The organism is Achromobacter sp. UMC46, assembly GCF_014170335.1.
Lineage (GTDB): Bacteria > Pseudomonadota > Gammaproteobacteria > Burkholderiales > Burkholderiaceae_B > Achromobacter.
On sequence record NZ_LZZS01000036.1, the window covers coordinates 112643 to 168958 of the forward strand.

The 56316-nt window shown below is 59.4% G+C and carries 59 protein-coding genes (1 of these 59 running past the window's edge); 26 read left to right on the plus strand and 33 right to left on the minus strand.

Features of this window, described 5'->3' with window-relative positions; translation table 11 throughout:
• Positions 1 to 1171: 1171 nt before the first annotated feature.
• Complete coding sequence (locus A9973_RS25845) at positions 1172 to 1597, minus strand: hypothetical protein (protein ID WP_183016478.1); 426 nt, start codon at positions 1595 to 1597, stop codon at positions 1172 to 1174.
• A gap of 72 nt (positions 1598 to 1669) precedes the next feature.
• On the opposite strand from A9973_RS25845, the gene A9973_RS25850 reads away from it, so the two are divergent.
• The 10 genes from A9973_RS25850 to A9973_RS25895 all read left to right on the plus strand — a co-directional run bounded on the left by A9973_RS25850 (position 1670) and on the right by A9973_RS25895 (position 11761).
• Positions 1670 to 1930, plus strand: coding sequence for a hypothetical protein (locus A9973_RS25850; RefSeq protein WP_183016479.1), 261 nt, complete (start codon positions 1670 to 1672; stop codon positions 1928 to 1930).
• Positions 1931 to 2030: 100 nt separating this feature from the next.
• Positions 2031 to 2780 (plus strand): ParA family protein, encoded by a 750-nt coding sequence (locus A9973_RS25855; protein ID WP_183016480.1) that lies wholly within the window; start codon positions 2031 to 2033, stop codon positions 2778 to 2780.
• Positions 2777 to 3979, plus strand: a complete 1203-nt coding sequence (locus tag A9973_RS25860; protein WP_183016481.1) for a ParB/RepB/Spo0J family partition protein — start codon at positions 2777 to 2779, stop codon at positions 3977 to 3979. Before A9973_RS25855 ends, A9973_RS25860 begins: the two co-directional genes overlap by 4 nt.
• 35 nt (positions 3980 to 4014) lie before the next feature.
• A complete protein-coding gene (locus tag A9973_RS25865) occupies positions 4015 to 4407 on the plus strand; it encodes a hypothetical protein (RefSeq protein WP_183016482.1) in 393 nt (130 codons plus the stop codon).
• Positions 4408 to 4497: 90 nt separating this feature from the next.
• Positions 4498 to 4845: an H-NS family nucleoid-associated regulatory protein gene (locus A9973_RS25870; protein WP_183016483.1), complete on the plus strand. Its 348-nt coding sequence runs from the start codon at positions 4498 to 4500 to the stop codon at positions 4843 to 4845.
• A 386-nt stretch (positions 4846 to 5231) separates the two neighbouring features.
• Positions 5232 to 5441 carry an antitoxin VbhA family protein gene (locus A9973_RS25875; protein ID WP_183016484.1) on the plus strand — a complete coding sequence of 70 codons (210 nt, stop codon included), beginning with the start codon at positions 5232 to 5234 and terminating at the stop codon, positions 5439 to 5441.
• Between the two features lie 37 nt (positions 5442 to 5478).
• The gene (locus tag A9973_RS25880) at positions 5479 to 6393 is read left to right on the plus strand and encodes a Fic family protein (RefSeq protein WP_183016485.1); all 915 of its coding nucleotides are present in this window, start codon (positions 5479 to 5481) and stop codon (positions 6391 to 6393) included.
• 605 nt (positions 6394 to 6998) lie between these two features.
• Positions 6999 to 7907 carry a LysR family transcriptional regulator gene (locus A9973_RS25885; protein WP_183016486.1) on the plus strand — a complete coding sequence of 303 codons (909 nt, stop codon included), beginning with the start codon at positions 6999 to 7001 and terminating at the stop codon, positions 7905 to 7907.
• 96 nt (positions 7908 to 8003) lie between these two features.
• Positions 8004 to 9200, plus strand: coding sequence for an MFS transporter (locus A9973_RS25890; RefSeq protein ID WP_183016691.1), 1197 nt, complete (start codon positions 8004 to 8006; stop codon positions 9198 to 9200).
• Positions 9201 to 10072: 872 nt separating this feature from the next.
• The gene (locus A9973_RS25895) at positions 10073 to 11761 is read left to right on the plus strand and encodes an AIPR family protein (protein WP_183016487.1); all 1689 of its coding nucleotides are present in this window, start codon (positions 10073 to 10075) and stop codon (positions 11759 to 11761) included.
• Positions 11762 to 12010: 249 nt separating this feature from the next.
• Here the strand turns inward: A9973_RS25895 and A9973_RS25900 are convergent, their stop codons facing one another.
• From A9973_RS25900 to A9973_RS25915, 5 genes are all read right to left on the minus strand, one after another.
• On the minus strand, positions 12011 to 13075 hold the full coding sequence (locus A9973_RS25900) for an FAD-binding oxidoreductase (RefSeq protein ID WP_183016488.1): 1065 nt from the start codon (positions 13073 to 13075) through the stop codon (positions 12011 to 12013).
• Positions 13076 to 14295: 1220 nt separating this feature from the next.
• Positions 14296 to 14640: a response regulator transcription factor gene (locus A9973_RS25905; RefSeq protein ID WP_183016489.1), complete on the minus strand. Its 345-nt coding sequence runs from the start codon at positions 14638 to 14640 to the stop codon at positions 14296 to 14298.
• A 185-nt stretch (positions 14641 to 14825) separates the two neighbouring features.
• Positions 14826 to 15074, minus strand: a complete 249-nt coding sequence (locus A9973_RS31320) for a CrpP-related protein (RefSeq protein WP_370539534.1) — start codon at positions 15072 to 15074, stop codon at positions 14826 to 14828.
• 104 nt (positions 15075 to 15178) lie between these two features.
• Positions 15179 to 15400 (minus strand): hypothetical protein, encoded by a 222-nt coding sequence (locus A9973_RS25910; protein ID WP_183016490.1) that lies wholly within the window; start codon positions 15398 to 15400, stop codon positions 15179 to 15181.
• Positions 15401 to 15802: 402 nt separating this feature from the next.
• Positions 15803 to 16465, minus strand: coding sequence for an SOS response-associated peptidase (locus A9973_RS25915; RefSeq protein WP_183016491.1), 663 nt, complete (start codon positions 16463 to 16465; stop codon positions 15803 to 15805).
• 255 nt (positions 16466 to 16720) lie between these two features.
• Between A9973_RS25915 and A9973_RS25920 the strand changes: the two genes are divergently transcribed.
• The 16 genes from A9973_RS25920 (at position 16721) to A9973_RS25995 (ending at position 28978) form a co-directional block, all read left to right on the plus strand.
• A complete protein-coding gene (locus A9973_RS25920) occupies positions 16721 to 17248 on the plus strand; it encodes a JAB domain-containing protein (RefSeq protein ID WP_183016492.1) in 528 nt (175 codons plus the stop codon).
• Between the two features lie 205 nt (positions 17249 to 17453).
• On the plus strand, positions 17454 to 17864 hold the full coding sequence (locus A9973_RS25925) for an antirestriction protein (protein ID WP_183016493.1): 411 nt from the start codon (positions 17454 to 17456) through the stop codon (positions 17862 to 17864).
• A gap of 308 nt (positions 17865 to 18172) precedes the next feature.
• The gene (locus A9973_RS25930) at positions 18173 to 19072 is read left to right on the plus strand and encodes an N-6 DNA methylase (RefSeq protein WP_183016494.1); all 900 of its coding nucleotides are present in this window, start codon (positions 18173 to 18175) and stop codon (positions 19070 to 19072) included.
• Positions 19073 to 19371: 299 nt separating this feature from the next.
• On the plus strand, positions 19372 to 20019 hold the full coding sequence (locus tag A9973_RS25935) for a DNA methyltransferase (RefSeq protein WP_183016495.1): 648 nt from the start codon (positions 19372 to 19374) through the stop codon (positions 20017 to 20019).
• On the plus strand, positions 20016 to 20270 hold the full coding sequence (locus tag A9973_RS25940; RefSeq protein ID WP_183016496.1) for a hypothetical protein: 255 nt from the start codon (positions 20016 to 20018) through the stop codon (positions 20268 to 20270). The genes A9973_RS25935 and A9973_RS25940 overlap by 4 nt, the downstream gene beginning before the upstream one ends.
• A 3-nt stretch (positions 20271 to 20273) precedes the next feature.
• Positions 20274 to 20468, plus strand: coding sequence for a hypothetical protein (locus tag A9973_RS25945; protein WP_183016497.1), 195 nt, complete (start codon positions 20274 to 20276; stop codon positions 20466 to 20468).
• Between the two features lie 469 nt (positions 20469 to 20937).
• Positions 20938 to 21273, plus strand: a complete 336-nt coding sequence (locus A9973_RS25950; RefSeq protein WP_183016498.1) for a ClpX C4-type zinc finger protein — start codon at positions 20938 to 20940, stop codon at positions 21271 to 21273.
• Between the two features lie 420 nt (positions 21274 to 21693).
• On the plus strand, positions 21694 to 22185 hold the full coding sequence (locus tag A9973_RS25955; RefSeq protein ID WP_183016499.1) for a hypothetical protein: 492 nt from the start codon (positions 21694 to 21696) through the stop codon (positions 22183 to 22185).
• Between the two features lie 13 nt (positions 22186 to 22198).
• Entirely contained in the window at positions 22199 to 22429 is a 231-nt protein-coding gene (locus tag A9973_RS25960) for a hypothetical protein (protein WP_183016500.1), read from the plus strand.
• A 19-nt stretch (positions 22430 to 22448) separates the two neighbouring features.
• Positions 22449 to 22871, plus strand: a complete 423-nt coding sequence (locus A9973_RS25965) for a hypothetical protein (protein WP_183016501.1) — start codon at positions 22449 to 22451, stop codon at positions 22869 to 22871.
• Between the two features lie 71 nt (positions 22872 to 22942).
• Entirely contained in the window at positions 22943 to 23092 is a 150-nt protein-coding gene (locus A9973_RS25970) for a hypothetical protein (RefSeq protein WP_183016502.1), read from the plus strand.
• A gap of 26 nt (positions 23093 to 23118) precedes the next feature.
• A complete protein-coding gene (locus tag A9973_RS25975; RefSeq protein ID WP_183016503.1) occupies positions 23119 to 25104 on the plus strand; it encodes a ParB/RepB/Spo0J family partition protein in 1986 nt (661 codons plus the stop codon).
• 164 nt (positions 25105 to 25268) lie between these two features.
• Positions 25269 to 25634 (plus strand): type II toxin-antitoxin system RelE/ParE family toxin, encoded by a 366-nt coding sequence (locus tag A9973_RS25980; protein WP_183016504.1) that lies wholly within the window; start codon positions 25269 to 25271, stop codon positions 25632 to 25634.
• Positions 25627 to 25977, plus strand: coding sequence for an XRE family transcriptional regulator (locus A9973_RS25985; RefSeq protein ID WP_006217529.1), 351 nt, complete (start codon positions 25627 to 25629; stop codon positions 25975 to 25977). The genes A9973_RS25980 and A9973_RS25985 overlap by 8 nt, the downstream gene beginning before the upstream one ends.
• Positions 25974 to 26270 (plus strand): HigA family addiction module antitoxin, encoded by a 297-nt coding sequence (locus A9973_RS25990; RefSeq protein ID WP_183016505.1) that lies wholly within the window; start codon positions 25974 to 25976, stop codon positions 26268 to 26270. Before A9973_RS25985 ends, A9973_RS25990 begins: the two co-directional genes overlap by 4 nt.
• Before the next feature lie 764 nt (positions 26271 to 27034).
• Positions 27035 to 28978 carry an RNA-binding domain-containing protein gene (locus tag A9973_RS25995; protein WP_183016506.1) on the plus strand — a complete coding sequence of 648 codons (1944 nt, stop codon included), beginning with the start codon at positions 27035 to 27037 and terminating at the stop codon, positions 28976 to 28978.
• Between the two features lie 37 nt (positions 28979 to 29015).
• Here the strand turns inward: A9973_RS25995 and A9973_RS26000 are convergent, their stop codons facing one another.
• The 27 genes from A9973_RS26000 to A9973_RS26130 form a co-directional block, all read right to left on the minus strand.
• Positions 29016 to 29381: a hypothetical protein gene (locus A9973_RS26000; RefSeq protein WP_183016507.1), complete on the minus strand. Its 366-nt coding sequence runs from the start codon at positions 29379 to 29381 to the stop codon at positions 29016 to 29018.
• 148 nt (positions 29382 to 29529) lie between these two features.
• Positions 29530 to 32436, minus strand: a complete 2907-nt coding sequence (mobF, locus tag A9973_RS26005; RefSeq protein WP_183016508.1) for a MobF family relaxase — start codon at positions 32434 to 32436, stop codon at positions 29530 to 29532.
• 56 nt (positions 32437 to 32492) lie between these two features.
• Positions 32493 to 34121 carry a type IV secretion system DNA-binding domain-containing protein gene (locus tag A9973_RS26010; protein ID WP_183016509.1) on the minus strand — a complete coding sequence of 543 codons (1629 nt, stop codon included), beginning with the start codon at positions 34119 to 34121 and terminating at the stop codon, positions 32493 to 32495.
• Positions 34122 to 34199: 78 nt separating this feature from the next.
• Positions 34200 to 34607, minus strand: a complete 408-nt coding sequence (locus A9973_RS26015; RefSeq protein WP_183016510.1) for a hypothetical protein — start codon at positions 34605 to 34607, stop codon at positions 34200 to 34202.
• Positions 34608 to 34615: 8 nt separating this feature from the next.
• Positions 34616 to 35323: a StbB family protein gene (gene stbB, locus A9973_RS26020; RefSeq protein WP_183016511.1), complete on the minus strand. Its 708-nt coding sequence runs from the start codon at positions 35321 to 35323 to the stop codon at positions 34616 to 34618.
• Positions 35324 to 36433: 1110 nt separating this feature from the next.
• Complete coding sequence (locus A9973_RS26025) at positions 36434 to 37531, minus strand: helix-turn-helix domain-containing protein (RefSeq protein ID WP_183016512.1); 1098 nt, start codon at positions 37529 to 37531, stop codon at positions 36434 to 36436.
• Positions 37532 to 37595: 64 nt separating this feature from the next.
• Positions 37596 to 37865: a hypothetical protein gene (locus A9973_RS26030; protein WP_183016513.1), complete on the minus strand. Its 270-nt coding sequence runs from the start codon at positions 37863 to 37865 to the stop codon at positions 37596 to 37598.
• Positions 37866 to 38172: 307 nt separating this feature from the next.
• Positions 38173 to 38412 carry a hypothetical protein gene (locus tag A9973_RS26035; RefSeq protein ID WP_183016514.1) on the minus strand — a complete coding sequence of 80 codons (240 nt, stop codon included), beginning with the start codon at positions 38410 to 38412 and terminating at the stop codon, positions 38173 to 38175.
• Complete coding sequence (virB11, locus tag A9973_RS26040) at positions 38409 to 39428, minus strand: P-type DNA transfer ATPase VirB11 (RefSeq protein WP_255469288.1); 1020 nt, start codon at positions 39426 to 39428, stop codon at positions 38409 to 38411. The genes A9973_RS26035 and virB11 overlap by 4 nt, the downstream gene beginning before the upstream one ends.
• A gap of 98 nt (positions 39429 to 39526) precedes the next feature.
• On the minus strand, positions 39527 to 40693 hold the full coding sequence (gene virB10, locus A9973_RS26045; RefSeq protein ID WP_183016516.1) for a type IV secretion system protein VirB10: 1167 nt from the start codon (positions 40691 to 40693) through the stop codon (positions 39527 to 39529).
• Positions 40690 to 41508 carry a TrbG/VirB9 family P-type conjugative transfer protein gene (locus A9973_RS26050; protein WP_255469289.1) on the minus strand — a complete coding sequence of 273 codons (819 nt, stop codon included), beginning with the start codon at positions 41506 to 41508 and terminating at the stop codon, positions 40690 to 40692. The genes virB10 and A9973_RS26050 overlap by 4 nt, the downstream gene beginning before the upstream one ends.
• A complete protein-coding gene (locus A9973_RS26055; RefSeq protein WP_183016517.1) occupies positions 41508 to 42086 on the minus strand; it encodes a hypothetical protein in 579 nt (192 codons plus the stop codon). The genes A9973_RS26050 and A9973_RS26055 overlap by 1 nt, the downstream gene beginning before the upstream one ends.
• A gap of 5 nt (positions 42087 to 42091) precedes the next feature.
• Positions 42092 to 42781, minus strand: coding sequence for a virB8 family protein (locus A9973_RS26060; RefSeq protein WP_255469290.1), 690 nt, complete (start codon positions 42779 to 42781; stop codon positions 42092 to 42094).
• Between the two features lie 631 nt (positions 42782 to 43412).
• On the minus strand, positions 43413 to 44303 hold the full coding sequence (locus A9973_RS26065) for a type IV secretion system protein (RefSeq protein WP_183016519.1): 891 nt from the start codon (positions 44301 to 44303) through the stop codon (positions 43413 to 43415).
• On the minus strand, positions 44303 to 45052 hold the full coding sequence (gene virB5 / locus A9973_RS26070) for a P-type DNA transfer protein VirB5 (protein WP_183016520.1): 750 nt from the start codon (positions 45050 to 45052) through the stop codon (positions 44303 to 44305). Before virB5 ends, A9973_RS26065 begins: the two co-directional genes overlap by 1 nt.
• Before the next feature lie 2 nt (positions 45053 to 45054).
• Positions 45055 to 47526 (minus strand): VirB4 family type IV secretion/conjugal transfer ATPase, encoded by a 2472-nt coding sequence (locus A9973_RS26075; RefSeq protein WP_183016521.1) that lies wholly within the window; start codon positions 47524 to 47526, stop codon positions 45055 to 45057.
• Positions 47523 to 47912 carry a type IV secretion system protein VirB3 gene (locus A9973_RS26080; protein WP_183016522.1) on the minus strand — a complete coding sequence of 130 codons (390 nt, stop codon included), beginning with the start codon at positions 47910 to 47912 and terminating at the stop codon, positions 47523 to 47525. Before A9973_RS26080 ends, A9973_RS26075 begins: the two co-directional genes overlap by 4 nt.
• A 2-nt stretch (positions 47913 to 47914) precedes the next feature.
• Positions 47915 to 48217 (minus strand): TrbC/VirB2 family protein, encoded by a 303-nt coding sequence (locus tag A9973_RS26085; RefSeq protein ID WP_183016523.1) that lies wholly within the window; start codon positions 48215 to 48217, stop codon positions 47915 to 47917.
• Positions 48218 to 48393: 176 nt separating this feature from the next.
• Complete coding sequence (locus tag A9973_RS26090) at positions 48394 to 49047, minus strand: lytic transglycosylase domain-containing protein (protein WP_183016524.1); 654 nt, start codon at positions 49045 to 49047, stop codon at positions 48394 to 48396.
• A 3-nt stretch (positions 49048 to 49050) separates the two neighbouring features.
• Positions 49051 to 49671 carry a TrbM/KikA/MpfK family conjugal transfer protein gene (locus A9973_RS26095; protein WP_183016525.1) on the minus strand — a complete coding sequence of 207 codons (621 nt, stop codon included), beginning with the start codon at positions 49669 to 49671 and terminating at the stop codon, positions 49051 to 49053.
• Positions 49672 to 49687: 16 nt separating this feature from the next.
• Complete coding sequence (locus A9973_RS26100; RefSeq protein WP_183016526.1) at positions 49688 to 50518, minus strand: hypothetical protein; 831 nt, start codon at positions 50516 to 50518, stop codon at positions 49688 to 49690.
• Positions 50519 to 50579: 61 nt separating this feature from the next.
• Positions 50580 to 51857: a prepilin-type N-terminal cleavage/methylation domain-containing protein gene (locus A9973_RS26105; RefSeq protein WP_255469291.1), complete on the minus strand. Its 1278-nt coding sequence runs from the start codon at positions 51855 to 51857 to the stop codon at positions 50580 to 50582.
• Between the two features lie 66 nt (positions 51858 to 51923).
• A complete protein-coding gene (locus A9973_RS26110) occupies positions 51924 to 52547 on the minus strand; it encodes a Tfp pilus assembly protein FimT/FimU (RefSeq protein WP_183016528.1) in 624 nt (207 codons plus the stop codon).
• A gap of 76 nt (positions 52548 to 52623) precedes the next feature.
• Positions 52624 to 53724 carry a hypothetical protein gene (locus A9973_RS26115; RefSeq protein ID WP_183016529.1) on the minus strand — a complete coding sequence of 367 codons (1101 nt, stop codon included), beginning with the start codon at positions 53722 to 53724 and terminating at the stop codon, positions 52624 to 52626.
• Complete coding sequence (locus A9973_RS26120) at positions 53721 to 55514, minus strand: ATPase, T2SS/T4P/T4SS family (RefSeq protein WP_183016530.1); 1794 nt, start codon at positions 55512 to 55514, stop codon at positions 53721 to 53723. Before A9973_RS26120 ends, A9973_RS26115 begins: the two co-directional genes overlap by 4 nt.
• The gene (locus A9973_RS26125) at positions 55511 to 56047 is read right to left on the minus strand and encodes a hypothetical protein (RefSeq protein WP_183016531.1); all 537 of its coding nucleotides are present in this window, start codon (positions 56045 to 56047) and stop codon (positions 55511 to 55513) included. The genes A9973_RS26120 and A9973_RS26125 overlap by 4 nt, the downstream gene beginning before the upstream one ends.
• Positions 56031 to 56316, minus strand: partial view of a hypothetical protein gene (locus A9973_RS26130; RefSeq protein WP_183016532.1) — the end only. 1076 nt of this gene lie beyond the right edge of the window; the window shows 286 of its 1362 coding nt (coding positions 1077–1362); its start codon lies off the right edge, out of view; the stop codon is at positions 56031 to 56033. Before A9973_RS26130 ends, A9973_RS26125 begins: the two co-directional genes overlap by 17 nt.

Below are 56316 nucleotides of genomic sequence, written 5' to 3' on the forward strand. Positions count from 1 at the left end.
TGTGCTGCTTACGTAGGGCTGCTTGTAGCAGTCATCTTTGGCGGAGGAGTAAGACTCGTACAGCGCATAGCCGACGGCAAAGATCGCCGTCGCGACCGACCAAATAATTAGGTGTTTTTTCATTGAATTTCCGTGTGAAATACGCTCCGCTGGGCGCGCTCATGTCGCGGGCGAGCGGTACCATTTGCGGCAGACCAAGATGCCTCTCGTCAGCATGGAGATGGCTCTTGTCAGGATGGAGATGCAGACGGATATCGAGATAGCGGTCGAAGAGAGCGCCAACATCCCGAGGATGCCGTTGTTAATGAACAGCGCGTCTGAGCAGCTACCAGTTGGGTCAACCTTCAGCCTGGCCAACTGCACAGGTGATACTTGATGTTGAAATCGTGCTTTCTTTGAAGAGCGTTCATGTGTGTGTAGACCTCCGTGAGATGGAGCCATGTGCCATCCGAATCGGAGCGCTCGCTTTTCCGTAGTGTTTAGCAGCTAAACACCGGGAAAAATTCTGATGAACGCCGATTCGGATGCCGCCGCCGAGATACCACAACGTTGGCGGCTTCCTGCCGACTTGCACGGCGCAGGCAAGTTGAGACCCTGCTCGGTGTTCGCCCAACACGTTACTCGCCACGTGGGGCATGTCTTACTTAGGCGCTCGCTTGAAACCCCGACCTCGCGTAAGCGGCTCGTCGGTTTGTTTCAGCAGTGATGGGGAACAACTCCATTAGCTGCACGAGATCAATGCGCCCGCCAGGCTCTGCACCTGGCCAGATTTGTACGTCAGCGCCTTTGCTAACGAGCTTCACGGGCCTCGTCTGGCGCATTGATTCTTGCCGCTTGTTTCTGTCCCTGGGGCCTCTCAATGTCGCGGCCGGCTCCCCTTTTGGCATCAGCGCGTGCGCAGATGCGGGACGAATAATCGTTCAGTTGTTAAAGAGCGCAACCCAAATTTGGGTGTGTGCGAACATGATAACCCGTAAATAAACGTTGTCAACCCAAATATGGGTTTATGAAGACGAACGCGCTTCATCCCAATTTTGTCGGGAACAAAATGACATTGTTTTTATGTTTTGATACGAGCGCCCTAAATTTTTTGCGCAAGTTGCCGTTTCTACCTATATCCAAATAGTAGACAGTGGCCCCAGTCGTGTGTTCGACCCGCCATTGCGGGGGTCTATGCGCGTCGCTTGGAGGACTCCCCCTTTTTAACCACTGTCTGGCGTTCCGCCTCCGCATAGCGGTCCATATCGTTCAAGATGAGCTGTTGGAATGCGGGATTCAGGCTGCGAAAGCTGAGGACGAGCATGCGCTCTTCTTCGGAAAGTGCCGACATCGCTATCGCGTCATCATGTCCGAGCGAAGGCAACTGGGCGGGGTCCAGCCCTTCTACAAACAATTGCCAAAGATCCAATCCGAAAGCCCGTGCGATTTCCGCAACGCTTTCAACACCCGCACTACCTTCCGCACGGCGGACGCGGTCGACCGTTGACCGCGTTAGGCGCCCATTTGTTTTTTTCTCCAGTGCGGCATTCGACAAACCAGCGCTGCGCATCAGCTGGTCCACGTTCGCCCCGACGATTTCTGTAGCTTTTTTTGCCATACCGCACTATGCCGCGCAGGCGCGCATATATGTGGGTTGAAATAACCCAAATATGGGTTAGAATCTTCATCTATGAGCGAACTTCAATTTTTCGACCGCGTGCTGGCCCGTCTCCGCGCCGTCCCATACACCGACCTCCAGATTGTTGCGGACGCTACGCATGTGTCTCTGAGCAATCTAAGGAAGATCCGCTACGGCGAGGTGAAGAACCCTGGAGTGCAGACGGTCCAGGCTCTGGACGACTACTTCGCCAGGATAGACGGCACCGGTGAGCACTTTTCTCAAATCTCTGAATCCATTCATTCGCCGGACCTACCCGCCAAGGGATCCTAGACGGGACGGCTATCTGCTGGTGTTTAGCAGCTAAACAGGGAAGTGTGTGCTGGCTGCTCTGCACCCGTACCTCACAACACAAGAGGGATCGCAAATGCACATGAAAACTCTCGCAGTCGCACAACAAAAGGGCGGCGTTGGCAAGACCACGACCGCCGTCAATACCGCATTTGAAGCTGCGGAAGCTGGGGCTAGGGTCTTAGTCATCGACCTGGATACCGGTGACCTTTCGAAGACCCTGGCTCGATTCAGGTTAGCAATACCAGCAAGCGCACTATTTCTCGACAGCGTGCCGGTTGTGCCCACGCCCGAATCGAGCATTTCCTTGATCGCCGCAGATCAGCTGCTGGCGAATTTGATCTACATGCCGCTTGAAACCGCGCTGAGAAATTTCCGGGTAAATCTGTCGGCCTTCGCCGAAAAGGGTTATGACCTCTGCGTGATTGATACAGCGCCGGGCGTAAGCATCGCCTTGGCAGCAGCGCTTCACGCTGCCGATGCGGTCATATCCCCTGTGGAGATGGAGGAGTACAGCATCGAAGGGATCAAGAAGATGATGCGCGTGATACTCAATGCTCGGCAGCGCAATCCTAAGCTGCAATTTCTTGGGCTACTTCCCAGCATGGTGGATCGGCGGAATCCGCGCCAGGTCCGACATTTGGCAGAAGTCCGTGCCGCCCACGAGAAGCTGCTTGCGCCCGTCACCATCGGTCTACGCACGAGTGTCGCTGAAGCACAGTCTATTGGCGAACCCGTCTGGAAATCCAAGAAGACCACCGCGCGTGCGGCGGGCGCCGAAATGCGCGCCCTGGGCCAGTACATCCGCGCCAAGATGGGAGTAAAGGCATGATGGATCTGAAAGGACTGGGTGACCTGGCATCGATGCTGGACGACCCGAAGCAGGAGGAGGGCTACAAGATGTACGACGTGGCCAGAATCCACCTCGATGCGCGGAACGTTCGTCGCGCCGGCAATCCGGGGCTGAGGCCGGAGAGTATTACGGAGATGGCCTCGACTATTCGGGAAAGAGTTGCGGCAGGGAAGAGGGGGGTGCTGTGCCCCATTTCATTGCGCCCTCACCCGACCATCCCCGGCGACTTCATAATTAATCATGGACACCGCCGCTACCTGGGTACGCGCGAGGTCGGCCTCGACGAGATTCCGGCATACGAGGATCCTGATTTCGACGACTTCGATCAGGTAATGGAGAACCTTCATCACGAGGGACTGACCGGGAGGGAAATGGCAGACTTCATCGGTGGGAAGCTTGCGGGAGGCATGACCCAGTCGGATGTTGCACTCAAGATGGGGAAATCCAAGGCATGGGTCAGCATGCACGTCGCAATGCTCAACCTGCCAGAGCCGGTTGCGGAGGCGGTCGCGAATGGGCATATCACCGACGTCACTGTTGCCAAAGAACTCGTGATCGCATATCGGGAAGATCCGCAGGCTGTCGCAGATCTGCTAAACGCCACCGAGACGAAGCCGACGCGGTCAGCGGTGAAGGCGATCCGCAAAGGAGGAGAAGCCAAGCGGGCTTCGCCAGCCGCTTCCGAGCAATCGCCCGAAGACGACCTTTCATCTGCCAATGAAGCCTCGGTACCCAGCAGTGAAGCTGCGCCTGAGCCTGCCAGTTCGGGCCTCGCATCGACCGCCCGCGAGATCTCCCCAGAAGCAAAGGCCGAATTCCAACGCCATCGGGATAGGCTGGCGCAGGATCGAAAGGACGCCGCGAACCCCGCGCTGCGAAAGCAGGGTGCTGATGCCCTCGCTCGCCTCATCCGCATCGCATTGAGAGACACTGGTCAAAGCTGCCGGGTGGCTAGCTTCTTGCTCGCTTGGTGGAATGCGACCAACTGCGGCGGTTTCGACCTGACAGACTTTTGGACCGTGGATCCCGAGGTCGCCGACGACATGCTTAGCGTCATCGCTGTGATCAGGCAAACACGCGGCTATCCCGACATTCTCGGCACCGCGATCCGCGGGCAATTCGAGACTCTGGTGGCGCTCTGGCGTCCCCAACTGTCCGAATCCAGACCCGTCGTTTAGCAGCTAAACACCATCGAAAGGCAGCCACGATCAGTATGAACACCCACCTAGAAGGCGGTCGCTCGCAGCCAATGGAGCTTCAGACCGAGCAAGATTGCAGTAGGGATGCAGAGAAGAAGATGTACTACTCATTCAAGATTCAAACAACGCGGCGGCGGCTCCAGGAAGCGATGCAGACCGTCGTCGTAATGCAGAAGCCAGCGGATCATTCTGAGAATGAGATTGCCATCGCAACGAAGCGGATGGTCTCCCACGCCAAAGAGATCGAAGCCGTGTGCATGACGTTGCGGGTGCAAGGATGCGACGAAGGACGATTTATAGAATGCCTTCAGACTATGACGGCGGAGCACGTGTTTGTGGAGCTGAGCCAGGCGAGACCAGGGGATCTGGTCCACGCGCGCCAATTCAGGGACTTCGAATCATTCTGAACACCCATCAACGTCGTGATCCGCTACGCGGCGACGAAGTCGCCCCTCATCTGCTCTCATAACCAGTCCAAATTGTTCAAGGAAGTCGCTATGCAATCCACGAAAGCCCTCGCTAAGCTCACTGCACAAATTCAAGCCCTGCAGCGACGCGCCGAAGCGCTTCGCATCAATGGCCGGGCGTCAGCCGTACAGAAGATCGTCGCGCAAATGCACGAGTTTCAGATTTCTCCCGCAGATATCCAGGCCGCATACGGCGCAACGAAGTCCGCTCGCCCCAAGCGCAAAAAGGTCGTTGAGCGAGCCGAATCTCGTCGCCCAGTCGCGCCGAAGTACCGTCATCCTGAATCTGGTGACACCTGGACTGGACGTGGACGTGCACCGCGCTGGCTAGCGGCGGCGGAACGCGCCGGCGCATCCCGAGATCAATTCCTCATCTGAGGCGGGCAGATTGACCTGCCGCTGCCCTCACGCCCCGTCCGGCCTTGCCTCAATACACACCGGGAGAAACAGAATGGAACACTGCCTGGCTCGTCGGCGCTCGTGGAGAGGTATCGCCGCTGCGAGTGGAGTACTCCTGGTATTCGCGATAGCGATTGCCGGTCTGGTTGCGCTTCGCCTCGCCAATCCGGATTGGAACGTAGGGGAGTACACAGACATAGCAACAGCAGTGTTCTTTCTGCTTCTCTCCGTGTGCACTATTTTCTTACTAGCCACGCGGGCAGGAAAGGAGGACGAATGAAGATCTCGAGTAACAGAAAGCTTGGCACAATCGGCCCTGTCGGAAGCGGTCCTGCGGTAAAATAGAAGACCTTGGAGATACTCGAATGCTGACTTCTAACGACCAGAGGGAATACCATCGCGCAGTCGTCAATGCGGTGGCTAGCCAGCGTCTTGAAGGGCTGGAACCAGATGCGCGGACTATCGCGGATCTTCAGCGTGCAGCGGACGGAACCTTGAGCGTTCTGGATGTGATCAATACGCTCCGAGCCCGCGTAGCCGCCGGGGAATTTCGTTCCCCCTCCGCCACCGAATAGCAGCGGCCGCCTCACGGGCGGCCATTTCGCTACGGCCATGGCAAAGTATCCAATTAACGCGAAAGACCCCTACGTAGATCCTGATACAGGCGTTCTACGCAACCATTTTGGCATCAGCGACCAATCCGAACTGGATAGGGTTGAAGCAACCTTTGCTGCCGTGCGGTCTTATGAGCTTGCGGTATCGCCCGTTCGAGGCGAGTTTGACCTGGCGCACCTTCAACAGATCCATCAGCGGCTGTTCAGCGACGTCTATGACTGGGCGGGCAAGATCCGCACGGTCGACATTTCTAAGGGCACTACTCGCTTCGCCAGCCATGAGCAGATCGCGAGCTATGCGCCGCAGATCACACGACCACTTTCGCGCGAAGGTCTGTTAAGGCGGCTTGCGCCAGATTCGTTCAGTGAACGTGCTGGCCATTACTTGGGCGAGTTGAACGTGCTTCATCCCTTTCGGGAGGGGAACGGTAGAACTATCCGCGAGTTCATCGGTCAACTTGCAAAGGATGCCGGCTACGGCATTGACTGGCAGGGCGTCGAGCGGGGCGAGATGACGCAGGCCTCGATTGAGGCTTATCAAGGGGACTCTCAACGTATGGTGTCCCTGATACGTGCCAATCTCCGAGACCTAGAGCAAGAATATGCTCTGGACTTGGCGAAGGCGGTCGCTGGTGACCGCGCGCACGTCGTACTGGCTGCTCCCGGGCAAAGCTATGAGGGAGTGATCATTGGATCGACGGAGCGGTATTTGGTTCAAGAGCAGAAAGGGCACGCTGGCGAGATGGTGCTGCACAGTCGCCGCGCGCTCCTCAACGTGGATCTTGCCGTCCCGGGGCAGGTGATCGGGATTCGCTATCCGCATGGTGGCGTTGGCTTGGTCGAGGCATCTCTGCCGCTGCCCCAGCGAGAGAACGCAAAGCAGCTACAACGTGATCGCGGGTTTGAGCGGTGAAGTTGAACTTGTTTTGCGGCTAAACCTGCACTGCCGCGTCACCCCACAAGCAACCCGAAAAGACGTTTATCCGAACCCGTGGATATGTGGATGATCGCTTCGCGACCACCCGGCTCGCTTTGCTCGGCCCATGGACAACCGCTGATGGACAAGCGGTGGACAGGCTCCGCCTGACCACGCGCTTGCCCACAGGGTATGCCCACCGGCTTTCCGGATTTCAACCACATGCCCACCGGCCCCCAACAAGCAGCCATAAGATATAAAACTTCAAGACAGGCTCTCGTAGGCACGACCGGAATTGTTTCGAGTGAGCAAAGCCAGCTGGGCCAGTCGCCGCGGCGGTGACGACTCGCGACGCTGTGGGCCCACCATCACGCAAGTCCAATGCTCTTTCTGGGAAGGAATGCCGTACTCATTGCACCATGACGGCGAAAGTGAATGACGCGTCGGATTTCCAAGGTTCAATGAACCTCGGCACTCGGAAGCCGCCTCAACCGATAGAAGGCTCAAATTGTCGATGATGAGTCACTGCCGAATTTGTTAGGAAATACTCAGGCGGGTGGGGATTATATTTGTGTCGTTTATGGAATAGATTTCCGCAAATCATGTACTCATCTGAACGCCTGAAAGGCATCGACGTTTTTGTATCCGTGGCGGATGCCGGCAGCTTCACTGCCGCGGCAGAACGCCTGAACCTGACGAACTCGGCCGTGGGCAAGGCTGTTGCGCGCCTGGAGTCCAGGTTAGGGGTGCGGCTCTTTGAGCGCACCACCCGCCGCCTCTCACTGACCGATGCCGGGCAGGCCTTCTATAGGACCTGCCAGCGCGTCCTCGGCGAACTCGAAGAAGCCGAGCATGTGCTGAAAGCCGAAGACATGGTGCCAGTGGGAAAGTTGCGCCTTGACGTGCCAGCTACCTACGGCCGTCTGCACGTCATGCCTGTGCTTTTCGAATTCATGAGGGCTTTTCCCGGCATTCAGCCTCAGATCTCGTTCACCGACCGGTTTGTCGATCTGGTGGAGGATGGCGTTGATGTGGCGGTGCGCATCGGTGGCGGCGAGACCTGGCCTAGTCCCGTTGGCTACCGCTTCTTGGGTCGGGAGCGACGCATCTTCTGCTGCGCGCCGAGCTACCTTGAAAGGGTAGGTGACATTGCGGACGATGTTGAATCCTTGGACCATCTGGATGCCGTGCTGTACCGGCGTCCCGACGGTACGCCCAGCCCTTGGTTCATCCGACGGGGTGAAGCTCCCGTCGAACACTGTCATCCGGTGGCAAAGCTAGAAGTGGGCAGCGCCGAATCCTGGGTCGACGCCGTGGTCCAGGGATTTGGTGTGGCCCAGCTTTCCACATGGCTCATTGACGATCGTCTGGCCAAGGGCGAGTTGGTGGAAGTTCTGCCATCCTTGGCGATAGATGGTCTGCCTCTATATCTTCAGTGGCAGCGCAGCCGGCAGCTACTGCCCAAGGTGGACGCATTACTGGGCCATCTTGGGGCCACACTGCGTATCTGATTAGGGAATAAATAGATGTAATTGTCGGAATATTTATCCAACATGGGAAATGAAGGAATCAATAAGCTATAGGTTTGAAGATTCTCATTGCTGACCATGCCCTCTTCTTCCACCACGATCTTGCTACGACCAGATGGCGTCGCCCAAGCTGGCACGGTATCTACTTACATCCTCGCGATCGCAGCCTTCGTGATCGTCACGACAGAGTTCTTGATGGTCGGCCTGTTGCCCTCTTTGGCCCGCGACCTGTCGATCTCCGTCGCCCGGGCTGGGCAGTTGGTCACGCTATTCGCAGTCATCGTGATGCTGTTCGGGCCGCCCCTGACGGCATGGCTTGCCCACATCGAGCGCAAACGCATGTTCATGGCGGTGCTCGTCATCTTCGCGGTATCGAACGCCGTCGCAGCACTGGCTCCGAACTTCTGGGTCTTGGCCATCGCACGCATCGTGCCCGCGCTTGCGCTGCCCGTGTTCTGGGGTACGGCTAGTGAAACCGCTGCGCAATTAGCCGGGCCGGAACGGGCGGGCAAAGCCGTCTCCACGGTGTACCTGGGCATATCGGCAGCCATGCTGCTGGGTATTCCCCTGGGCACTGTCGCGGGTGATGCAGTCGGCTGGCGAGGCGCTTTTTGGGCGCTGGCAATCATGTCCGCGCTGACTGCCGTACTCCTGCAGTTCTCTATGCCCGCATTGGCCGCGGGCAAGCGGATCGGTTTTGCCCAACAGGCGCGCATCCTTCGTGAGCCCACCTTCGTGGCCAACGTGTTGCTATCGGTCGCCGTTTTCACGGCAATGTTCACGGGCTACACCTACTTGGCCGCACTGCTCGAAAAGGTCGCGCTTGTGCCTTCTGCGGACCTGGGGTGGTGGCTGATGGGCTTCGGTGCCGTTGGGCTCTTAGGTAACTGGTTGGGCGGGCTGTGGGCGGACCGCAAGCCACTGGCGACCACCGCAATGTTCAGCGCCGTGTTGGCAATTGGCATGCTGGCCACTTTGCTGTTGGCGGCGCAGCATATCGGATTGGCAGTCGCCTTGGGCGTGTGGGGCATAGCGAATACCGCCCTCTATCCCATCTGCCAGATTCGTGTGATGAAGTCGGCTCCGCAGGCCCAGGCGTTAGCCGGAACAATCAATGTCTCCGCCGCCAACGGCGGCATCGCTCTAGGCGCCATGCTCGGCGGAGCAAGTATCGGATGGTGGGATGTCGCGAGCGTTGCGGTCGTAGGCGCCACTGTAGCGGCATTCGCTGCCGTGGCCGCCGCGGGCATCGGTCGATGGCTCAGCGTTCGTTGAGTTGGGATTCCCGGCGGGACACTGGAACCCATGGCGATGGTGCCTTCGTGGCCGTTGGCACCAACTGATGCGCCTGCGGCCGGCAGTCCTTTGGTTGAGGTGGGATAGCGCGGCAAGTCTGCCGGCCGAAAAGTACATTGTTCAATTCGCTAAGCAAGTCTGGGTAGCTTTCAAGGCACAGGCCAGAGTTCAAGCATAGAAGTCTCATGCGATTACGCGGACCAGTGCGTTTCTTGAAGAAAGCGGGGATCGCGTTTCGGGCTGATCCGCTTTGTGCCCGGCAGGTCCCGGTACAGGGTGGAGACGCCTCTAGCCGAATAGATCTGGCGAACGGCCGTTTGTGGCCGGAAGCGGTTGTCGAAGACTGGCAGTTTTCGACCCAAAGCGGAAGTTCATATATGCGCTCACCAAAGGCTGCTGTGCATAGATTGCAGTCCTGCGTCCAACAGAAATCGACACCTGAATGCGGTCGCTAGCTAACGGACAATTTTTGAACTGCGGGATACTGCGTCATAGTTGTCATGGTCTTCCCATGACAGAAGGCGTGGCAGCTACAGCGACGCGAACCGTGGTCTGTCCGGGAGGACAATGAGCATACGAGCTTGCGGCCTTGGCTCAGTTCGCCAAACTATATTTGCTTGACATTGATAAATCCACAGCTTGAATCAGAGGTCTCACGGGCTTAGCGATTAGTATGCTACGGGGAACTCGATTTAGCGCCGCTAGGTTATTGGGCTGAGAGTCCGCCCCGAAATTTCCTCATCATGACGTCGGCTCGACGGCTCGCCCATACCTTTTATCCGAGTCCAGTGCAGCAAGGGCCGCGCCGAGATCGTAGCTATACTTGAGCATCTTCACTACTGATACCCGCCATGTCTTCCCTGAAGGTCAAACAGATTCACAGCAAGCTGAGCGCGATGTTCGCCCAGCATCTCGACCAGACAGACCTCTCGTCGAAAGACCCTGAGCGCGAACAGAAAGTCCTGACGCGCTGCCTTACAGCGTTCGCGCTCTATCTGCAGACGGGATGCACAGAGAAGGAAGCCGCCGAAGCTGTATGGGATGGGGCGGACGACAATGGAATCGACGGCGTGCTCTTCGACACCACAGAATCGCGCGTCGTGATTGTCCAGTCGAAGTTCATCAACAAGGGGAGCGGCGAACCGGATGCCGCCGATGTTGGGACCTTTATCAAGGGAGTAAAGGACATTATCGAGCAGAATGTCGACAATTTTCACCCTCGATTGCATGCCCGGATCGGCGACATCTCTGCGCGGCTGAGCACCCCCGGCACGTCTGTGCATATCGTCCTTGTGACTACAGGCGCGTCGCAGCTGGCAAAACACGGCTTGAGCCATATCACGTCGCTTCTAGAGTCCCTCAATGGCGAGGATCCCGACCCGATCGCGGACTACGAGATAATGGGGCTAAATGAAGTATATAGCGGCCTCGCTCACGACCCCTATAAGGGCAATCTCAATTTGGACGCGACGGTGCTGGAGTGGTCATATGTCGCCGCCCCGCATGGCGCATACTTCGGCATGATCGACGGCCTGCAATTAAAGGAGTGGTGGAAAGCTCATGGCAAGGGATTGCTAGCCGCTAACATCCGGCATTCGCTCGGACAAACCGAGGTCAATAACCAGATTCGTGCGACGGCCATCGCTGCGCCCGAAAAGTTCTGGTACTACAACAACGGTATCACCCTGATCGCCGATGAGAAGTTGAAAGCCCCGCTCGGGGCCGCATCCAAGGCGTCGGGCAACTTCCGCTTCAAGAATGCGTCGCTAGTGAATGGTGCTCAGACTGTCAGTTCGCTGGCGAAGGTCGAGGACGACGAGAAGCTCGGCCGCGTCCGGGTGCCGTTTCGAGTTATTTTGCTCAGTGACACCCCCGCCGGATTCGGGCAGGAAGTGACCAGGACCAACAATCTGCAAAACCGCATTGAGCCGCGGGACTTCGTCGCGCAGGACCCAGAACAATCCCGACTTCGCATGGAAATGGCGATTGAGGACGTGGACTATCAGTTCGTTCGCTCGGAGGAAGCCCTTGCCGCTACTGCGCCCAACTCGTGTGAGCTGATCGAGGTCACGACAGCGTTGGCTTGCGCGTCGGGTGATGCCAATCTCGCCGTGCAGGTGAAGACCGGGTTCAGCCGCATTTTCGCCGACCTTTCCAAAGCGCCGTATAAGGCCCTCTTCAACCCTGCCGTGACCGGTGCAAAAGCTTTCAACGCCTGCGTTGTGCAGCGGCAAATCGACGCATGGATTGAAAAGAAAAAGAAGGGCTTAGCGAAGAAGAGCGGGCCCGCGCTTGGGGTGCTCGTGCACGGGAACCGCATTCTGGCTGCCGCCGTTTTCCGGGGCATTGATTCGGCCGCATTGGCCCAACCGATCAGTGCATTCGGCTCGGTATTGCCGACTTTGGCCGTCGAGGAAAAATGCGATAGCGCCTACGGCAAGATGCTACTGGCGATCGAGGCGCACTATGCCAACAAGTTTTTGGCTGTACTGTTTAAGAACCCGTCGGTTAGCAAGCACGTCTACGAAATGGCCGCGTAGCACACGTGGGCCTGGCAGGATCACCTGACAGGTGGCAGGCGCGTCTGCCAGAGTAGTCGATGGCCACCTAGTCACTGCTATGGGGCTGGTATAGCTTCTTCGCCATTAACTTGAAAGCGGACGTGCGTGAAATTCTGCTGACAGTCCCGCTGAGCCGGACTCGGAAGTAGCCTAGCTGATGACCGCTCCTGGCCGACTGTAGCCGGTCACGCTTGCCGTCGCGAAAGAGGGGAAGCATATCGGTCCAGATCAAGAACCTAGAACAGCTTCGGCGCAACGGCGGCCAAGGAGGGGGGCAAGGATCACGCCGGGGTGTGCGACCAATGCAAATAAGCCCTCAATTCTTCCCACATGGCCGCATAGCGGTTTGCCGTCGGCCGTCATAGGACGCTGCGCAGCGGTTATGGAAAGCAGGGATGGCGACGCCCCGATTCCAAACAGGCGAGCAATTGCTTCTCCAGTTAGCTCGGCAAGGGCGGGAAGGCCGGCTTCGCCGCTTTCTGGATAATCGGCAGCAGAAACAAGGCCGCCTCCTAAGGATGGGCGCAGCTCCATTTCTTGCGCGCAAACTAGGTGACGAAGGCCAGCCACTTCAGGACCGAATCGAAGCAATACTGCCGGCGTCTCATAGATCGGAATCTCCTCGCCGACCGTCAAGGCAATCGCGCGCGCGCCATAGCCATTGGCGAGCACGACAATGTCGGCGGGTAGTTTCTTCCCCTCAACCACGACCCCCGTGATCCGGTTTCCTGCGGCTTCGATGGCTTCAACCGTTCCTTGGCGGACACTTGCCCCAGCGGCCTGCGCTCCTGCCAGCAGTTTGCGTGCAAATGCGGTGGGTTCCAATGCGAAGTCGTCGGGCGCCCAGGCGGCGAGTGATGGCGGATCTGAAATCATCGGTTCCCTTTCGGCAATCTGAGACCGAGTAAGTCGCTCCATTCGTGTGCCGGCATCCCGATGCTCAGCAATCATTGCTGCCGTTTCGTCCTCCGTAGACCGCCAGAGAATTGCGCCGCGCGCTGCGAGCGGCAACGGGCAGAGTTCGCGTTCGATACATGCGAACTCCTCCAGAGCCTTCAATCTTTCAGCGAATGCTGTAGGGCTGTCAGAGGGCGTGCTCGCGCTGGCACCGACCCAGCCGAAAGAGGAAGCGGTCGCACTGGTGAGGGAATTCGGGGCGCGTTCGATCAATGTGACTGATGCGCCTGCTTTGGACAGATGCCAAGCGGCCGACGCGCCCATGATGCCGCCGCCGACCACGATGACCTTGCCTTTACTTATCACGACTGGATTGTGCTTGAGGAAAATGGGCATGTGTTTGGCTGGGAAACTTGTTGACGGCAAGGGTGGGATTGCATTCCCCTTCGATCCATCGGACGCATCATAGTGTCGATTCGTTCAGATGATCCGAACCGAGACGAAGGACCGCTCCTGGCCGCTGGCAGACGTTCGTCAACCGCGTCTAGCTCACAGCCGTTGTAGGGTAGGGCAGGCGTACTGGCATGGGGCCCTCGCGATGTGATGGTCCCAATCATCACCCAAGTCCAATGAACTTTCTGGGGAAGAATGCCATGTTCCATGAACCAGTGCGGCCAAAGTGAATGAACTAAATTTCACTAAGTCCATGATTTAAAAAATGTCGAGTTTCCACCTTCAATGAACTTCGACAGCGGCTTCATGCCGGCGAGGAAATACGGACTCTGATCTCTCTGGTCATCCTATTAAGCGGAGCATGGTAGGCGCGGCGATACTCCTTGAGCCCTCTATGGTGCCTAAACAGGACGTAGTTGAGGCCACTTAGCAGCACCCCGCTAGGTCGGACGGGGCCTATAGAGACATCAACGCTCAGACCGCGCTTGGCGAAAATCCGCTGCAATTTGCGTTGGAGGTTGACCGCGGTAGTGTCGGGCACCAATATCGGGGACTCGAAGCTCAAAAGCCGGACGCGAGCCGCGTGCGCCATACGGGCCAGTTGGTCGAGCTCCTCGAACACTCCACTCCACTGCTCCATCGCGGGCCCCGTCTCTGCAGCTAGTCTGTTCAGATGAACATTCAATCTTCCAAATCCGCGGTTGGAGACTGAGAGAATCCGCCGTTGATACGTGGATAGGATAAGTAGCGAAAGCAGGAAAAGGACGCCCAGCGCTATGCCCCAAGGCGGAGAAGCCAGGATCGCGAACCCCGTCGCGAGCGCGCCCAAGCCAAGTAGAAGGTGCAGGCTAACGCGGAATCGCGTGATGAGTACAAAGCTGTGCCAGCCCGTTGCGGTTCTTGAAAAACGTGTCGCCAGCCAATGGACGGGACACATAATGGGGTAATAAACCAGGTAGCCTACAGCCGCCGAAATGGTAAAGGCCGCGTGGCGAGGTAATGCGCGTAGGAGCGTAGACACTGCATAGTTCCGGGGACATTGGAGGAACCTATGCTATGTCCAATAAACGCCAAATCCAAGCCATCTTCGGATGGTTTTGAGCTCAATCGTTTACGCGCGAATGTTCCTCACAGCACGTGGGGTGGAAGGTGCAATGGCTTCGTCAGCGAAGGATGTGCTCGTGTAGGACTTCAAAATCGATAGGCTTGACGAGATAAGCGTCCACGTCGGGGGGGAGATTATTCATGCCATGGTTAGAGGCAAGCCCGCTGAGCACGACGATCCGCGCATCCGGACAGAGCGCCGCAATCTGACCCGCAAGCTCCAATCCAGAAATATCAGGCAATTCGACGTCAAGAAGAACGGTGTCAGGTTGGAACGTCAGGCAGGCGCGCAACGCGTCACTGCCGGTGCCGGCGATGTCGACGGTAACCCCGTCTTCAAGCCTTAGGCATTCGGCAATAAGTTCTGCCGTAGCACTTTCGTCATCGACTAGAAGGATGTGCATTGCGGTGTCCTCGATATGGCCGGGATCCTGGGATCTGGGAGAGGGGGGACATAATTGAAAAAACCAAAAGACATCTGTGCAGCATCAAGTGTTTAGCTGCTAAACCGGTGGCACGCCTAAGCCTTGCAGGGCAAACGAAGCGCCCCAGCCGATAGGGCTGAGGCGCCGGCGAAAGCCTTTTGGGGTCAGAGAATATGCAGCGTAGTGGGATCGCGCTGTGCGTGCGCGATGAAAGGCGACCAAGGCACGCTGGTGCGAGTAGCGGCACGCGCACGTTTCCACCCAGCCTCCCAGGCTTCCACGCGACGGTTCCATTGGGCTATCGGCTCTCCCGTGTGGGCGGGCATTGCGTCCGCTCGTAGATACGGGCAATCAAGGATGCTCAGACCTTTTTGGGCGGCCTCAGCTCCCAGCTTTTGGATGTCGTCATACACGGCGGTACCCCCAAAAGTAGATCAACGGAAGGTAAATTATCGCCGCGCCAAACGCGGGGTCGCAATAGTGTGGCAGCACCAGCCGGCCGGGAAATTGTGACTCATCATTGCTGTATCCACTGCATCCACCAGCCCTGGTAGTAGCGACGTCCGTCGATTTCCTCAAACCCACAGACCATCATTCCGCGGTCCGACGAGAACGTCAGCAGTTCGGGCTGCAGCAGATCTGGGATTGCTCCCTTCTCGGTGGCGCCGAATTTCTGCACGCCGTCCAAGGTCATGACGCGGATGTACCGCTTCATGTCTTCGCGCAGGATCGAGTACATGCGAACGATACCGGTGACAGACGGACCGGGGTCCCTGTCATGGCGCCTCTCGCCGAGATAGTGGGTTCGGGTGACCGTGCAGAGCATGATGTGCAGCTTCTAAATACTGGATGGACATACAGTATAGACGCGCCTAGAATTCGCGCCATATGCCCCCAATTCGGGCGGCTGACTGGGGAGGGCGCTATGGGCGAACCCGAGGAATGGAGGCGGGCAGACGACTATTACTGGGCGGGGCCGCTGGGGTGGACAATCTGCCGGGTGTGGGTCGACGGACGCTATCAGCACGAACTTTGGCATACCCGGGGAGAGGCCGGGCGGTTGCTCGGCATGAGGGCGTCCTTTGAAGCTGCCGTTGCGCTATTTCAGCATCAGATCATGCCATAGCCCCAACGCTGTCGTTCAGACGGGGTCGATAGCATCCGGCAGCTGGTACTTGGAATTCCCCACTTCTTGCCGCACGGGGTGCCAGGTGAAGGCGTCTTCCGGTAGGCCGTCGTTCAGCAGCGCCCGTACATCTGCCACTGGATGAGTAGGGTCAACCCAGCGTTGGGCAAGATCGGGCGGCAGCGCCACTGGTCGCCTGGCATGGATATCGACCATTCCGCCCTTCGTGTCGTTGGTGACGATCGCAAAGCCGTGGGCGGCATCGAGCGGCGCGCCAGGCTCCCACGCGGTGAGGGCGGCGAAATAGAGCGGGCCGTCGCCATGGATGTAGTACGGCTGCTTACTGCCATCTGGCTGCTCGGGCCATTCATACCAGCCATCTGCCGGTACCAGGATCCGTCCGGCACCGATCAGGAATCGCCAGGGCCATCCGTTCTTCAGGATGGTCTCTAACTTGGCGTTGACCATGAAATGCTTGGAGTCGGGACGCTTGTAACCCCACGGCAGCCGGCCCATGGCCTCGGTGCCTTCAGCCAGGCGATGCAAAGTGAGCGGGCGCGTGCCCGGGGGTATGTTGAATCGCGGCCCCGTCGGGTCCGCGAAGATCTGGCTCTGGTTGGTAAAGATCCGCTCAACGTAGTCCAGCGGACCCGATTTCTGAACGATTCGACCGCACATCGATCACCTCTGTGAATGCAGATGTCTGGCCAGTATAGGCCCGCGAGTGCCGTACTGAAGGTGACCAACACCCGGGGGGAGGGGGCAGTCTTGCATCTTTGGCGATCATGACACGCTGTTCTCGCCGTCAAGTGCTGCGCAACGCCGGCGGCGCCGGCGCCGCTTGCGGCCGGGGGCCGGCGGGCCACTTGACCGCTCCGCTGCAGCGTATCCCAGGAACTCCGGGCAATCCCGCCCGGCACTGGAGATCCAGCTATGCAGTATTCCATCGCGTTCAACACCAACAACCAAGCCGCGGGTGCGCTCTTCGTACAGGATTCCGCTGGCGCGGTGCGCCCGGCTGCGCCGAAAGAGATCCTCGCCGCGGCACGTGAGGTCGTCCTGCAGGAGATCCAGCGGGGCCAACTCATGGATTCGCCAAAGCGAGTGCGCGATTTCCTGCAGCTGCGGCTCAATCTCAGCCTGGAGCACGAAGTGTTCGGCATCATGTACCTGAACCCGCGTGCAGAATTGATCGCATACGAAGAACCGTTCCGTGGCACGTTGAGCAGCGCGCCTATCTACCCGCGCGAGATCGTCAAAGCTGCGCTGGCGCACAACGCGGCGAGCGTGATCCTCGCACACAACCATCCGAGCGGACATGCCGAGCCGAGTTCGGCCGACATCAACATGACGCGTCAGCTCAAAGATGCGCTCGCGCTGGTCGGCACCACCGTACTCGATCACCTGGTCGTGGCCGGCAGCAGGATCGTCTCGTTCGCAGAGAAGGGCATCATGCCCTGACCTGCAGCGCCGGGCCTGGCGCTGGTGTCAGGCCTTGGGCGCATCTTTGCCCTGCGCGCACCAGGCGCAAGGGGCTTTCGCGGCATATAGCCGCTCGTTGCGCTCGCTTTATATTCCACGTCCCCTTGCCCCCGGCGCTTGTTCCGCAGGGCGCCAGTGCTCCCGTCCCGCCACCCGGCCGGGCCCTACTTCTGAGGAGCACGACATGACCCAAACCACTCTTTCCGTCGCACGCCTGGTTCCCGATGGAGAACGCATGAACTTTCTCCCCAAGTCTTTCGGAAGCCGTCTGATGCTGCGCGGAGAAATCAGCGTCTACAACTGGCTAGATCGCCTGTCGCAGGAGTACAGCGGCGGCTACTGGCACTACTACGAAATCCCGAGCGGCTTCTACATGGCGCCGGCCGACTACGAGACGCTTCACATCGTATGGCCGATGAACTGGTGCGACCGTACCATGTCGGCGGACGCCGCCGGCATCGTGGCAACGCTGTACACCCTGTGCGAACTGTGCAGCCAGTACCGCAGCGACGACCTGGCCGAGAAGTATCACGCCCTGCGCGACTTCGCCCGCGAACACGCCGAGGCAAACGCCATCTTCGCGGCGATCGATTGACGCCATCCCGGCCCGCTTCGGCGGGCCCCTTTTCTTCTGCGCGCCATCAGGCCGTCGCGGCGCAGCCCCTGCTAAGTGACGCTGCAGGGGAACGGCCGCGCTTTGAAGTTGGACCGTTGAAAGCCATACGGGGTGGCGGGTCTGCTTTCCCGGTCAGGATGCCACGTCGTTCTCGCGTTCAAGTGCGGCGCTGCGCCGGCTGCGCCGGCGCCACTTGCGGCCGCTGGCCGTCTTCGACACTTGAGCGCTGCGCTGCGCCGTGCCTCTCAAGTTCCGGGCATTCCCGCCCTGGCAACCGGAGAGACCACATGGCCAAAACCTCAAATGCACAACAACGCCGTTTCCTGAACGGCGCCGACGCCCATCAGAAGGAAATCGTCAGCCTCATTCGGCAGGTCGCGCGTACGCGTGGGATCGACCGCGTTTGGAGCGATTGGGTGGAGATTTGCGCGATCGCTTTGGCCCGTGCAGATCTTGCGCAGCGCGAGGCGCGCGAACAGCGCTACCTGCAGGTGGTCGCTCAGTACGAGCGAGCCGAGCTCGACCGGCTCGTCCAAGCGTTCTCGCACCTGGTCATGGCCTATGAGGTCCGGGTTCAGGCAGCAGACTTTGGCGACGTGCTGGGGAGCACGTTCATGATGCTGGACATGGGCAACGCCGGCGCCGGCCAGTTCTTCACACCGTATGAGGTGTCGCGCCTGATGGGCAACATGATGATGGGCAATAACCAGGATCTGGTCGACAAGACGAGCGCACAGGGGTTCGTCCGCGTACTGGAGCCCGCCTGCGGCGCCGGCGGTATGTTGATCGCGGCGGCGCACGCGATGCACGATGCGCAGCTGAACTATCAGCAGTGCATGCACGCGACTGCAATCGACATCGATCAGCGGTGCGTGCATATGACATTCGTTCAGTTGGCGCTCTTGCACGTGCCGGCCGTGGTGATTCATGGCAACGGCCTCACGGGCGAGTGCCGGGAGCAGTGGTTTACGCCCGCACACATCCTAGGCGGCTGGGGCGCACGGCTTCGCCGTCGCGAAGCGGAGGAGGGCGCTCGAGCGGTGCTGCAGGTGCCGGCGGCCGTTGACCAGGGGCAGGTCGACGAGAGCATCGCCGGGGAGATTTCATCCGAGGTTGAGCAGCCGCTGCAGGCCATTCCGAAAGCCCTTCGCCAAGCTGCAGCCGCTGGTCAGATGTCGCTCTTCTAGCGACGTGCGATGGCCCCTTCCGGGGCCTGGCGCGCTGGCGACGCGCCAACTTCGGACCATGTAGAGCCACAAGCACTGCACGGAGCATACAGTCGCATCCCTCTCCCGCACGGACGCTAGGGCCGCTGCGCGCGGCTTTGTAGCCGCGGCCCCATCTTCAAGGGCTTTCGCGGCATAAACCGCTCACGGCGTTCGCTATTTATTCCACGTCCCTTGACCGCGCTTTCGTGGGCTGCGCCCGCCTGCCCCGTGCAGTGCAATGCAGATCGGCTGACATTGCTGCACGCAAGGAGCCAACCATGAGCCGTGTTGTCCTGGGCGATTGCCTGTCCGTTCTTCCCACCTTGCCGGATCGCTGCGTCGACCTCGTGTTGACCGATCCCCCGTACCTCGTCAACTACGTTGACCGCTCCGGCCGGAGCATCGCCAACGACCGCACCGATGAATGGCTGACGCCGGCGTTCGCGCAAATGTTCCGTGTGCTTCGCGACGACGCGTTTTGCATTTCGTTCTACGGCTGGAACCGCGTCGATCGCTTTTTCGCCTCCTGGCGCGCGGCCGGCTTTCGTGTCGTCGGCCACATGGTATTCGCCAAGCAATACCAATCCAAGGCACGATTCTTGGCGTACCAGCACGAGTCGGCCTACCTGCTGGCCAAGGGCCAGCCGGCCGTGCCGGCGACGCCCTTGCCCGACGTGATGCCCTGGAAGTACACCGGCAACCGCCACCACCCAACCCAGAAGCCGGTCGAATGCTTGGCGCCGTTGATCGAAACCTTTAGCCGCCCGCGCGACATTGTTCTTGACCCGTTCGCGGGCTCAGGCTCGACGTGCGTGGCCGCACGCCAAACCGGCCGGCGCTTCTACGGGATCGAGATGGATCCGAAGTATCACGATGCCGCCATGCAGCGGCTCGCGCTGGCGCGCCAAGAAAGGATCGCAGCATGAGCCGGACTACCAGCGAAATGCAGAGGGGGCTGACTGCCTACCTGCAAGGCTACGGCCGCAACAACTCGGCCGGATTGTCCGCGATCGCCGCCTACGGCGCCTGGCCGGTGCTCGCGGCCCGGGAAGCCGAACAACGTATGGCGCGATTCCTCGAATCGTTGCCGCTTGACGAGGTGCAAGCGATCGCCCAGTTGGAAATCAACCTCAACGAGCTGGCCAGCCAAGTGCTGGCCGAACAGAGCGCGGAATAGACCATGGCAAAACCGATACTGTCCGAAGCAGCGCAGCAAGAACTAATGCGGATTGCTCGCGAGCATCTGTTTTTGGAGACACTGGAAACCCGAAAGCACGGCAGCCTGGATTTTAAGGAGCACGCGGTCTGGTGCATTCGGGATGCCCTAGAGGCCGCCTACCTGGCCGGCATGGTGGATCATCACCGAAACGGCTGAACGGCATAGCCAGGCCTGGCGGCCTGGCTGTCCGGTTACGGCAAGCAGGAGACAGGAAATGGCCGGTGCGGCGCGCATGTAGTCACCGGCCCGGACTCATCCTCTTAGACCAGTCTGCGGCGACATGATTCTGTATCGCCCGACGAGCGGAGGCGTCGTCAGGAAATACCGTGTGGGGTCCCCCCACGCACTCCCAAGGTCCGCTGTCGGCATATTGCACTTCCGCCAAGACCCCTTTCCCATTCGGCGTTTGAATCGTCCTGTAGGCCGCACGGACGCCGTTGATGATCATGGTTCCATCCAACGTTATTCTCCCTGTTCAATGAAAAACCGGATGCAGTACGCGGCAAGAATGCCGGTACGCAATTCGGAAACAACTAGGAAAAACACCCATCCGCCCGGCGGGGGCTTGTGCTAGATTGCGCACCTCCTCTGACCTAGCTACGCGTTGACGCGGCCCCTGCGCCCAATGGACGAAAACAATAAAAAGAGCCCACGGCGAAAAAAACAGCCGGCCGTGATGCATTGCTCATTTTGCGATAAGTCTCAGAACGAAGTCCACAAGCTGATCGCGCGGGAAAATTCTGCCGGAAAGAAGGCGCTCTCGATCTGCGACGAGTGCGTTGAGATGTGCACCGAGATCATCAACGAGCAAGGTTTGGTCGAAGCCGAAAATAGCCCCAAAGCTCTGTACGAGTACATTGTTCGGCAAAATGAAATCATCGGCGACGCACGGGATAGGGCAAATAAGGCCCTGGATCTGCTGAGTGTCTCGATGCCGCCGGCGTCCCAATCTCAGCAGTGATGTTCTGATCACGACTCCCCATTAGGCGTGCCCCTCCGGCTGCGCCTGCGGGTCGGGCTCTCGCGCTGCGCGTCAAGCCTGGCCAACCCCGCCAGTCTTGCCCCCGTGGGGGCTTCCATCCGTCCCTCCCGCTGGTCGGCTCACGCCTCCGCGCCTTGCGGCGCTGCGCGCTGCCACTTGCCAACGGCCTCCGGCCGAATTTGAGCCCTACGGGCTTGGGGCGCTCGCCGCGCGGCCCGCCTGCGCCTCTCTGGCTATCTCACGCAAGCCTGGCGCCCTGTCAGTCCCCGCGCCCTAGAAACGCCGACTGTATCACTGCGTTCGTCCCTCCAAGGGTTCGCTTCGCCAGGTACTCGCCCGGTCCTTGCGCTGCGCGCAAGGCTGCGGCCTCCGTTCCTGCCCCTTTCCGCTCCTCTCTCCATGATCCAGATCGGCACGGGCTCGGCGACTAACAGGACTGGCGGCAAACACCGCGAAGACAAAGTCCAGCGATTCCAGCCGTTCACGATCGGGCTAACGATCTTCAGGCCCGGTCAGCACTTCAAAACAATCTTTGATGCAGAGGAAATAGCCATGGCAAACACTGTACAGATAACTGCAACGCCGAAGCCCTTCGTTGTGTTCCTTCGCGGCTTGGATGCCCGAGTGGCTCGTACTAAGGCCACCGGAATGTTCGACGATGAAAGTCGCTACATGGAGCTTGGCTACTCGCAAATGCTGGCTCACGTTCAGGGTCGGGAAGACTTTTCCCGTGGCCGTGACGCCGAAGACGTACCGCCGCTGCTGGCGGATGTTGCCGAACTGGCAAGCGCATGGGTGGACGGCTGGAACGCCGCAGAGGAATCCATAGCCATGGCCGCATGTTCGTGCTGCTACGACGGCTCCGGCAATCCTTGCCCCCATCACGGCTGAGAGGGGAGCCGAGATGCTTATCAAGTACGTAACGGACCAGATGGAAGGCGAGCCGGATATTTTGGCCGCGCTGCGCCATCAGCCTTTGCTCCTGCGTGGCCTGGATGGATCGACCCTTCACGTCCAGCAGGCACCGGCACAGGGCTGGACACATGAGGCGCTTTGCGATGTGCAACCTGAATCGGCCGTGATCGGCTGCGATGCGTTTCTGGGAACGTCCTGGATCGGTTCAACCGAAGTCTAGGCAAACAAGGAAATCCACCATGTCTTGCGACGTCGTTCTGTACACCCACCTTGCTTGCGCCCAGTGCGAGCTTTCTAAAGATGATCTTGCCGCACGCGGCATCGAGTTCACCGAACGCAGCGCCGCCGACTTTGCGCACGTACTTGCAGAAAAGGGCTATGACACCGCGCCGGTCTTGGCCGTCGCCATCGAAAACGAGTTGGTCGCATGGCAAGGCCACAGGCCCGACATGATCGAACTACTCGCGGACCTATTCGATCTCGGGCCGGTTTCGGCCCTGGGCCTGCGCGACAGGGAATCGGCGGACGAAGCCGTGGTGACGCGCATCCAGGTCATGGAAGAAATTGGTAGGCATCAATTGAACGCTCAAGAGTTCTTTGCCGACTGCGGCAATCACCCGCTGTATCGCGGCCACGTGCTGCTGGAATGGCTCGGCTATTAAACGAAAAGGCCCCTGACCGGCGGCAACCGGCAGGGGCCATCACCCGCAACCCTCGGACTAGGAGAATCGTGATGAACCACGACTTTATCAGATTGGCAAACGACATGCGCCGTGCCCACTTGCTGGGCCTGAGCTTTCGCATCCCCGCGATGACCATGCGCCAACTTACCGCGCTCATCGCCGCACTCGACGCGCCGGAAATCCCCGCGCAACTGCACTGATCTCGATATCGACCCGGAGCATTTTGATGAAACTCGATTCCAACGAACTCGCCGCCATCCACGCCGCCGCCACGCGCATGGATATCCCGCATTCGCAACTGCGCCTCAGCGAAGCATACCAAGCACGAAGTGCGCAGGACCGCAAACAGGACACCGAGATTCTGGAGCTGAAAGCCACCATCCAGGCGATGGGCGGACTCCTGCAAAACCTCGTTGTGGTCGCAGCGCCGGACGGCTCCTATGAAGTGTGCGCGGGCGGACGGCGTTGGACAGCCCTTGGCCTGCTGATCGAAGGCGGCGTTTTCCCAACCGACTACCCGGTCCCTTGCCTCGTCATTCCGAGCGAGTACGCCTACCACGCCAGCCTGATCGAAAACTTCGGGCGCAAGGCGATGCACCCGGCAGACGTGTATGCAGGCTATGCGCGTCTGCGCGCCGAAAACTGGACGGTCGCGGCCATCGCCGCCGCGCATGGCGCTTCAGAATCGGCCGTCAAGAAGCTGCTGGCGCTGGGCGGCGTTTCGCCCACGCTTATGCAGTTGTTCCGCGACGGCAAAATCAAGATGGACGAAATGCAGGCGCTGGCGTCCGTATCCGACCATGCCCGCCAGGAGGCGGCTTGGAAGGCGTCGGCGGGCCAATACTGGAACCGCGATGACCACATCCGCCAGTTGCTGGCCGAAACTGAAATGCGCGGCGACTCGCCCGTGGCGCGGTACGTGACCGTCGCCGCGTATGAGAAGGCGGGCGGGGAAGTTCGCCGCGACCTGTTCGAGAACGACGCCTATCTGGCCGACCCGGAGAAGGTGCGCAGCATGGCCGATGCCAAGATGCAGCGATCCAAGCTGTTCAAGGCGGTGCAGGCAGAAGGCTGGTTGTGGGTGGAATGCCGCGTGTCTTTCGAGTACGCCGACAAAAAGCCCTTTGGCGAGATTCAGCGCGTCCATCAGGAGCCGCGCAAGGCCCAGGCCAAGCAGATCGACGGACTGCAAAAGAAGATCGAAGCGGCGCGGACAAAGCTTGCTGAATTGCAAGAGTCCGAAGGCCACGACGCGGCCGACCTGGACAAGGTTCGCGGCGTGATTCGCGGCTATGAAGGGCAGATTCGTGAAATCCGGGCCGAGCTTTACGACTACCCGGCCGACCTGAAAGCCCTGTGCGGTGCGATTGTGCACCTGGACTATCAAGGCGACTTGACCGTCACTCGTGGCCTGATCCGCCAGGACGAGCGTGACGCCGTGGCGCAGGCCATGCGCAGCAACGACGGCGACGGCCAGACGACGGCGGGCGTGGACCTGCCCCCCGTCCTGACGCGCCCTGTGCATTCTGAGGCGTTGACCAACCGGCTCCAAGCACAGCGCGTCATTGCACTGCAAGCCGAAATCATGGCCCGTCCCACCCTGGCGCTTTGCCTGCTCATCGAGCAAATGCTGGGCGACTTCGACGGGAGTCGGCGCAGCAGCACCGGAGATTCGTTCGATATCTCGATGCGGACCGCGCATCACGAGCTGGCGAACACGGACGCTGACATCAAGGACAGTTCGGCCTGGGCAGCGGTGCACGCGCAGATTGAAGCCGTCACAAGGCAGATTCCCGAGGACGGAGCGGCAGTGCTGCCCTGGCTGCTGGAACAGCCCCACGCGGACCTCATCGACTTGCTCGCCGTGCTGACCACCGTTTCGCTCTACCGTCGCCAAAGCCATTCCTACGGCGCGGAACCCCGGCACCTTGACCGCTTGGGCACAGTGATCGGTCTGGACATGAGCAAGTGGTGGAAGCCGACCGCGCAGTCCTACCTTGCCCACGTGTCAAAGGATCGGATCGCGGCAGTGGTCACGGAGGCCGTCGATGCGGAGCAGGCGAAGCCGCTGCTGGCGATGAAGAAGGCCCAGGCCGCCGCCACAGCCGAGCAATTGCTGGAAGGCAAGGGCTGGTTACCTGAAATCATGCGCACCCAACCCCTTCAAGTCGCAATGGCCGTGGAACAGCCGATGGGAGAAATGGAGGAATAAGGAGCATGTGCGCCGGGGTTGCTGGGCGGTCCCTGGCTGAGGAGGCGAGGCGACGGACATTGCGGTCCGTCGGTCGCCTGCGACGAGAGAAATTTCCGAAACATTCCCTTGATGGAATATTCCGTGCAGGTTATAATTTTTCAAACAGATAAGGCGGGGAACCGATGGTTTGGGAAGTTGAGTTCACGGATGAGTTCGAAGACTGGTGGAACAGCTTGTCCGTCAGCGAACAGGAATCAGTGGCCGCCACGGTCGGCTTGCTGGAGGAACGGGGCACGTCGTTGGGCTTTCCGCATTCGAGTGGAATTAACGGCTCCAAGCACGAACACATGCGTGAGCTTAGAACTCAGGCGGGCGGGCATCCCTTGCGTACCCTGTACGCATTTGACCCCCGGAGGACCGTCATCTTGCTGATCGGCGGCGACAAAACGGGGAATGACCGCTGGTATGAAGAGTTTGTGCCGCGAGCTGACAAGCTTTACGACGATCATTTGGAACAATTGCGAAAGGAAGGGCAGATCAATGGCTAAGAAATTTGCAGCGCTCCGGGCGGCCATGTCGCCTGAATCTCAGCTTCGCGCCAAGGCCGCTACGGAAGAGATGCTTCTGGACATGCCTCTACAGGAATTGCGTCAGGCGCGTGGGCTATCCCAAAAGGTCCTGGCCGAGATATTGCACGTACAGCAGCCGTCCATTGCCAAGATGGAGAAGCGCACGGACATGTACATTTCGACGCTGCGCAGCCACATCGAGGCGATGGGTGGACAGCTTGATGTGGTCGCCCGGTTCCCGGACGGATCGGTGCGGATCAGCAACTTTTCCGACCTGTCGGGCAAGATTGGCGGGGCAGAGCTAGTGGAAGCCAGACCATGACTATGCACCGCCCGCCGCACCCCGGGGAAATTCTCCGGGAGGATGTAATTGCCCCCTTGGGGCTATCTGTGACCGGGGCTGCTGAACGGCTGGCCATGTCGCGGGTGGTACTTTCCCGGGTACTCAATGGCAAGGCTGGTATCCGCCCGGATCTGGCTGTCCGGCTGGAGCTTGCTGGGGTCAGCACCGCCCAGGCTTGGGTGGCAATGCAGGCCAACTATGATTTGTGGCAGGCTCTACAGCATGAGCAGCCGCCTGTTCGGCCCTTGGCCTCAACGGCAGCAGCGCACTGACCTAAACCATCCGCCAAAGCAAAAGGCCGCCCTCGGGCGGCCTTTTGCTTTGGTCGTGGCGGCGGTCTCAATGCGGGGCGGCCATACCCACCGGCTGCGCCGGCGGGGCCGTCCTGCGGACTTCGTGAACGTCCCCCGGACGTTCACAGGTGCCCTTAAGGCCCCCACCGCCAGGGCGGCGGCGGGTCCCTTAAAGCCACCACACAGGACGCACCCTTCGGGTGGGGTTATCTCTTTGATTTTTTTGGATTTTTCTTGCGATAGGTTGTTTTCTTTTGTCTGACAATGGAAAAGCGGCATAAGCCAAGTGCAGCGCGGCATATAGCTTCCGGCGGCGTGTCGGCGTATACAAGAGCCATCCGCGAAGCATAATTCGGTGCAATCTCGCCAGACCGGGATCTAACCGGGACTAGACCGGGACTAGACCGGGACTAGACCGGGACTAGACCGGGACCTAACCGGGACCTAACCGGGACCTAACCGGGACTTAACCGGGACTTAACCGGGACCAGACCGGGACCAGACCGGGACCTAACCTGGATCAGCTCGGAAAATGGATTCGCCGATGTTGGGAAGGGCGACATTAACAGTCCTCAAGCATGGATTAAACGTTGGGACCCATGCTAGGAGAGGGGCCGCCCCTCCAGGGCGGGCGCGTGGACGTTATGCTTATGGCCGTTTCGCACTCGGTATAGCGGAGTGCGGATGGCTCAGGACCTCCGCCTTATTAGAGAGCCCAGTGAATCATAAAAGGACGTGGAAACATGGCTTCAACCCTCTACAGTCAGAACTTCGACCTCGCAGACCTGACTGAGACCACAGACGTCGAATGTAAGCTCGCACATGGGAAAGACGGTGCTGGTCAATTGCCAAAGTCGTTTTGGGAGTCATATAGCGCTATGGCCAACACGCATGGCGGAGACATCCTGCTGGGGGTCGAAGAGAGCCGCGGACATCTAGTTGCCGTGGGCGTTCCGAACGCAGAAAAAGTGAAGCAAGATCTCTGGAACGGCGCCCACAACCCAACTCAGATCAGCGCCAACGTTCTCGGGGTCGATGATGTTCGCATAGTGCCAACGGGAAAAATGGAGATCTTGGTCGTCTCGGTTCGCCAAGCAAGACGGGAGGAACGGCCGGTTCACGTCGGCCTGAATCCAATGACGGGAACTTACCTGCGACGGAACGAAGGAGACTATCGGGCTACCGAAGAGCAGGTTCGCCGGATGATGGCGGAGAGAGTGGAAGACGCCCGCGACGCCAGAGTGCTAGAACATTACGACATAGCGGATTTAGACCTAGAGAGTGTGACCTCATATCGCAACCGGTTCTCGGCTGTTCGTCCGGGGCACGTGTACCTCGACATGGGTATGTCGGAATTTCTTCAGAAAATCGGCGCGTATGGCACAGACCGAGCGTCCGGGAAAAGTGGGCTGACACTTGCGGGACTTTTGATGTTCGGGCAATCGGAAACGATCCGGGAGGTTTTGCCAAACTATATGGTCGATTACCAAGAGCGCCCCGAGGCCAAGGCGGAAAAGAGGTGGGTCGACCGGCTAATCCCGGACGGCTCGTGGTCCGGCAACGTCTATGATTTTTTCCGGCGCACATACCAGAAACTTACAGATGGTTCGAAGGTGCCGTTTCGCTTGGTAGACGGGCAGCGGGTGGAAGACAGCGCTCAGACAGAGGCCCTGCGGGAAGCTCTGGTAAACACGCTCATTCATGCGGATTTCACTGGCCGTGTGTCGGTGCTTGTTGTCAAACGGCCGGATATGTATGGATTTCGAAATCCCGGCCGGATGCGCATTCCGCTCGACTTAGCATTGATGGGCGGGAACAGCGATTGTAGAAATAGACGTCTCCAGACAATGTTCCAGCTTGTTGGATACGGTGACCATGCTGGCTCGGGCATACCTAAAATCTATAGCAACTGGCAAAGTCAGCAGTGGCGGCGTCCCTCGTTGTACGAGCTGGATGAACCCGAGCAGACGCTTATGGAACTTCGCATGGAGAGCATGTTTCCGGAAGAGGCTATTGAGGAACTGAAGGAACGTTTCAGCGAGCGCTTTACTGGATTGCCAGAACTCGAGCGTCTGGTGTTAGTGTCCGCCGCCGCCGAGGGGACGATTAACCATGCTCGGGTCAAGGAATTGTGTGCGGACCACCCTGTGGACATTACGCGCGCCCTGACCTCTTTGGTTCGAGCTGGCATGCTCGAATCAGATGGCGTTCGCCGGGGAATGATCTATTTTCTTCCTGGTTACAAAAAGGACAATTCCGAACCTTTTGCCAGCCCAGCGACCGTTCTACCTCCGCCTGTTGAAGCAGCACCCGTGGTCGATTCGAGCTCTGGACATAGCGATCCAAGCTCTGGACATAGCGAGTCTCTCTCTGGACATAAGAGCGTTGTGCAGGACACCACCCTGGGTCTTAAAGAACGCTTACAAGAATTGCTTGGGCCCGGTCCGCTTCCCGCGCGGATGCCTCCAGACCGGATGGAAGAGCTCATAGTGTCCCTCTGCGACGAACAGTTTGTAACGCTCCGCGACCTAGCGCAGGCGTTGAGTCGCTCAGACGCATCGTTAAGAAAGCACTATTTGAACCCGCTGGTTGATGCTGGCCGGCTCGTGAGAAAATACCCCGCACCGAGCCATCCCCAACAGGCATATAAGCGCTGTTCCGCGACTACGACGAAACCGATCGACTGATTACCCCAGGCAATTCGGCGGGCGTCGAAAAGATCCTTTATGAGTCAGTCCAATTTGCTATCCCTTCATGCACATCGCGTAGAAAAGCCGCCGAAGCTGGTGTCTGAATCATCGAAGGGACTGCAAGTTCGACCAGGCATGCCAACATTTCGGTGAACCACCATTTAGCCATACGCCTGGATGGAATGACGTGGGTGTGTGCGAGGTAGCATATCGCCCGCGTCACTATGTGTGGATCGCGGCCCGATTCAACTACGGTGGCAAGCTGATCCGAGGCAACCTGCAGAAACTCGCCCGCCAGCTTGGCCACTGCGATTTCCGGCGTGCCCTGTTCTGACCATAAGGTCGATCGCGCCAAAGTCCGGCAGGCAGCTTGCAATGTGGCGAGTTCGACTTCTTCCATGGGCTGCTCTCCTTGCAGGCGTGGTGACTCCGTCAGAGGTCTAAGGTCGGTACCAACGACCAGGCCGCGTTTTTGTTATTGTCCGCTCATTCCCGCAAGTTATCGCTCTAGTGGATGCGGGCGGGCGAAAATCGCCCACGTAAGCGACCTAACGTTGGAGTGCGCTGTCTGCAACTTCCTTGCCTTCGGAGCTGGCTATCATTCGTGATGGCGTATCCTTGAGACGCCATGGTCGTGTCGCCTCAAGTCCGATATCGAGGGCGGCCGTCTTCTCCTCTAGCCGGTTCACTGCACCGGACAGCTTTGCGGCATTCTCGGTATAGATTTCCGTGTGAAAGCGTGCCCTGGAAATCGCTACATAGTAGACGTCGCGCTGCGTGGTGCGGCTAAAACTCTCAGAGTTGATCAGTGCACGATCGCATGTCAGTCCCTGCGCGCTGTGGCTCGTGGACGCGTAGGCCCGATCTAGATGCAGCGGCGCCGTTGCCGCGTTCATCGTGATTCGTCGGCCGTTGCCGCCGATGGTGACCGTTGTGGGCGTGACGGCGAGCACTTCAAACCGATCACCGTTGGCCAAATCGAGGGCCGCGTTGTGCCTTGTCGCCCGAACCCAATCGCCGGCGGATAATTCTGCCTTGACCGGTTCGTAGACTGACAGCTTGGCGGCGCGAGCAGGATTGAAGGTGGTCCGGACCTTACTTTCCATATGCTCAACGACTAGGTCATTGGGCTTTCCGGCAAGCGCGCCGATAACGCGGTACATCTCGCCTTGCCGCAAATTTCCGGTTTTGTAGTCCCGCTCCGGCTGCACAATATCCCCAGCGACGAAGTACTTGGCCACTCGCCGTTCTGCCTGCGTAGTGTCACGTCGGGTGAGCATCTTGAATTCAAAGCCGCGGCCGCCCAGGCCGAGCGCCTGGTGGGTAGCCTCGTTCAACGCATTCCGCGAATCGTTCGTGCCTGTCACGATAAGCGTCTCCCGCCGCTCATCGTCGTTCAGCGTTGCGTATCGGGTCGCTATGGCGTCATATCGTTCGCCGTCGTCCTTGATGGTGTGCACGGCTTTCAGCTTCTGATCTAACACGCCAAGGGAGGCCGACGCCTCACCCTTTGCCGCTAGTTCCACCGCAGCCTTCAATTCGGGGGACTTCTGCCGAATGATGTCGCCCATTAGGGCCGTAGCCATGCCTGCGACCTGCAACTGGTGAAACGGGCGGCCAGCCTCGATGGCCTTGGTTTGGCCCGTGTCGCCCAGCATGACGATGCGTGCGTCGTCGGCCTCGGCCATTTTCATCAGGCGTTCCATGAGGCGGGCAGGGACCACGCCCGCCTCATCGATGACAAGGACGGTTTTCGGGTCGAGTTTGAAGCGGTCCTTCTGACGTGCCTCCAGAACGGATGCTACGGTCCTGGATTCCATTCCGAGTTCCCGCAAGGCCTCGATCTGCTTGCCGTAGGACGCCACGGCCTGGACCTTGAAGCCCGCTGCTTCAGCGGCCTCCTTGACCTGGGCCAGCATGTGCGACTTGCCGGTTCCCGCCAGGCCTTGGACGCCGATGAACCGGTGTGGTGTGCTGAGGATCAGATTGGCGGCCGCCAGTTGGCCTGGCTTGAGCGAGCGGCCAGCCATAGCGCCTTGGGCTGCTTGAATATCCAAGATTGGCGCGACCTGGTCACGCCCCTCGCGCTCGATCTGAAGGATTCGCTTTTCGCGCTCCCGAGCCACCTGGGTGGTGTACTTGGCGCCGGTCGGAACAAGCTCGCCCCGAGCAATCGATATGCGGATTTTATCTTCCGCGTGTTTTTTGCTCATGCCACCGACGACGAGGGCGGCGATCAAGTCCGACCGTGATTCGCCGGCACCATCTTTGTCCTTCGCGTGCCGGTACTGAATCGTCCCAAGGATCAAATGGCCTTTATCAAGTGAGCGCTTGACGGCCGATTTGAGGTCGCCCAGCTTTATGCCCATGCCGTGCGAACGGTGCAGCGCGGTCTTGAGCATCTCTTTTCCGTCCATCACGGATTCGCGTTCGGTGTGGTGCTTGATCGCCCACCGAAGACACTCGTCGGCAATCAGAGCAGCCGCTTCCGGCGTCAATTCCTGACGGGGCGGCTTGCCGCTTTCCAATTCGGCTTCCTTTTCCAGTGGTTGCTTTGCTCCATTGAAATCAATGCCGAGTTCAGTCGCCTGTCGTTCCCAGTCACGCTGAAGTTCTTCGCGAGAAATTTCGGGTGCCTTGTCCAGGCGAGTTTTGAGCGCGATAGTTTGCTTGAGCGCTCTGCTCGCAGATTCGCGAGTTTCACCCAATGCCGCCAGTTCGGCATTGATGTCCTGCGAACGCTTGGAGAACCCTTCGATGTGGTCCCGAGACATATGCGCGAGTTCGAAGCTCTTGCCCTCGTAGCGAATATGATGGCCGGACTTCTCCAGGCTGCTGGCCAGCTCGGCGTGATACACCGATTCCATCATGGACTTCAATCGATAAATTTCGTCGTTCGATATGGCGACCCAGCGGCCATCGGCGCGTTGGGTGAGGTTCATCAACAGTGCGTGGGTGTGCAGCTGGGGATCCGAATAGGCACCGTCCGTTGGCCTGGCCGTCTCATGCCGGAACTTTGCGATCACCGCGTTGCCTGTGCGCTCCGTAGTCGTAATCCCCTTTTCAGTTTGGCGCGCGCGCAACAGCTCATGTTCTAGAAAATCCAGCGCCCTGGTGACGGCGTAATCATGGGCCTCGATCACCGAGGCATCCTTGCCTGCCAGCGCCTGGATGCTGACGCTCTTGGGCGGTGAAAGCGTCATATCCAGTGCCGCACGCGCCTCAGCATCCAGCCTGATCGAGCGCGATAGTTCAACGTCGGGGCCGAAGTCACCGCGCAGCGCACGCAGAAATTCCTCCTGCTGTATGGCGCCGGTTAATCCGAGCGCGTCAGCGGCCTTGCCTTGCCACTGCGCAGCGGTCCCGTCACGACTGTAGTAGTCGTCTTTCTGGTCAGCATAGTAGTGCGACGCCTTTGTGGCTGCACTGCGATGGATAGATTTCAAAGAGATCATAAAACTCTCCAAAGGGACTAGGCCGTCGCTCGACGCGACGGCCTCGGGTGCAGCGGCTAGGCCGCTATCGTTGGATCTTCCGGCAGGTCAACTTCGTTCCACCGCTGCGGCTCGTTAGTGCCGGAGTGTGCGACGTCGTGCGCGTTCGCTCGCTTCGCCTCCACAAACGGTGCGTTGCGAACAGCAAAATTGACTGGCTCAAGCAGGAATTTCGAAATGGGCCGGTCGCCCGCGAACGCAATCCAGCCCGTGAGTTCAGGCAGGGTTTGGACCTGCGCCGCAGTGACTACGCGCTCGGTCGAGCGAACCATGCGCTCGCTTGTGTTTCGAGCGCTTCCCGGATTGCGGCTATCGGTGTACTCGGGGCGCGCAACCTCGTGTTCACCGAGTGATTTGGACATCACCTCGGCCGTTTCATAGTCAGTCTTCGAACCACCTAAAACGACCAAAGACCGAAAGCTCGCACGTAGCGTCTGCGCCATGTCTTTGCCGTAGATATGATCCAGTTGGGAGATTGATTGCAGGCCGGCGAGCGCGCGACCACCGTTCTTGCGCCCCTTGGTGAGGAAGTCTTCGAGAGTCGCCAGCTTTTCCAGGGAAGCCAGCTCATCCAGGACTAGCCACCACCGACGAGTGGCGTCTTCGGACATCGAGAGAAACGAAGAGCAGAAGACGTCGACCCAGGCCGAAAGCAAGGGCTTCATGGCGTGCTTCATGTCTTCCCGCCAGGTGATGTAGAGATTCCCCGAGTCACTGTCCATCCAGTCTCGGATGCTGAACTTCCCAGCTGGCATCGTCACGTGCTCGGCGAGGTACTTGGAAAGCACGAACCGCGCGCTCGTGAGTGCTTTGCTGGCCTCGGAGGAGCCGGCAAACAGCGACTCGGCCAGGGTGCCGGATAAGAAGGCTCGCAGATCGTTGTCGGCGGCTACCGTCGTCCAGCGGAATAGCTCTTGCACTGATGGCGTGCCCAATTCGCTGAGCTTACGTGCACTTTCGCGTAGGAGAAGCCGACTATATTCGTTCCACTCCTCGGCGTTCGCGTCTTTGCCAAGCGGGACGATGGAAAGCGCAAGCCGCTTCCAGTCGTATTCGGCGCGCACTTCATTGAAGAACGACCAGCCCTCGGTGCGTGCGTCATAAGGATTCAACAGGACGTCGTTCGCGCGCCCGAACTTGCTGAAGAGGTCGCCGTTCGGATCAACGATTACCATTCTGTCGGCGCGCTTTTGGATTGAGTAGACGAGCTGCCGCAGAAGCACGGATTTACCCGTGCCAGTTGCGCCGTTGAGAAGAGTATGCAGGTTCTCGACAGACGTCGGCATGGGTACGCCAGCGATATCCACTTGCTGCTGCTCCCGCTCCGTGCACAACTTTTTCAGCTTTGCGACGGGTACAGCTTCGGTGCCGCGAATGTGAATCTTGTAGCCGGCGCCGTCGAACCCTGCCTTGGTCGACTGTCGTTTCAAAGCGAAGGCGAGGGCAAGGACAAGCGCCAGGCCAACTATGGGCGCGACGATGAGCGGAGTGTGATGCGGTGTGGCCAGCAGCCAGCGCGACAGCACCGTCCAAGTGATATGGTTGAACGGGATTCCAGTCATTACTTTGGCCGTGACAAGCCAAGCTGCGATCGGCAGTAGTAGCGCCGCGAACCGAAGTATTCGCCGGCGAGTGTCTGGTGCCATGAGTTTCCTTTTGCAGCGCACAAGCGCAAAATTGGCGCGGCCCGGTTCGGGGTCGCGCCATGTGACAAGGGGATTGGCTTAGCGATAGAGAGCAATCGCGACTAACGTCGCACTGAAGGCGCCACCAACAAACGCACTCGCGGCGCAAAGCAAGCCAGTGCGCCAGGCGGCAGAGGGCAACGCGTTCGTGGCCATCCGGGAGGCAACCCGCAGGTCGCTTGTGGCCTTTGCGATAGTTCTGGAAGCCTCAAGCAAGGATCGGTTTGCGTGTTCTGCTGCCAAGCTCGCCGCGTCCATACCGGCCTGGCGGATCGACCCGGGTAGGGCTTGCATCGCCTGTTGAATTTCTGTCTGGCGTGAGGTGAGTTGCTCCATGCGGGTGAGGAGCTGATCGCTTTCCACGAGGATCTCGCGATAGAGAAATTCGACCCTGGTGCGCGCTGGGGCGGCACCGTTCTGCGGACCACTTTGCACGTCGGGTTGCATAGTGGCCCCTATGCAAAGACCGCTTCAAATGCCTTATCCAGCTGCCGATTGACCGGTCGGGCCAACGATTGAAGCGCGTGCATATCGCTCAGATGTCGGATGAGCTTGGCGTCGTTACGGTCTGCCTCGCGAAGCTCCTGGCGATAGTTGCGCTGGTCAGAAAGGATCTCCGTGATGGTCGTCCGCTTGTTCGCGAGCAGATCGAAGACTTCGTTCTCCAAAATGGCCGCTTCCGGGTTGGCCATAAAGGTGCCCGCCTTGTGCGCATATCCGAAGATGGCGGAGAACTCTTCCCGCACGTCTGCATCAACGCGGTTGAAGAGCACGCGAACGCGCTCGGACGGTACACCCATCTCGGCCAGCGCCTGGATGGTCTTGATCGTCTCCCGCTGCGCTTTTCCGGTCGCGACGACCGGAAGCACGTAGAAGTCGATTTCGAGATGCGCTTCGTCGTACTTAACCAGTTCGGCAAGGAAGTCTTCGATGTTGGATGCGCCGACGTCGACGATGGCGGATTCGGCCATGAGCAGTTTGCGAAACAGGCGGCCGAAATGTTCGCCTCGCATCTGCTCGACGTCCAGGCCCAGATCCGCGGCGCTTTCATTGGTGGACTCCACCGCGATGATTTCCGCGCCGGGCATACGCGGGGCGAACAGGTGGCTGGTAACGGTTGTTTTTCCGACGGAGCCGGAGTAATTCACGGTTGCGATTTTCATGGGGACTTCTCCTATTTTTGTCGGCCGAGATCGGCCAGTTCGTCAAGGTCAATGTGGTCTTGCGATTTGCGAAGCCGAACCAAATCGGCTTTGCTCGTAATGCGCTCAGCCTGGATGGCTTTGGGACTTGGAGTCAGCGGGCCGGCCGCCATGAGGTCGGCTGCTCCGGTTCTGCGATCTTCGATAGTTCGGGCGCCACGCTTGCGCCAGCGGTAGCGAGCCTTGCGGAGGGATTCGGCGGTGAGCTCAATTCCGGATGCGCCCAGTTGACGCGTAATCTCTGCGTACGGAACGCCTTGTGTGAGCGCAGTGTCTATAGCCGGCATCAAGGACCGAAGGACAGCCCTTCGATGGCCGCCCGCTAGGCCCTTGATCTGATGAAATAGCCGCGCATGGACGGGGTCTGTGTCGGACATAAATGGGCCATGAGTGGGACGCTGGAAGCCCTCAGGCTGAAGACGTCTTTGGGGAGGAGGGGGAGCCGCGCCCGGTAACGGGCGGGGGGGAACCTTTGTGGTTCCCCAGGGGGGTCGGAAGCGCGGACGCCCACAGGGCGGCCGGCCAGGGGGGCAGTTGCCCCCGCGCTTTGGGGTCTACGGTTCCCCGCCCGGCGACGATAAGTCGCTGGGAAGGGGACGCACCCTCTCTGGTGGTGGCATCGAGGTCGCTGGGGGGTCGAAGCTGAGCAGCCGTGGCGAGCCGTTGAGGTGGTTCAACGTTCGGAAGGTGGCGCGCGTGGCGTTGGCCGCCTTCCAGGCGCGCAACGCCATGGGGGGTAGCGATTGTTCCCCCCGGCCGGCGGCGCACAGCGCCGGCGGAGAGGGGGGACTGTTCCCATGGGTTTCAGGCCGGCGCCGCAGGCGCCGGGGCGGAGGGAGCGAAGCGACCGGAGGGTAGGCGGATCGACTTTCGAATTGCGACGATGGTTCGCGCGCGACTCTCTCTCAAACCTATAAAACCTATATATACCTATTGAGGCCCGATTTTGGGACTAGCAAATTGCCGTTTTTGGGCCTAGCAAAAGCCAAAATTGGGACGGGCAAATTGAGAAATTGGGCTAGGCCCGTTTTTGGTACTTGTCCCTCTTTCGGGACAGGCTGTGGATAACAATTAATGAGGCGGCGGCAGGCCAGCGGCCGCGAACACGCGAGCCTTGAAATGAACCTCGGGTTCATTGGGCGCCTGCTCCAGCCCCAGCCGCTTTCCCTTGGTCACAATGCCGCTCCAAGAGCCGTGCCATGGCTTAGCCAATTCCTTGGCGTCCTTGCTTTCCCTCTCGCGGAAGACCCAAAGCCGCCACGATTCGAACCAGTCGGCCGAAAGTCCCTCGTCGCCGGGCCGGGAACGCATGTAGGCACTGAATGTGGCAGCCATTGCGTCAATCTTTTCCGCAGACCAGTGGGGCCGCTCACGTTGGGTCCAGATTTGCCACCTCTCGGGCAACGACCAACCGCTGGGTAGCGGCGTAGCAGCCGCGCCACCGAAAGACGCGCCGGTCGATCGCTTTCTGGCCGCCCCGCGGCGCCGGCGTGAGCCGTAGTCAGCCGCGGCCTGGTGCTTGTGGGTGGGTGAAGTAAAGACAGCCGCCTGCGATCCTTGCGCCGTAGCGACGCCTTGCGCAGACCAGTCGTCTCGGACACCAGCTTCGGCGATACAACCTAGCGCGTTCGCGAGACAAGGTTCGCGAGTGTCGTCCCAAATTGCTCCAAATTCGGAACAGCGACCTTCATATTCGGAATCATCTGCCACATGATGTGTGTTGGAATCGCGGGCTGTGACTGTGGTGGGGGCAGAGTTGGCCACTGCGGCGGGCGCCGGACCGTCGGGATGCTCGCCGGCGGCCGATTCGAACTCAAAGTCTTGTTGCGGTGTGGGCTGGACGGTGATGCCACTGGCAGCGGTACCGGACGCGGCGACGTCGATCAAGGGAACAGCGTTAGGGCAGAGGCGATAGATGATGCTGCTACGGTTATCGCCGGCACGCCGCCCGGTGTCCTGTATTGCGCCTAGTTCTCGCAATCGTCCAAGGGCTTCGATGACCGTCTTGCGATTCAGATGGGTCACCTTGGCCAGGTATTCAATGGACGCAAACACCGTCCACTGGTCAGCGTCGTAGCGTACGAGCTGGGCCAGATTCAGCAACACGAGCTTGGATGAGGATTTTTGGACGTCGGCCAATCTGGCCCATTTCGATGCTTCGACGCTCATGGTCGCCCCTTGCAATGCCGCATGTTTTCACCGGGTAAAGGAAATTGCCTGTGCAGCCTGGCCATTACGAATCGGCCTCCAACGACTCAGCGATAGAGCGGCGTGCTTTTAGGGGCAAGCCGTGCGTTTCGTAGAATTCCCGACGCGCTTGCAGCCAGGCCTTGTATGGCCACGCACGACGCTCGCCCCAAGGGTAGGCAGCGCGAATGGCCAGGTGGATTTCTTCGGTCGAATTTCCAGCCAGTTGGCAGCGGTCGTAGACGCTTTTCATAATCTTGTAGGCAGCGAGCACGCGAGCCTCGCGTGCACCGCTCTTTGAGGGCGCTTGGTTCATTTGGGTTTTCTTTGAGTGGGTTCGAAGACGGACCAACTGCATCTCGGCGTGGCCGACGTGCTGATGCCGCTCAGGCGTGAGCGGCTATTGCTGCGGAACGCGAACAGCTAGGCTCCGAAGAACTCGGGCGCCGGCTGCGGATAGCCCGCCTTCACCGTTGCAGAGCTTTGCATGGACTGCGTGATTTCCTTCACCCAAGCCGACAGGCGCGAAAAATCAGCGTCGAGCTCGGCCCGTTTGAAACGGCGGTCGGGACATTCGAGACAGAAGATCAATGGACCGTCCGCATTGAAGGCGGCGGTTAGGACTAGCTCGAGAGCCGGCCTTCACGCTCAATGGCGTGAATCGCGTCCATCAAGCCGTCCACAAGCTGGCGCATGTCGGCGGCGGTAAGTGGTGCAGATCCAGTTGGACCGTCAAGGCTTCCATCCCGCTCCATCGACAGAAGGGCCGCTTTGCTTTTGCCGCCTGCATGCCGTAGCCGCAGTACGCCAGCTATTCCCGCCGGCGCGATAAACGTGACCTTGACGTCGATGGGCTGGGTCATAGCATTCGCGCTGGATTGAAATAGACTTCGGTGAGCTTGTACTCGGAGAAGTACAAGGAGATATCCAGCGTGGAATAGAGGAAGCGCCGAATCGTGTCGATGTCCATCTGATTGCCGGCCGAAGACTGCTTCACCAGCAGCGCGACTCGGTCGTAAGTGTCCCAGGCGCTGTTAGCGTGGGTCGTTGTCACAGAGCCGGGATGCCCGGTGTTCAGCGCATTGAGGTAATCCCAGGCTTCCGGCCCCCGCAGTTCGGACAGGAAGATGCGATCCGGGGAACTACGCATGGCGGCGGCGATGCACTCCGTCGCGGACATACGCCCGGCGCCGGTCCCGTAGATCATGTGGACCCGATTCGGGTGATTCGGCAGCTGCAGCTCGTGTACGTCCTCGATCGTGATGATCCGTTCGCTTACGGGCACGCATTCGATGAGACTGCGGGCAAACGTGGTCTTCCCTGACCCTGTCTTGCCAGACACGATGACATTGCGGCAGCTTTTAATGGCCAGCTTCAGGAAATCGCGCATCTTGCGTTGCGCAAGCAATTCCAGAAGCTCTCTGTCGGTTGCTGTGAGAGGCGCCGATTCAGAGACCTCGCCACTGACGTTGATCCAGTTATCGAACGCGCCTTCGTCCGCTAACTCGTCCAAAGTCTTGACCACCGTGCTGTGCTTGCGGATGTTGATCGACAGCGTACCGTCGATCACCGCCGGCGGCTGGGCGACCTGGCCCCGTTCGCCATCAGGCAATAGCAGCGACATGATGGGAGTGAAGTTGACATTGTTGAAGCTCGCCATTGTCGAAACGAGCGCCTCCAAGAACCCGAAAGTCAGTTCCGGATCCTCGTGCAGGTTCCAGCGGCCATGCGAACGGGTGAGAATTATCCCAGGCCGCGGGACCGTAATCTCGCGGATGGCATCGTCCTTCATGTAAGCGGCTACAGGGCGTAGCATTTGACGCAGAGCGATGTCATTGGCAACGGTATTCACCGACACCGAGCGGGCAGAGTCCTTCATATTGTTCATTCCGATTGAGGTGTGTGCGCCTGCCCAGCGTATAGCGGGCAAGCAGAGGAGCGCCGGCACACAAGATGCGAGCCGGCGTTGCGAGCGTCTTACCGAATGGGGCGCAACGTGTAGACCGAGCTGAAATCCAGGTCTCGGGCGACGTAAATGCCGATTCGCCCGCCCTGGTTGCGGTACATCGTGGGGGGGATATTTATAGAGTTGTCCAGTACCGTGCTGACGGCATCTTGCGCCGCATCACTCGTCGAGTTGAAACTCACCGAGCCCCCGCTGTTGTTGCCCCCTCGAGATGATGCCCAGGATCCGAAGTCGCCGATCAGGCTCACGAGAATCGCACCGCCGAACCGTTCTGCGAAATGCGTGTCGATGTGCCCGTCCAGGCCCGCTTCACCCAATGATCCGGTGCCTGGCGAATCGAGATGAATAATCACCCCGTTGCGAGTCTCCATGCGAGACCAGACCACGCCAATGCGGGGTTGACCTTGTGCCAGCACTCCCTGCTGATACCCGACGAACTTGGTTCCCGGGTCGACCAGCTCCACGCGGCCACTGGCGGATCGGACACCCTGCGGCGTGTAGCAGGTGATCATTCCCGCTTGTGCGCTGACGAGCTTTGTGTCCTGAATGCAATCAATCATTGCCCCTTGGGTTATGAGAAAGTCAAGATTGCCGAGCGTGCCGGCGCGTGCCGCTGTTAGCTTCATCGGTTTGAGCCGATCCGACATGGGACCACTGTCCGACTCGCGGGCTGCAGGCTTTGAAGTCTCGCGCGTCTGTCCATCGTTGCGGTCGTCCTGAGTCTCTTGCAGTCCACTGGACAGCCGACGTTGCGTGACAGGGTCGGCGACGACCTGCTTGACGACTTCGCCAAGTTGAAAGCTCTTGTCGAGCGGCGGTAACCCCTCGGAAGGCGCTGTCGGTGCTGGTGGCAGGGATGGTTGTACAGGAGGGGGTGGGGGTTCCGATCTGAGCTTGAGCTCTGGAAGATTGTTCTCAATCTTCGGCTGCAGCCCCGAGGGCGTTTCAGGGTCGTTCCCTCCGTTCATAATCAGCGTGCGCCATAGCACTGTGCCAATCACCATCAGAGCCATCAGCGAAACCAAGACGAAGAACGCCTTTGCGCCGGGGGCTGCTGGCCGTGCCGAACCATGGAGATCCGGTCGGCCGCGTCCTTCGATCTGCGCCTGGTGCTCTTCGATTTCGGCAACCGCGTCGACCATTTTGCCGGGTGAACGCCGGCGCTTGAAGAGCTTCATTTGGGAGACTCCTCACGAAGAACGCGCTCGACCGACGGCGATATCGTGCCCGTCGGAAGCGGGCGGGTGGAGAGCGGCGCTTCGTTATGCACGGCGACGACCTTGTTGCCCAGGCGTAAATGCCAGCGGGACGCCACACGATGCAGCACGATTGTTCGTTCTCCATCCATGTGACGATTGGCGATCACCTCCTGGCCATCAGCGTCAACGTAGTAGGCACTCGGAAGGTCTTGGCCAGGAGCGAAGCGCAACCAGGTCTGCGCGCCATCGTCCCACGCAGCCTCAGGTCCGATGGTCACGTCACCGCTCATCGTGTAACTCTGCCAATTTACGGCCAGATCACCCTTGGCGAGTTTTTGCTGAATCTGCTCCTTCTCTTCCTGCTCGGCCGTCTTGGCCAACTCCACCTCGGGATAGCGCATGACGATCCGGTAGACCTCGCCACCTTTGCGCTCCTTCGCGTAGTTCAGCAAGAAGGAGTAGTTGCGCTTGGTGGTGATGTAAATGAGGTTGGTGTCCGCTTGCTCCACTTTCGGCTTGAGAAGAAGGTGTTTGCCAACCTGCTGGAAAGCGTAAGCCGCCGAGTCGCCGAAGGCGTGCGTGACGTACTCCTCGTCATCGTTGAGCTGGATCTGGGTGGCCACGCCCAAGGACGTGTTGACTTGAACAACGTTGGCAGCGTCATAGTCGGTCCACCGGATGCGCTTGTCTTTAGTCGAGGCCTGCGGATGATCAAGGGACCAGGCAGGACCTGCAGCCGCGCACAGCGCGACTGTCAGCGCTGCTGCGGCCATAGATTTCAGGCGGACGTTCATTAGCTGCGTTCCATCCCGTGGTTGTGCTCGTGTGCGTGTTTCGGGGCATGCTGCCGTTCGAACCCAATTCCTGCTGCCATGCCGTGATCTGCGTCACGGACGAGGCCCACGCCACCAACCGCCTTGAAGGGGTAGCTGATGGCGAGGGATTCTTCCTTTCCGGTGATCTCGAACGAACGGTTCAGCGTGCCGCGCGCATGAACGATCAAGTCGCCCGTCTCCTTGTCGCGTTGAATCAAGCAGTTGGGCGTGGTGCCCACAACCGGCCCCTTGTACTCGCGGCCGTCTTCAGGCTGGCGAATCTGTCGATCCTGTTCGCCGTAGAGTTCGACGGGGCGCCGGGGCTGACGCATACGCTCTTCAAAGTGCTTGCCAATGCGGTCGGCAGCGACAACGATGGTCGGCAGGCGCAGGTCGGCACTTTTGCTCAGATGGTCCTTCGTAAGTCGAGCAGCGCCATACAGGTCAGTCTTGGCGTAGCGCTCCAAATCGCGCAGCAACGCGGTGCGCTCCGAGTTGCTCAAGCCGTGGGCGGTTTCCAGGCGGCGAGCGAGTTCGTTGATTTGTTCTTTCTTCATGGTGATTACCTCAGCGTTTCGACGTCGGTCATGTAGGTGGAAACTTGGAAGCCCAGCGGGTTGTCGCGGCCGGTCTTTTCAGTAATGGGCGTGTTGATGTAGCGGTACGCGAGCGTGGCGATCAGCTGCTCTGGTTCGGCCTTAGTGTTGGACCCAACCAGGCGGCGCGTGAACCGCACTGTGGCGGTGTTGTGAGGGCCAAACGTGATGCTGCGAACGCTGGGCACGATGCGCGTGTGTTTGCCGTAGCGCGTGTCAAGCGCTTCGTAGCCCCTTTTTGGATCGTCCTGAAATCTGGCCGCGTAGACCTGCTGGACTTCGGGTGAGCTGAACAGACCGCATCGGTCGTAGGTGTTTTGAATCGTGTTCCAGTCGTAGCCTTCGCAGGCGAGTACGTACTGCTGGATGAAGTATCTGGCGATTCGCTCGCCGTAATCGTCCTGGCCGTTACCGAGTTTGGTGACATGCTCGATTTCGCCGGTGGTGTCATTTACGCGAACGACGTAGGGGCGCGGCGGCTCGATCATGAAGAAGATGGCGCAGAGCGTCACGATGGAAATGAGCGCGATCAGGAGTGATACTGAGGCAACACGCCATGCGGTACTTCGTGACGACAGGAGGAATGAAAGCAAGTCGCGCTCGAGCCCGCGATTGCGCTCTAGCTCTTGCCCCAGCGAGAGCTTGGGGTCATCCATAGACATAGCGATCTCCTGTTCGGTTAATGGTTTCGAGGCCGACCAGCGCGGACGGCGAGGACGACAAAGGGCGAGCCGCGACGAGCGCGGCCGCAAGGGCGTTCTTCATGGGTTCTCCGAAGAGATGGATGGGGGGATTTAGATCAGAGGGTCTTGGCTAGCGCCAAGCAAAAAAGAGAAAGGCACAGCGAACGCTGTGCCCTAGTTGTTAGCGTTTCAGCCCACTGCAGGGCGAAACATCATCAGAAAGCCAAGAGGGGAACTACCAACTTTTGTATCTCTGTTCCCAGTCAGCACGTGCAGCGTTGTCCGCATCCCGACGCCGGCGTTCGTTATCACGCCCACCCCGAGACACCGCCGAAGTCGAGATGATTAGACTGGGCCATTTAAAGCAGAGATACCAGAGAGGCTTCAGCAACCACGTCCAGGTGGCACGAACTACGCTGATCCACTGAAATGCAGATATCGGAGCTTCGCCTGCTTCAGGAACGGACGGCTGCAAAGGCACGTTCGGATTAACCAACGGGCTTTGTGAAAGTCGCTTTCCCAATGGAGTGATCGGGTCCATCTGTTTTCCTCACAATAATGTCGACATTGGCTTCGGAGCCTTTGTCGGCAGTGGAAATTTATGTTAGCCGATCCGACCAAGAAAGGGAACGGATATGCCACCACCTTGCCCGCCAGTAATCTTCTTAGCGACATCTGATACTTGTTCCAACATGTACTTGGAGCACATCATGAAAAATACCATCGCGGTTAGCATCGAAAAAATGTTTATCTGGTCGGCCCCAGCCAGATCCAAAAGGCCCTTCTGCAGCATTCCGAACATCCCCATGATGAACATGAAGACCATCATGAACAATCCGGCGTAGATGGCGTAATACATCCCTTGGTGGAGCCACGCTTTGAAAAAATCCTTGGTGGGCTCGAACAACAGAGCAAGTATGCATAAGGGCCCCAAAATAACGACAAGGCCCATGCCGACCTTGACGGTTATCAGAACGAGCATGCCAACCGCACTCATAATGGCCGAGATGACTGTGATGATGACCGAGACGATCGTGAAGACAAAGGTCTGGCCCATCTTCTTGAGGCCACTCGGTGCGCGTTCTTGGAGTTTCGTCCCGATTTCGGCCCCCTTGTTCGCCGCCTCGTCCATGATCTGAGATGGGGTTTTGACCGTGCCAGTAAATAGCTTCGCTATGTCCGTGGGCAGCTCCAACATGGCACCAGCGATCTGCGTTTGATACAGGCCGCCCGTGCCGGCAATTCCAACAATGACAGCGATGGATACCAGGCGGCGTACTGCGGCGAAGATCGGAGTCTGGATGGCACCCGACGATATTAGCCAGCCGTACCACACTAGTGCGATCGACAAGCCGACCGATACGAGGGGCAAAACCTGAGCGGTGATAGACGCGACCATCGGCGTGACCACGCTGGTCAGCATCGTCGTTACCGATTGGTCGATCCAATTCGCAACCCCGCCCAGACTTAGAAGCGAAACTGCGGTCGTGGTCATTACCGTACTCCCGGCAGGGGGGCCCGAATTGCCTCGATGCTGAATGCGCTGGCGGCCAGTTTGTCGGCCTGCGCCTCCATGAGCGCTTGCTCTGCTTCCAGTTGGCGCGCAAGCATGTCAGCGCGCGTCTGGTCGACCTGGATATTTGCCTGTTCTACCAAGAGACGCGCCTGCAGGTCCGCAATTGCCTTTGGGTCCTGGGTCTGGTTGATCTGCTTCTGCAGCTGGTTGATCTGGCCAACCCGCGCAGTCATGCCCTTCTGCGTTTGCTGCATCAGGGCCTGGCTGCGAATCGCCATCTTCTCGGTACGCGCGTCGAGGTTTCTTTTGTCCTGCTCGTAGTTGCCGGTAAGCGCCTCCTCGCGCTCGATGCGCTCAGCGATTTCGGAGAGGCCGATTCCCCCACCGTTTGCCGAACGCAGGATATCCCGCGCGTCCGCCGGCAGGGAATCACGGATGAGCGGGTTGTTGAGGATGTCCCCCAGATTTCGTGTGCCGGTCAGAGCCTCCAGTTGGCGACGCTGGCTTTCCAACTGGTTCTTGAGCACGGTGATCTGTTCCGCGTACTTGGCCAGCGTCTCGGCGTGCTTGATAGCACGGTCCATGATGCTTGCTGCGTCGACTACTGGAATACCGCTGGCATGTGCCGGCAACGCAGCGTTAGCCATCATGCTCGCGCATACGAGCACTGCTGCGTGCTTGCGCCAGGCCTGGGATGACAGGCAGCGGGTTTTGAACGATGCAAACATAATTATCTCCTTGTCGCCTCGTCGGCGAGCTTGAGGTAATGGGGAAGCCATACGCTGGGATCTTCCCCGCACTTCGCTATAGCTTCTTCGGCAAGTTCCGCCATATCGGCAGAGCCGGAAAAGACTCGAAGGGAGTCGGGGCAGGTCGACAAATCCAATTCCGCCGTGACCGTCGATTCGCCCTGCTTGATGACGAACTGGCGGCTGAACTCACCGAGGTTCTTGACCAGCTTGAACTCGGCCGGCGAGAGCTTGAAGCCGTCGATGTACTCATCCGCCGTTGCCCCAGGATTCGGCAGGTAGAACTGCGTAGCAGACTGCTGTAAGAGGGAACGGCCCGCAGGCAATTCCAGAACTGCTTCCGGCTCCTGCGTGGCGCAGATGAGCACGGCATCCTTTTTTCGGACGGTGCGGCTTCTGTCCTGCAGCGATTCCTGAAATGCGGCCACCTTTAACGGATGCTGCACTTCGTCAAAAATCTGTGCGCATCTGCGGCCGTCTGTCATCTGATTGGTGCGATATAAAAGATAGGTGATTGACGCGTCACGGATCTCGCCCTTTTCCAAAAACTCGGTGAGATCAAAACCAAACATGTCCCTCGCGGACAAGTCCAATTCATCGGTAGGGTTATCGAAAACCCAACCGTTTTCGTTTCCCGCGCACCATCGCATCAAGCGCTCACGCACGCTAAGGGTCTGCCCCTCAGACGGCGCTGCAGGCAGGAACTGCAAGAGCGTAGACAACCGACGATCACGATGGTCTATGCGTTCGACGAGCCGCCTGATGGCGACTTCGATCTGCTTTTGTTCGGCGATCGTGGCGGGTTCATCTCCGTTGGCGGCCAATAGCTTGGTGAGCTTGGCCATGAAGCTAATGTTGGTCGACGTGGGTTCGAGCTGAAGGTAGTTCCAGCCTGTTGGCACACCGATCTGCAGCGTGAAGTAGGTCCCGCCCATGGCCATCACCGTGACCTGCATACCGCGGTCCTTGTCAAAGATCGCGGCGGTGTAGCCGAACTTACGAGCCTGAGCTATCAAGTGGCCCAACAGAACAGTTTTCCCGGTACCGGATTTCCCGATTAGGAACGTATTGCCCAGGCGTCGCTTCCCAGTTTCATCCACCTCGGCCAGCGAAGCGTGGAAGTTCATGTAATACGGGGTTCCCCCCGTAGTCTTGAGCATCGTCACCGCCGGCCCCCAAGGATTGCCTGCCGGTTTACCGAACAGATAGTTGTGCATGGAGGAAAAGCACAGGAAGTTCGGCGAAGTGATGGGGCAGGGGCGCGGGCGCCACTTCCAGTTCCCCGGGAGCTGTGCTGCCCAAGCTGCGATGAGCGCACGGTCGATCAACCGGACGGATACCTCTTCGCCGGCCAGGACCCCGCTGATATCTGCCGCTCCACGGAGCGCCTGCTCGCTGTCCTCGCCGAATACTTGGATCGTGGCGTGATGGTCGCCCATGACGAATTTGCCGGCACTGAGATCATCGCGAGCGCGCTTGAGATCTTCGATCTGCGAAGTTGAATAGTCTCCGGAGTCTTCAAGCCATTTGATCTGGCGCGAGAGCGCCTTCAGGCCTTCTGCCTTCGACATGGACCCGAAGGACTGGGACACCACGAATTCATAGGGCTGGTTTAGCAGGCAATTGAAGTGGCCGGGCTTGGTGTTGTTGGAGTATTCGCGGACCTCCATCATCACGTAGCGCCGCGTCCAATTCGGTCCTCGCATTTCAGCCTGTTCGCCGTGCGTCGAGAAGAACTGTCGGCTGGTGGGCAGATAGTTGTACAAACGGGCGTTTGTCACCGGGACCGGCGTCAGCCGTCCGTTGAGCAGCCACCCAAAGAACTCGGCTGGCTCAGAAAAGTGACCAACTCGCGGCTCGGTTCCTTCGTCCAGGGGGACATGCAAATTTTCCGGAGGAGAAATCTCCCGTTCGATGATAGTTAGCAGTTCCGCCGCGTAGCGTTTCAGGGTGCCCTGGAGCTTACGATTGACATCGTTGAGCTGTTCGATAGCCTGTGCCTGCCAGGCCAAAGCTTGACGAGCAGTGCGTTTTTCGAAACGAGACAGCAGCTGAAGGGCGGGGTCGATTTGCGCTCGCACTATGACCGTGAGATACATCTCATTGATCATGGGCGGCGTGGTCGAGAAGACCTTGCGATACGACTCATCGTGCGCGCGTGAGAACGTATCGGGATATTCGCTTTCCGGGTATTCGGAGACGCGGCGCCGAACAAAGTGGGACCACAGACCAAAGCCCGTGGGCAGGCCGCGTAGGACGTTATTGAGCTCCTCTGCCCATTGTTTATGCTCGGCCTCCGAATAGCCTTGGAAAGTGCGGCCGTCGATGCGCCATACGGACAAGTACTCCCAGTCTCGGGTGGCAATGATCGATTCCGTCACATGGTGGGAGAACGGTACGTACTTGCCAACAAACGGCTCGTGCGCCGCAATGGTGGGCGAGTGTTGAGTCATCGGTTTTTACCTCCGAGTAAGCGGCTCCAGGGGCGCCGCTTGCTGTATTGCGTCGGGGATAGGGATATGGCCCCCCAGAAGCGCTTGTTCGGCGCAAAGAGCTTGGTTTTTGCCCAAAGCTCCCAGATCCAGAAGGCGCGATCATCATGGCGGCTCAAGACGGCCACCACGGGGTAGAGAATGGGTCCGAGTAGCCAGCCCCACAGCGTGAACGATGCGACTAGCAGGGTCACGAAGACCAGGGCGACCAGCGCGCGGGCAGGCACGCCGCCCTTGACCGTAGCCGCACGGGTCGCACCCTTGAAAAGCGGGTACTGGTTAGGCGGGACAGACGATGCAGACTGTGCGGCCGACAGCTCGGACTTAGACGTTGCGCTCTTGCTCATGGTTAGAAGAACAGCTTGAGGAAGCCGCCCACCACTGCGCCGGAGAAGACCACACCGACGCCCCACTGCATTGCGGTGTCTTTTCTGATCAGGTCGGCCGAATACGCGACGCCAATGAGGATGCCCACGATTGCCCCGCAGATGGGGACGATGAGCCAGAGCCAGTCGTAGAAGGTTTGCAGCCCAGTGGTGCCTTTCTGAAACTGTGCAAACGCAACGTCGGGTAGCAACAGCAGGAGCGCGGCCAGGGCCGTGTAAGCCAGCGCAACTTGCGATCGGGGCTTGGTGGAAGAGGCAATCAGCATTGGATTCTCCAAAAGATTTAGCCACCTGGCCTAATTGGCGGGCGGCAGATGCAATACAAAGAGGGAGGGAGCCGATTTAGCGGCTAAACGTTGGATGCAACGCAGGGGAGGGCGTTGTGTTCGGCGGGCGGCGTTTAGCCGTTAAACACGCGGGTCGTGACAGGTCAGGAGTGGAGCTAAGGCTTTGTCGGCTTTGCGATGGGCGCGCCGAATACTGGGTGGGGCTGCCGTTCGAAGACGTCCTGCCGAGGCGTACTGAATGCATCGGTCCGGGGGGATATCAGCGCGTCCGGTTGTTTGGCGGACGGGGGGAGCGTCTGCGTCTTGGACACGGAAGTCGTTTGGCGGGTTGCGGCGTCTTTCACGATCGCGGGTACAGGAACGCCTGCACCCGCAAGGACCTTGCCGACATAGCCGTTCTTGAACCCATCATTGAGATTCCCTGTGTTGTAGCAACTGAAGGCGGCATACAGTGCCGCTTGTCCTTTTCCATGTTGGTCCACCGCACGCTTGTAGCAGGCGACCAGCACGCGCTGCGCGGACGCCAGATTCGTGCACGGATCGAAAATGGTCTCGGGCGTCACGCCGAGCCATTTCCAATTGCGCACGTTGATCTGCCCGTATCCGACGTCAAAGTTGATACCTTGGTCGATGAGCTTGCGCGCCTCGTCCACTGCCTCCTGGCGGGATTTCGGACGGATGCTCCGGTGGGGCTTGCTGTTGACACCGATTGCCAGCGGGTCGAATGCAGACTCATGGCGCACAACGGCCGCCAGCGTGCTTATATGCACGTCTGGCGCGCACTGCCTGGCGAGCGTGGGAAAGTCCATCGGTCAATTCCCCACCATTCCAAAGCCAGGCCCCTTGCCGTTCTGCTCGCGTTCTTTGCGCTCTGCAAGTTCCTTCTCGTACTTGGCGAGTTCGCGCTCGTAATCTCGGGGTTCGACCCAGAAGCCGCCCTCATCGGGCGTCCCGACGTATAGCGGAAGGCCGTCGTCAAAGGCCGTGTATTCGTGCGACGCGTAAACGTTGCAGTAGCCTGGGCGTTTATTGCTGATGATCGAGCCACCCTCGTCGTTGCCGCGCCAAGACCTGAGCGCAATGTTCAGCGCCGCCGCATCGCACCGACCGGCGCCCTGCGAAATGGCGCGTACCAAATCGCTCATCTCCTTGGAGTCCTCAGAAGCTGGACACAGCGATAGAAAGTCGCGGCGTGCTTCCAACGTGTCCGAGAGCTTCTTCATGTTGATGCCGAAGTAGCGAGAAAGCGATGGGGTGCACTCGCTGGGACGGCTTCCGCTCGAAAGGCAAAGAATGGCTTCGCATGCAAGTCGCTTGTCGCCTTCCAGCACGTCCCCGACGTTCACGCTAGGTGCACCGGCTGAGTATGCCGGCGTGGCCACCGGCGTTAGCGCCACCGCCAACAGCAGTAGCAGGTGTCGAAGGGTTCGCATACGCGTTCTCCTGGATTTAGTTGCAGATGCCATAGCTGCCGACGTCGACGAGCTGGCCGTGCACGGTGGTCTGGGTGGTGACCGTGCATCCGTTGACAGACGTGATGTTCACCACACGAGTGGCGCCCTGGCAGAAATCAGCGTCACCTCCGCTTCCCGTGTCGCAGCTGCCGAACAAGGTGGCAGTCCTGTTTCCGTTAGAAAGCTGGCAGTAGCCCGGGACACCCTTGTTCACCGAAGCCCCAGGGGGGAGCAGCTGGCCCATCCACACGCGGGAGGTGTCTCCCGACGTCGTGCCCGATGCATAGATGCAATTCAGCTCCGCAGTAGGGCGATAGATGGTGGCACCGAACATCGTGCCGTAATTGACCTGCATTTGCGCCGCGATGGTTCCGCCCAAGCTGTTATCGAACGTCTCACCGCTCTCGTTGCCTCTGGCTTTTGCGATGACGACGTCCAGAACGCCAGCGGCTCGTGCCGCTGTGCAACCGTCTTGCCAGGCGCTCCAGCCTTCATAGGCGACGTCGCTCGCGTTTGCCTGCAGGACGTAGTAGTTCCGGTACCGAACCTGATTGCCGGTGTAGCCCGCAGGGCATTGCGCGAATTCAGCTTGGGTCTGTGCGATGCGGCATCCGCCGTAGGTGGTATGCCAGCTATATCCCCCCACGCAGCCGCCCGGAGGGAGGGGCGCGCCTTGATCGACGCGGATGACCATGGTGTTGAGATCGGTCTGCAGCTGCACGTCGGCTTGATTTGCCGTGGATGCCTGGCTCGCCGCAGGAAGGAACAGCGCGAACAGCAGGGCGAGCCAGGGCCGGCCCCTGCCTCGCATTGAGGGAAGGAACATGGATATCTCCGATTGGGTTAGCCGCCCGATTGGCGGCTTTGAGACGACCTGCGAACTTGGGTTAGTTCTTGCAGCCCTGTATCACCGAGGCGCGGGCGCCCATGTCTGCGGGCGAAATGACGACGCGGTCGCCCGCGATGCTTGCGCGCTGCGCCATGCGGACGTAGCTATTTCCAGAGTTCTGGAACGTCCCGCTGAAGGATCCGCCGACCGATACGGCGCCGGCGGCATTTACATAGCCCGACCCTTGGATGCTTCCGCCGATAGCGCCACCGATGTTGATATCGCCACCGCGTGCGGTCGCATCCACACCCTGCAGGGCGATTTGGCGCCACGGCGACAAACCAGCAGGGCACGTCACCGGCGGGATCGCAGCGTCGTTGGGAAGGTCGCTGTATGTGCCCGTGATCACGTGACCGTTCTGAGCGAACCACACACCGCCGGTGCAAACGGCGAGCAGCTTGTTGGCGGTCGAAGCATATAAGCCTTCAGGCGTGCAGGCCGCCCCAGGCGCAACTGCTGTGTTGAGCAGTAAGCCCGTGTTGGTCTGAATCGCACCGGCCACCGTCAGCGTGTTGTTGAATGTGACTGGCCTGGTTTCTCCGTGCCGAACAAATTGACCGAACGGCGTGGCGCCCAGACCAGCCGCCAGAACTGCATGGCCTGGCTCTGCGCCGAAATCGAACCACGCGCGCGGAATGTTCATGAGCGGCCCCTGTACGTTGTTCCCGCCGTTGGCGTCATGGCCTCCATATCCTTCTGAGGCCGCCATCACCTTGCCCAGTAGGATTTGGTTGAAACGAGCCGCCTTGCCGGCCGGTGCTGTGCAGACGTCATTGAGTCGACGGCTACGTACATCGCTGATCGGTTGGCAGGTATACACATAGGCGCCCGTGCGGCAGTTGTCACCGGGGCAGGCTCCTTCACGGACAAGGATGAAGCGGGCGGTTTGACCCAGGGGTGGAAAGCGCGGCGTGCTTGGCGGTAGCAGGCCCAGCGATGCGAGATCCGCGACGCCGCCTCTTGCAACCTGCGCTCCCGGGGCGGCAATCCAAGCGAGTGCCGGCGGGGGGGGATAAGTTCCGGCTGGGGCGCTCGCGATATTCTCACCGCGAAGCCAAGCTTCATGCTTTACCTGAAGGTCAACTAATGCACCGCGAATTTGAGCCAAATAGCGGCCGGTCGATTCCGCAGCGATGGTGTCAACATCTCGCTTTAGTGACGGACCACCCAGGACAACGGCGAGTGTGAGAAGTGCGAGCACGACCATGAGCTCGACAAGCGAATAGCCAGCCTGGCGGCGAACTGATCGGGGCACTGTAACTTCAGAAGGACACATGGCAGGTTCGCCGTCTATGCAATGACAGGCGAGGCAATGCCTCGCCTGGATTGCGGGTTTACGGATTCATCGCGTTGCGAAGACGAACGTGTTGTTGTCGCCCTTCACGCAAAGGTCTTGCGCTGTGACTGCATTGAAGGATCCCGCCTCGTTGTTCGTGCCAAGCGTCTTTGCGGCGGTGCCATTGACGCTGATCGTCTCCGATACCGAGTTCAAGGTGGTGGCCAGGCCGGGGCACGCCCTGTGATTCACATTGGTCAACGTCAACCCGAAACCGCTGCCCGCAGCACCACCCCCAAGAGCCACCGGGCCGATCGTGATGGTGCCGTTCGAGCCGGCGCCGGAGCCGCCCAGGCGGTGCGCTACCGTAGCGCCGTTTACCTTGAACACCGATGACTCCATCAACGCCGGCGCGAGGTTCGACACGTTGTTGATGGCTGCGTAAGGGGTGACGGAGTCACCTTCGCCTAGCAAGCGGGTCGCTGTCATGAAGCGCTGAAGTTCAGACGCCGCCGGGCCAACGCGCGCTTGGAGGAAGAAACCTTTGATGGCGGGCATGCCGAGAATCACCAGGACGCCAATGATCGCGAGAACGGCGCCGATTTCGGAGAGCGTGTATCCACCTTGATGTAGGCGTTGGCGGGCGAAGTTCTGCTGGGTACGTTGAGGTTGAGTTACGGGAAGATTCATGTCGGATTCCAGAAACTGAAAGGAAGTTGTGGCCATCTTGGAGACAGCTAGGGATTGGTGTGATTGGTGGCGACTCCTAACTCATGGCGTCGAGCATTGCTCCGTTTTGTAGATCCCATAGGACGCTTTGATGCCAGCCATAAAGGCCCGCCATTGCGAACACGGCGCAGCCCAAGATGACCCAGCGGAGCACTTTCGCTCTCGTCTCGACTCGCTTTAGAACAACGGTTTCCATCCTCTGGCGAGTCTTCTGCAACGCCGCGTCCAAGCCTAGGGTGCTTGTGAGGTCCTCGAGGTACCAATATGTCTCACGGTCCATCAGGCCAACATCGAACACTCGTGCGCCTGACTCGGAGTCTTCGAGGCGGTGCTGAATGGCCTGCAAGCGGCCGGTCAGCCAACGAGATGCTCCGTCGAATTGGAGTTCGATGGCCTCGCGGAGCTGCATCGTCTTTCCGGTCCTTGGTTTGACCGCAGTTGCCGCAGTGCTGATGACGCCGATGCCCTGTACGTCCCGATACAAGCGGTATGGTCCCCAGCGATCTAGGAACCTTCGTATCGGACCGTCCAAGTAGGGGAAGGAAAACCTGAACGCAAGCGCTAGTACCAGTGCTCCAACCCAAATTCGATTGCCGTTATCCCGTATCCATTCGGCCAGGTCGAAGAATGTCCGCGTGGATGGGCTTAGGTACGCCCTGGGGACTACAGGCAGTGCGTCGATAATCATCGGCGCGCTGAAGTAGGGAATTGCAACCATGATTACGAGCCATAGAAGAATCAAGGTCAGCACCGAAGCCAGCAGCGTCGTAACGAGAATCCCCCGCAGCTTGGTGTTAAGCCGCACAAGGCCGGCCATGTCGCGCAGGCCGCTTGATAGGACAGCTTGGTCTTGGCCCTGCAACGAGACAAATTCCGCGACCTCTTTGGGAGGTAGCGTGCCGTGTAGCGTCAGGCCGATCTTGCCGGTCTCGACAATTTTGTGTGCCCAGTATGCGGAGAGAATGCCCCGCGCGCTTCGCCCATAGCGCTGGGCGTCTCCGTCAAGAATGTTCAAGATTGTGCGCTTGCCCTGGCTGTCCTCTGCCATGTCGGCAAGGTACTCATACCAATCGGCTCGCTGGCGGGCGAACTTGCTCGCAGCCTGCCCAACCCTTGTGAGTACGAACGGCAGCTTCATTCCCGCTTCCTTTCACGTAATAGCGTCGCGAATGCTCGGAAGTGCGGCTCGATGTCGCGCGGGTCGATCATGCCCTGGCTCATCTTGTATACGGCGCAATCCATGGTGGTCTTTCCTTCCATGTCCGGCTCGTCGTAGCCAGACGTACGGTGGCCAGCGTAGATCTGGCGCAGTCGCAGCTCATCGCCTTGGTTGATGGCCCGCAGCGCGTCTGGATCGGATGACGGTTCGAACATTTCGGCCACGACTGTACGACCCGCATATCCAAAGAGTTCCGGGATACCTTTGACTCGGCACTTTTCACATCCCAGCGGGTCGCGGACCCTGATGCGAGAACTGTCGAATCCGTACAGGGCTTCGATGTCTCCGAGGTACCGAGACCACGTCTCTCGGTCTTGGCGAACGCCCAGCCGGTCGGCAGCACCGTCGAGCAAGGAGGCAGCTGGAAGCGCGCAGCTGCACATGACAGGCATCAGCGACTGGTGTGCAAGAAGCTTGAGGACGCCTGGCGTGCCCAGCGTTGTGCGTGGCACCCCGATTTCGCTGGATGCAAACCGTTGGGGGATGGACAGGGCATGCCCGACGTGGGTCGTGGTGTACAAGCTGCTGCCTGCTAGAACAATGTCTACAAAGGCAGAACCGGTCAGTTGATCGCGGATTTCGCCGAGGAAAACGTCGCTGGCAGCCGCACGTTTGAGTGCCATGAGCTTGGAACGCATTGCGTCGCGATCTGAGCCATCAAGCGACCTCGAAAGGCTCGCGGCCAGTGCTCGAGGTATCGTCAGTTCAACGGGATCCTCAATGGTCATGACCTTACGCGTTTCGGGCAGCCGGACGATTAGCTGCGCATTTGTCACGGTCTTGCCAGACCCAGGAATGCCGCCGATAACGATTGCCCCGCCCATGCTTTGCAAACAGCGTTGGAACTTGGCGATATGCGAGGGCAGAAATCCCAGCGTTCCCATGTCGACCGGTTCTACCTTCGCCTCCATGTCAAGTATCCGAAGTGTGATCGAAGGACCCTTGTCCGTAACGAACGAGCCCCACCGGAGCATGTAGGAGCGCTCATCGACAACCTCGTACAGTCGACCTTGCTGTTCCTTTGCCATGTCGAGGAAAAGCCCGTTGCCGCCATGGACGTCCATCCATGCGACGTTGCCCATTTCGATGAGGCGCTCAGTAGGCATGCTCAGCTGCTTGGGGGTCGTGTACTGCCCATCGATCGTGGCGCTGACGTGGGAAATGGGAGCGGTCGTGTCGATATTCAGGTGCATGTCGCTTGCGCCGTTGCGGATGCCCCAGGCGCCAAGATCGTGAAACCCGACGCGCACGGCCGACCGGGCACCAAGCGAACGCGTTCGGGAAGTGCGTTGCTTGACGTCCTTCGCCTGCATTCGTTCCCGGACTAAAGCTAGCAGCACCACAGGGTTGACCGTGTAGATGTCGACTTCGTCCCTTCCGGCTGCTTCACGAGCGCGTTGTAGGACTGCGCGATAGATATCGGATTCCTGCTCACCTTGCTTGACGAAGACGACGTACTTATTGCCCTCTAGCTGCGCCACGCACGCCTTCGCCGCGGCTTCTGAGCCGCACCAGTCGACGCGGAGCAATTCGAAGGGGGGATGCAGGCTTTCAACGTCTTCAAAGGAATCAAGATGACCTTCGAGGGAGTCGGTCTCCTGGGAACGCGCTGGCCCCATGCTAAGGACGGGGGCAGGCTCCTCTTCGCGAAAGCCAACGCGCAGCATGCGCGACATTCGACGCACCAATTGGAAAATGCCGAATTTCATAGTGCCCTCTCGTCTAGGCAGTAGGTGAGCGTCTCTTCCGCTTGAGACAGAAACGTGGCGCAGGGAGGGGAAATTTCCAGTAGGCGCATGCCCTGGCCAGCACCTGTTACCGGTGCCGCCTTCCCGTTCAAGTAGACGGCCTGTCTGTTGTCCACCTGCAGATGCGCGGCCAGGCGACCGCCAACCCCGACGATGGCGATTAGCCGAACCAGGAGCTGTTTTGGGGGTGACGCTGAGGCTTGCGCCGCCTGTTCCGCATCAGCGGGCGCGGTGGCCGCCGGTGGCGGTGCGCCGAGCGGCGAACCTGCGAATGCTGTCTTGGACTTCGAGCGTTCCAGGGCGAGCGCTTGTTTTGCGTCATGCTCCAGCAGCTCGCGTACCAGGTGGCTCGGCGGTGCCGGCGGAGCCTCAGGCGCTACCGAGGGATTTTCAGCTTGCGCCGCCCCTGTGGCAGGCATGCCGATCGCTAGGGCGAGGCCCGCCAGGCGCAGCGCAAGTCGAGTGCGCAGCGAATTTTCACGGCGCGAGTACATAGATATCTCCTTTCAAGGTGGCCGAGAAGGCGCTCGCGGCAAGTCCTGGCGCCGAATCTGGCTGGTAACGCACATGCAGCTGCGCTATCTGGGTCGTGGTCGGCAAGGCCAGGCCGTAGAGCGAGCGAAGGGGTGCATTGATCACAAGCGCGCGGCTGGCAGGTAGCTTCGTGCCCTGTGGCAACGGCACCGATTGCTCCAGGCCGTTGGGCAACTTGATGTTGGGGACCAGAATTGGCGCGCTTGCCGGTTTTGACAACGTGAAGTCT

Coding starts and splice junctions, on each gene's coding strand:
- A9973_RS26015 (WP_183016510.1), bottom strand. CDS start 34,607: ATGCAACCCGACGTGCAAAGTGGTCCGCAGAACGGTGCCGCCCCAGCG.
- A9973_RS25975 (WP_183016503.1), top strand. CDS start 23,119: ATGAAACTCGATTCCAACGAACTCGCCGCCATCCACGCCGCCGCCACG.
- stbB (WP_183016511.1), bottom strand. CDS start 35,323: ATGAAAATCGCAACCGTGAATTACTCCGGCTCCGTCGGAAAAACAACC.
- A9973_RS26090 (WP_183016524.1), bottom strand. CDS start 49,047: ATGGACTTTCCCACGCTCGCCAGGCAGTGCGCGCCAGACGTGCATATA.
- A9973_RS25900 (WP_183016488.1), bottom strand. CDS start 13,075: ATGCCCATTTTCCTCAAGCACAATCCAGTCGTGATAAGTAAAGGCAAG.
- A9973_RS25970 (WP_183016502.1), top strand. CDS start 22,943: ATGAACCACGACTTTATCAGATTGGCAAACGACATGCGCCGTGCCCAC.
- A9973_RS25980 (WP_183016504.1), top strand. CDS start 25,269: ATGGTTTGGGAAGTTGAGTTCACGGATGAGTTCGAAGACTGGTGGAAC.
- A9973_RS26085 (WP_183016523.1), bottom strand. CDS start 48,217: ATGCTGATTGCCTCTTCCACCAAGCCCCGATCGCAAGTTGCGCTGGCT.
- A9973_RS25950 (WP_183016498.1), top strand. CDS start 20,938: ATGGACGAAAACAATAAAAAGAGCCCACGGCGAAAAAAACAGCCGGCC.
- A9973_RS26065 (WP_183016519.1), bottom strand. CDS start 44,303: ATGACCACGACCGCAGTTTCGCTTCTAAGTCTGGGCGGGGTTGCGAAT.
- A9973_RS26125 (WP_183016531.1), bottom strand. CDS start 56,047: ATGTACTCGCGCCGTGAAAATTCGCTGCGCACTCGACTTGCGCTGCGC.
- virB10 (WP_183016516.1), bottom strand. CDS start 40,693: ATGAAGCTCTTCAAGCGCCGGCGTTCACCCGGCAAAATGGTCGACGCG.
- A9973_RS26105 (WP_255469291.1), bottom strand. CDS start 51,857: ATGTGTCCTTCTGAAGTTACAGTGCCCCGATCAGTTCGCCGCCAGGCT.
- A9973_RS25920 (WP_183016492.1), top strand. CDS start 16,721: ATGCAGTATTCCATCGCGTTCAACACCAACAACCAAGCCGCGGGTGCG.
- A9973_RS25860 (WP_183016481.1), top strand. CDS start 2,777: ATGATGGATCTGAAAGGACTGGGTGACCTGGCATCGATGCTGGACGAC.
- virB11 (WP_255469288.1), bottom strand. CDS start 39,428: ATGAAGGACTCTGCCCGCTCGGTGTCGGTGAATACCGTTGCCAATGAC.
- A9973_RS26110 (WP_183016528.1), bottom strand. CDS start 52,547: ATGAATCTTCCCGTAACTCAACCTCAACGTACCCAGCAGAACTTCGCC.
- A9973_RS26120 (WP_183016530.1), bottom strand. CDS start 55,514: ATGAAATTCGGCATTTTCCAATTGGTGCGTCGAATGTCGCGCATGCTG.
- A9973_RS26025 (WP_183016512.1), bottom strand. CDS start 37,531: ATGAGCGTCGAAGCATCGAAATGGGCCAGATTGGCCGACGTCCAAAAA.
- A9973_RS26080 (WP_183016522.1), bottom strand. CDS start 47,912: ATGAGCAAGAGCGCAACGTCTAAGTCCGAGCTGTCGGCCGCACAGTCT.
- A9973_RS26000 (WP_183016507.1), bottom strand. CDS start 29,381: ATGGAAGAAGTCGAACTCGCCACATTGCAAGCTGCCTGCCGGACTTTG.
- A9973_RS25915 (WP_183016491.1), bottom strand. CDS start 16,465: ATGTGCGGTCGAATCGTTCAGAAATCGGGTCCGCTGGACTACGTTGAG.
- A9973_RS25945 (WP_183016497.1), top strand. CDS start 20,274: ATGGCAAAACCGATACTGTCCGAAGCAGCGCAGCAAGAACTAATGCGG.
- A9973_RS25930 (WP_183016494.1), top strand. CDS start 18,173: ATGGCCAAAACCTCAAATGCACAACAACGCCGTTTCCTGAACGGCGCC.
- A9973_RS26075 (WP_183016521.1), bottom strand. CDS start 47,526: ATGACTCAACACTCGCCCACCATTGCGGCGCACGAGCCGTTTGTTGGC.
- A9973_RS25940 (WP_183016496.1), top strand. CDS start 20,016: ATGAGCCGGACTACCAGCGAAATGCAGAGGGGGCTGACTGCCTACCTG.
- A9973_RS25850 (WP_183016479.1), top strand. CDS start 1,670: ATGAGCGAACTTCAATTTTTCGACCGCGTGCTGGCCCGTCTCCGCGCC.
- A9973_RS26035 (WP_183016514.1), bottom strand. CDS start 38,412: ATGACCCAGCCCATCGACGTCAAGGTCACGTTTATCGCGCCGGCGGGA.
- A9973_RS25855 (WP_183016480.1), top strand. CDS start 2,031: ATGAAAACTCTCGCAGTCGCACAACAAAAGGGCGGCGTTGGCAAGACC.
- A9973_RS26100 (WP_183016526.1), bottom strand. CDS start 50,518: ATGTTCCTTCCCTCAATGCGAGGCAGGGGCCGGCCCTGGCTCGCCCTG.
- A9973_RS25870 (WP_183016483.1), top strand. CDS start 4,498: ATGCAATCCACGAAAGCCCTCGCTAAGCTCACTGCACAAATTCAAGCC.
- A9973_RS26055 (WP_183016517.1), bottom strand. CDS start 42,086: ATGAAGAAAGAACAAATCAACGAACTCGCTCGCCGCCTGGAAACCGCC.
- A9973_RS25890 (WP_183016691.1), top strand. CDS start 8,004: ATGCCCTCTTCTTCCACCACGATCTTGCTACGACCAGATGGCGTCGCC.
- mobF (WP_183016508.1), bottom strand. CDS start 32,436: ATGATCTCTTTGAAATCTATCCATCGCAGTGCAGCCACAAAGGCGTCG.
- A9973_RS25865 (WP_183016482.1), top strand. CDS start 4,015: ATGAACACCCACCTAGAAGGCGGTCGCTCGCAGCCAATGGAGCTTCAG.
- A9973_RS25955 (WP_183016499.1), top strand. CDS start 21,694: ATGATCCAGATCGGCACGGGCTCGGCGACTAACAGGACTGGCGGCAAA.
- A9973_RS25925 (WP_183016493.1), top strand. CDS start 17,454: ATGACCCAAACCACTCTTTCCGTCGCACGCCTGGTTCCCGATGGAGAA.
- A9973_RS25960 (WP_183016500.1), top strand. CDS start 22,199: ATGCTTATCAAGTACGTAACGGACCAGATGGAAGGCGAGCCGGATATT.
- A9973_RS25880 (WP_183016485.1), top strand. CDS start 5,479: ATGGCAAAGTATCCAATTAACGCGAAAGACCCCTACGTAGATCCTGAT.
- A9973_RS25910 (WP_183016490.1), bottom strand. CDS start 15,400: ATGTACTCGATCCTGCGCGAAGACATGAAGCGGTACATCCGCGTCATG.
- A9973_RS26115 (WP_183016529.1), bottom strand. CDS start 53,724: ATGAAGCTGCCGTTCGTACTCACAAGGGTTGGGCAGGCTGCGAGCAAG.
- A9973_RS26050 (WP_255469289.1), bottom strand. CDS start 41,508: ATGAACGTCCGCCTGAAATCTATGGCCGCAGCAGCGCTGACAGTCGCG.
- A9973_RS26060 (WP_255469290.1), bottom strand. CDS start 42,781: ATGGATGACCCCAAGCTCTCGCTGGGGCAAGAGCTAGAGCGCAATCGC.
- A9973_RS26030 (WP_183016513.1), bottom strand. CDS start 37,865: ATGAACCAAGCGCCCTCAAAGAGCGGTGCACGCGAGGCTCGCGTGCTC.
- A9973_RS25895 (WP_183016487.1), top strand. CDS start 10,073: ATGTCTTCCCTGAAGGTCAAACAGATTCACAGCAAGCTGAGCGCGATG.
- A9973_RS26095 (WP_183016525.1), bottom strand. CDS start 49,671: ATGCGAACCCTTCGACACCTGCTACTGCTGTTGGCGGTGGCGCTAACG.
- A9973_RS25905 (WP_183016489.1), bottom strand. CDS start 14,640: ATGCACATCCTTCTAGTCGATGACGAAAGTGCTACGGCAGAACTTATT.
- A9973_RS25995 (WP_183016506.1), top strand. CDS start 27,035: ATGGCTTCAACCCTCTACAGTCAGAACTTCGACCTCGCAGACCTGACT.
- A9973_RS25935 (WP_183016495.1), top strand. CDS start 19,372: ATGAGCCGTGTTGTCCTGGGCGATTGCCTGTCCGTTCTTCCCACCTTG.
- virB5 (WP_183016520.1), bottom strand. CDS start 45,052: ATGTTTGCATCGTTCAAAACCCGCTGCCTGTCATCCCAGGCCTGGCGC.
- A9973_RS25990 (WP_183016505.1), top strand. CDS start 25,974: ATGACTATGCACCGCCCGCCGCACCCCGGGGAAATTCTCCGGGAGGAT.
- A9973_RS25965 (WP_183016501.1), top strand. CDS start 22,449: ATGTCTTGCGACGTCGTTCTGTACACCCACCTTGCTTGCGCCCAGTGC.
- A9973_RS25885 (WP_183016486.1), top strand. CDS start 6,999: ATGTACTCATCTGAACGCCTGAAAGGCATCGACGTTTTTGTATCCGTG.
- A9973_RS25875 (WP_183016484.1), top strand. CDS start 5,232: ATGCTGACTTCTAACGACCAGAGGGAATACCATCGCGCAGTCGTCAAT.
- A9973_RS25845 (WP_183016478.1), bottom strand. CDS start 1,597: ATGGCAAAAAAAGCTACAGAAATCGTCGGGGCGAACGTGGACCAGCTG.
- A9973_RS25985 (WP_006217529.1), top strand. CDS start 25,627: ATGGCTAAGAAATTTGCAGCGCTCCGGGCGGCCATGTCGCCTGAATCT.
- A9973_RS26010 (WP_183016509.1), bottom strand. CDS start 34,121: ATGGCACCAGACACTCGCCGGCGAATACTTCGGTTCGCGGCGCTACTA.